At 69.5% G+C, this 57,671-nt stretch carries 51 protein-coding genes (2 of these 51 running past the window's edge); 39 read left to right on the plus strand and 12 right to left on the minus strand.

Annotation, left to right across the window (positions count from 1 at the left end; all coding sequences use genetic code 11):
- Together ACFQS9_RS03950 and ACFQS9_RS03955 are read right to left on the minus strand one after the other, a co-directional pair.
- Positions 1-1,402 carry the 5' portion of a phytoene desaturase family protein gene (locus ACFQS9_RS03950; RefSeq protein WP_378401793.1) on the minus strand. 176 nt of this gene lie to the left of the window's left edge, so the window shows 1,402 of its 1,578 coding nt (coding positions 1-1,402); the start codon lies at positions 1,400-1,402; its stop codon lies beyond the left edge, outside the window.
- Between the two features lie 9 nt (positions 1,403-1,411).
- Positions 1,412-2,056 (minus strand): GNAT family N-acetyltransferase, encoded by a 645-nt coding sequence (locus ACFQS9_RS03955; RefSeq protein WP_378401795.1) that lies wholly within the window; start codon positions 2,054-2,056, stop codon positions 1,412-1,414.
- Between the two features lie 171 nt (positions 2,057-2,227).
- Here ACFQS9_RS03955 and ACFQS9_RS03960 point away from each other — a divergent pair, with 171 nt between their 5' ends.
- The 25 genes from ACFQS9_RS03960 (at position 2,228) to ACFQS9_RS04080 (ending at position 29,909) form a co-directional block, all read left to right on the plus strand.
- The gene (locus tag ACFQS9_RS03960) at positions 2,228-2,716 is read left to right on the plus strand and encodes an SAV_6107 family HEPN domain-containing protein (protein WP_378401797.1); all 489 of its coding nucleotides are present in this window, start codon (positions 2,228-2,230) and stop codon (positions 2,714-2,716) included.
- Positions 2,717-2,882: 166 nt separating this feature from the next.
- Positions 2,883-3,314 (plus strand): DUF3040 domain-containing protein, encoded by a 432-nt coding sequence (locus ACFQS9_RS03965; protein WP_378401799.1) that lies wholly within the window; start codon positions 2,883-2,885, stop codon positions 3,312-3,314.
- Positions 3,315-3,816: 502 nt separating this feature from the next.
- Positions 3,817-4,248, plus strand: coding sequence for a division/cell wall cluster transcriptional repressor MraZ (gene mraZ, locus ACFQS9_RS03970; protein WP_027502251.1), 432 nt, complete (start codon positions 3,817-3,819; stop codon positions 4,246-4,248).
- A gap of 167 nt (positions 4,249-4,415) precedes the next feature.
- Entirely contained in the window at positions 4,416-5,432 is a 1,017-nt protein-coding gene (gene rsmH, locus ACFQS9_RS03975; RefSeq protein ID WP_378401801.1) for a 16S rRNA (cytosine(1402)-N(4))-methyltransferase RsmH, read from the plus strand.
- Positions 5,429-6,169, plus strand: coding sequence for a cell division protein FtsL (ftsL, locus tag ACFQS9_RS03980; protein ID WP_378401803.1), 741 nt, complete (start codon positions 5,429-5,431; stop codon positions 6,167-6,169). The genes rsmH and ftsL overlap by 4 nt, the downstream gene beginning before the upstream one ends.
- Positions 6,166-8,037, plus strand: coding sequence for a peptidoglycan D,D-transpeptidase FtsI family protein (locus tag ACFQS9_RS03985; RefSeq protein ID WP_378401805.1), 1,872 nt, complete (start codon positions 6,166-6,168; stop codon positions 8,035-8,037). The genes ftsL and ACFQS9_RS03985 overlap by 4 nt, the downstream gene beginning before the upstream one ends.
- 190 nt (positions 8,038-8,227) lie before the next feature.
- Positions 8,228-9,838, plus strand: coding sequence for a UDP-N-acetylmuramoyl-L-alanyl-D-glutamate--2,6-diaminopimelate ligase (locus tag ACFQS9_RS03990; RefSeq protein ID WP_378401807.1), 1,611 nt, complete (start codon positions 8,228-8,230; stop codon positions 9,836-9,838).
- Positions 9,835-11,391: a UDP-N-acetylmuramoyl-tripeptide--D-alanyl-D-alanine ligase gene (locus ACFQS9_RS03995; protein ID WP_378401809.1), complete on the plus strand. Its 1,557-nt coding sequence runs from the start codon at positions 9,835-9,837 to the stop codon at positions 11,389-11,391. The genes ACFQS9_RS03990 and ACFQS9_RS03995 overlap by 4 nt, the downstream gene beginning before the upstream one ends.
- Positions 11,388-12,467 carry a phospho-N-acetylmuramoyl-pentapeptide-transferase gene (mraY, locus tag ACFQS9_RS04000; protein WP_378401811.1) on the plus strand — a complete coding sequence of 360 codons (1,080 nt, stop codon included), beginning with the start codon at positions 11,388-11,390 and terminating at the stop codon, positions 12,465-12,467. The genes ACFQS9_RS03995 and mraY overlap by 4 nt, the downstream gene beginning before the upstream one ends.
- A gap of 2 nt (positions 12,468-12,469) precedes the next feature.
- Positions 12,470-13,936 carry a UDP-N-acetylmuramoyl-L-alanine--D-glutamate ligase gene (murD, locus tag ACFQS9_RS04005; protein ID WP_378401813.1) on the plus strand — a complete coding sequence of 489 codons (1,467 nt, stop codon included), beginning with the start codon at positions 12,470-12,472 and terminating at the stop codon, positions 13,934-13,936.
- A complete protein-coding gene (gene ftsW / locus ACFQS9_RS04010) occupies positions 13,933-15,399 on the plus strand; it encodes a putative lipid II flippase FtsW (RefSeq protein ID WP_378401815.1) in 1,467 nt (488 codons plus the stop codon). Before murD ends, ftsW begins: the two co-directional genes overlap by 4 nt.
- A 98-nt stretch (positions 15,400-15,497) precedes the next feature.
- Entirely contained in the window at positions 15,498-16,601 is a 1,104-nt protein-coding gene (murG, locus tag ACFQS9_RS04015; RefSeq protein WP_378401893.1) for an undecaprenyldiphospho-muramoylpentapeptide beta-N-acetylglucosaminyltransferase, read from the plus strand.
- Positions 16,598-18,079, plus strand: a complete 1,482-nt coding sequence (gene murC / locus ACFQS9_RS04020; protein WP_378401817.1) for a UDP-N-acetylmuramate--L-alanine ligase — start codon at positions 16,598-16,600, stop codon at positions 18,077-18,079. Before murG ends, murC begins: the two co-directional genes overlap by 4 nt.
- A 179-nt stretch (positions 18,080-18,258) precedes the next feature.
- Positions 18,259-18,900: a cell division protein FtsQ/DivIB gene (locus tag ACFQS9_RS04025; RefSeq protein ID WP_378401819.1), complete on the plus strand. Its 642-nt coding sequence runs from the start codon at positions 18,259-18,261 to the stop codon at positions 18,898-18,900.
- A gap of 218 nt (positions 18,901-19,118) precedes the next feature.
- Positions 19,119-20,348, plus strand: a complete 1,230-nt coding sequence (gene ftsZ / locus ACFQS9_RS04030) for a cell division protein FtsZ (RefSeq protein WP_378401821.1) — start codon at positions 19,119-19,121, stop codon at positions 20,346-20,348.
- Positions 20,345-21,073 (plus strand): peptidoglycan editing factor PgeF, encoded by a 729-nt coding sequence (gene pgeF, locus ACFQS9_RS04035; RefSeq protein ID WP_378401823.1) that lies wholly within the window; start codon positions 20,345-20,347, stop codon positions 21,071-21,073. The genes ftsZ and pgeF overlap by 4 nt, the downstream gene beginning before the upstream one ends.
- Entirely contained in the window at positions 21,066-21,815 is a 750-nt protein-coding gene (locus tag ACFQS9_RS04040) for a YggS family pyridoxal phosphate-dependent enzyme (protein ID WP_378401825.1), read from the plus strand. Before pgeF ends, ACFQS9_RS04040 begins: the two co-directional genes overlap by 8 nt.
- Before the next feature lie 44 nt (positions 21,816-21,859).
- On the plus strand, positions 21,860-22,477 hold the full coding sequence (locus ACFQS9_RS04045; protein WP_378401826.1) for a cell division protein SepF: 618 nt from the start codon (positions 21,860-21,862) through the stop codon (positions 22,475-22,477).
- A 105-nt stretch (positions 22,478-22,582) separates the two neighbouring features.
- A complete protein-coding gene (locus ACFQS9_RS04050) occupies positions 22,583-22,870 on the plus strand; it encodes a YggT family protein (RefSeq protein ID WP_378401828.1) in 288 nt (95 codons plus the stop codon).
- 145 nt (positions 22,871-23,015) lie between these two features.
- Positions 23,016-23,846 carry a DivIVA-like cell division protein Wag31 gene (gene wag31 / locus ACFQS9_RS04055; RefSeq protein ID WP_077041923.1) on the plus strand — a complete coding sequence of 277 codons (831 nt, stop codon included), beginning with the start codon at positions 23,016-23,018 and terminating at the stop codon, positions 23,844-23,846.
- 48 nt (positions 23,847-23,894) lie between these two features.
- The gene (locus tag ACFQS9_RS04060; RefSeq protein WP_378401830.1) at positions 23,895-24,143 is read left to right on the plus strand and encodes a hypothetical protein; all 249 of its coding nucleotides are present in this window, start codon (positions 23,895-23,897) and stop codon (positions 24,141-24,143) included.
- Between the two features lie 238 nt (positions 24,144-24,381).
- A complete protein-coding gene (gene ileS, locus ACFQS9_RS04065) occupies positions 24,382-27,561 on the plus strand; it encodes an isoleucine--tRNA ligase (protein WP_378401832.1) in 3,180 nt (1,059 codons plus the stop codon).
- A 47-nt stretch (positions 27,562-27,608) separates the two neighbouring features.
- On the plus strand, positions 27,609-27,938 hold the full coding sequence (locus ACFQS9_RS04070; protein WP_378401834.1) for a TfoX/Sxy family protein: 330 nt from the start codon (positions 27,609-27,611) through the stop codon (positions 27,936-27,938).
- A 41-nt stretch (positions 27,939-27,979) separates the two neighbouring features.
- Entirely contained in the window at positions 27,980-29,284 is a 1,305-nt protein-coding gene (locus ACFQS9_RS04075) for a DNA polymerase IV (RefSeq protein WP_465269914.1), read from the plus strand.
- Between the two features lie 139 nt (positions 29,285-29,423).
- Positions 29,424-29,909 (plus strand): WKL family lipoprotein, encoded by a 486-nt coding sequence (locus tag ACFQS9_RS04080; protein ID WP_465269913.1) that lies wholly within the window; start codon positions 29,424-29,426, stop codon positions 29,907-29,909.
- Positions 29,910-29,968: 59 nt separating this feature from the next.
- Here ACFQS9_RS04080 and ACFQS9_RS04085 read toward each other — a convergent pair whose 3' ends face one another.
- Positions 29,969-30,706 carry a sensor domain-containing protein gene (locus ACFQS9_RS04085; protein WP_378401838.1) on the minus strand — a complete coding sequence of 246 codons (738 nt, stop codon included), beginning with the start codon at positions 30,704-30,706 and terminating at the stop codon, positions 29,969-29,971.
- A complete protein-coding gene (locus ACFQS9_RS04090; RefSeq protein ID WP_378401840.1) occupies positions 30,706-31,665 on the minus strand; it encodes a hypothetical protein in 960 nt (319 codons plus the stop codon). Before ACFQS9_RS04090 ends, ACFQS9_RS04085 begins: the two co-directional genes overlap by 1 nt.
- 162 nt (positions 31,666-31,827) lie before the next feature.
- Here ACFQS9_RS04090 and lspA point away from each other — a divergent pair, with 162 nt between their 5' ends.
- From lspA to ACFQS9_RS04120, 6 genes are all read left to right on the plus strand, one after another.
- Positions 31,828-32,313 carry a signal peptidase II gene (gene lspA, locus ACFQS9_RS04095; protein WP_378401896.1) on the plus strand — a complete coding sequence of 162 codons (486 nt, stop codon included), beginning with the start codon at positions 31,828-31,830 and terminating at the stop codon, positions 32,311-32,313.
- Positions 32,310-33,236 carry an RluA family pseudouridine synthase gene (locus ACFQS9_RS04100; protein ID WP_378401842.1) on the plus strand — a complete coding sequence of 309 codons (927 nt, stop codon included), beginning with the start codon at positions 32,310-32,312 and terminating at the stop codon, positions 33,234-33,236. Before lspA ends, ACFQS9_RS04100 begins: the two co-directional genes overlap by 4 nt.
- Positions 33,229-33,888: a hypothetical protein gene (locus tag ACFQS9_RS04105; protein ID WP_378401844.1), complete on the plus strand. Its 660-nt coding sequence runs from the start codon at positions 33,229-33,231 to the stop codon at positions 33,886-33,888. The genes ACFQS9_RS04100 and ACFQS9_RS04105 overlap by 8 nt, the downstream gene beginning before the upstream one ends.
- On the plus strand, positions 33,885-34,826 hold the full coding sequence (gene rarD, locus ACFQS9_RS04110; protein WP_378401846.1) for an EamA family transporter RarD: 942 nt from the start codon (positions 33,885-33,887) through the stop codon (positions 34,824-34,826). The genes ACFQS9_RS04105 and rarD overlap by 4 nt, the downstream gene beginning before the upstream one ends.
- Positions 34,827-34,950: 124 nt before the next feature.
- Complete coding sequence (gene dnaE, locus ACFQS9_RS04115; RefSeq protein WP_378401848.1) at positions 34,951-38,493, plus strand: DNA polymerase III subunit alpha; 3,543 nt, start codon at positions 34,951-34,953, stop codon at positions 38,491-38,493.
- 68 nt (positions 38,494-38,561) lie between these two features.
- Positions 38,562-39,359, plus strand: coding sequence for a TetR/AcrR family transcriptional regulator (locus ACFQS9_RS04120; RefSeq protein WP_378401850.1), 798 nt, complete (start codon positions 38,562-38,564; stop codon positions 39,357-39,359).
- A gap of 30 nt (positions 39,360-39,389) precedes the next feature.
- On the opposite strand, the gene ACFQS9_RS04125 is transcribed toward ACFQS9_RS04120, so the two are convergent.
- Complete coding sequence (locus ACFQS9_RS04125; RefSeq protein ID WP_378401852.1) at positions 39,390-39,647, minus strand: hypothetical protein; 258 nt, start codon at positions 39,645-39,647, stop codon at positions 39,390-39,392.
- A 111-nt stretch (positions 39,648-39,758) separates the two neighbouring features.
- Between ACFQS9_RS04125 and ACFQS9_RS04130 the strand changes: the two genes are divergently transcribed.
- Positions 39,759-40,193, plus strand: a complete 435-nt coding sequence (locus ACFQS9_RS04130; RefSeq protein WP_378401854.1) for a nitroreductase family deazaflavin-dependent oxidoreductase — start codon at positions 39,759-39,761, stop codon at positions 40,191-40,193.
- Positions 40,194-40,317: 124 nt separating this feature from the next.
- The gene (ilvA, locus tag ACFQS9_RS04135; protein WP_378401898.1) at positions 40,318-41,631 is read left to right on the plus strand and encodes a threonine ammonia-lyase IlvA; all 1,314 of its coding nucleotides are present in this window, start codon (positions 40,318-40,320) and stop codon (positions 41,629-41,631) included.
- A 30-nt stretch (positions 41,632-41,661) separates the two neighbouring features.
- Here ilvA and ACFQS9_RS04140 read toward each other — a convergent pair whose 3' ends face one another.
- Complete coding sequence (locus ACFQS9_RS04140) at positions 41,662-42,048, minus strand: hypothetical protein (protein WP_378401856.1); 387 nt, start codon at positions 42,046-42,048, stop codon at positions 41,662-41,664.
- 505 nt (positions 42,049-42,553) lie between these two features.
- Here ACFQS9_RS04140 and ACFQS9_RS04145 point away from each other — a divergent pair.
- The 5 genes from ACFQS9_RS04145 to ACFQS9_RS04165 are packed head-to-tail and all read left to right on the plus strand — an operon-like array spanning position 42,554 to position 49,816.
- Entirely contained in the window at positions 42,554-43,984 is a 1,431-nt protein-coding gene (locus tag ACFQS9_RS04145; protein ID WP_378401858.1) for a gamma-aminobutyraldehyde dehydrogenase, read from the plus strand.
- Positions 43,985-44,024: 40 nt separating this feature from the next.
- Positions 44,025-45,380 (plus strand): 4-aminobutyrate--2-oxoglutarate transaminase, encoded by a 1,356-nt coding sequence (gabT, locus tag ACFQS9_RS04150; RefSeq protein WP_378401859.1) that lies wholly within the window; start codon positions 44,025-44,027, stop codon positions 45,378-45,380.
- On the plus strand, positions 45,373-47,337 hold the full coding sequence (locus ACFQS9_RS04155) for a primary-amine oxidase (protein ID WP_378401861.1): 1,965 nt from the start codon (positions 45,373-45,375) through the stop codon (positions 47,335-47,337). The genes gabT and ACFQS9_RS04155 overlap by 8 nt, the downstream gene beginning before the upstream one ends.
- 50 nt (positions 47,338-47,387) lie before the next feature.
- Positions 47,388-48,260, plus strand: coding sequence for a universal stress protein (locus tag ACFQS9_RS04160; RefSeq protein WP_378401863.1), 873 nt, complete (start codon positions 47,388-47,390; stop codon positions 48,258-48,260).
- A gap of 5 nt (positions 48,261-48,265) precedes the next feature.
- On the plus strand, positions 48,266-49,816 hold the full coding sequence (locus ACFQS9_RS04165; protein WP_378401865.1) for an APC family permease: 1,551 nt from the start codon (positions 48,266-48,268) through the stop codon (positions 49,814-49,816).
- A gap of 11 nt (positions 49,817-49,827) precedes the next feature.
- Here the strand turns inward: ACFQS9_RS04165 and ACFQS9_RS04170 are convergent, their stop codons facing one another.
- The 5 genes from ACFQS9_RS04170 to ACFQS9_RS04190 form a co-directional block, all read right to left on the minus strand.
- On the minus strand, positions 49,828-50,679 hold the full coding sequence (locus ACFQS9_RS04170) for a sulfurtransferase (RefSeq protein ID WP_378401867.1): 852 nt from the start codon (positions 50,677-50,679) through the stop codon (positions 49,828-49,830).
- Positions 50,676-52,073 carry an MBL fold metallo-hydrolase gene (locus ACFQS9_RS04175; protein ID WP_378401869.1) on the minus strand — a complete coding sequence of 466 codons (1,398 nt, stop codon included), beginning with the start codon at positions 52,071-52,073 and terminating at the stop codon, positions 50,676-50,678. Before ACFQS9_RS04175 ends, ACFQS9_RS04170 begins: the two co-directional genes overlap by 4 nt.
- A complete protein-coding gene (locus ACFQS9_RS04180; RefSeq protein WP_378401871.1) occupies positions 52,070-53,113 on the minus strand; it encodes a sulfite oxidase in 1,044 nt (347 codons plus the stop codon). The genes ACFQS9_RS04175 and ACFQS9_RS04180 overlap by 4 nt, the downstream gene beginning before the upstream one ends.
- Positions 53,110-55,299, minus strand: a complete 2,190-nt coding sequence (locus tag ACFQS9_RS04185) for a BTAD domain-containing putative transcriptional regulator (RefSeq protein ID WP_378401873.1) — start codon at positions 55,297-55,299, stop codon at positions 53,110-53,112. Before ACFQS9_RS04185 ends, ACFQS9_RS04180 begins: the two co-directional genes overlap by 4 nt.
- Positions 55,300-55,381: 82 nt before the next feature.
- Positions 55,382-55,915 carry a TetR/AcrR family transcriptional regulator gene (locus ACFQS9_RS04190; protein ID WP_378401875.1) on the minus strand — a complete coding sequence of 178 codons (534 nt, stop codon included), beginning with the start codon at positions 55,913-55,915 and terminating at the stop codon, positions 55,382-55,384.
- A gap of 106 nt (positions 55,916-56,021) precedes the next feature.
- Between ACFQS9_RS04190 and ACFQS9_RS04195 the strand changes: the two genes are divergently transcribed.
- Positions 56,022-57,548: an MFS transporter gene (locus tag ACFQS9_RS04195; RefSeq protein WP_378401877.1), complete on the plus strand. Its 1,527-nt coding sequence runs from the start codon at positions 56,022-56,024 to the stop codon at positions 57,546-57,548.
- Here ACFQS9_RS04195 and treZ read toward each other — a convergent pair.
- Positions 57,545-57,671: the final stretch of a malto-oligosyltrehalose trehalohydrolase gene (gene treZ / locus ACFQS9_RS04200; RefSeq protein ID WP_378401900.1), read on the minus strand. It continues 1,625 nt past the right edge of the window; the window shows 127 of its 1,752 coding nt (coding positions 1,626-1,752); its start codon lies off the right edge, out of view — the gene reads right to left on this strand; it ends in the stop codon at positions 57,545-57,547. The genes ACFQS9_RS04195 and treZ overlap by 4 nt on opposite strands.

Below are 57,671 nucleotides of genomic sequence, written 5' to 3' on the forward strand. Positions count from 1 at the left end.
ACATGAACATCTGGTCCAGCGACATCTCGACGTGCATCACGTTGCCGCCGATCAACCCCATCTCGGTCTCGAGGTCCGCCGGGGTCTGCACGAGGCGGTGTCGCACCGAGCCCGTGAATCCCGGTGCGAGACGCTCGATCTCGGCGACGATCCGGTCGCCCTCGGACTCGGCGAGGTCGGCCCAGTCGCGTCCACCGGTGAGGGCATAGGGATGCCACTGCGACCACAGGGTCACCTGATGCTCTCCGGGCGGGGTCAGGCCCGGATCGATCCCGCTGAAGCTCATGGCGAGAACCGCGGGCACGGGCGGGAGTTCGCCCGCGAGCGCCGCCCCGTGCGCGAGTCTCAGCTGCGCGCGATCGGAGACCAGCAGCTGCAGCCCGGAGGTGACCGTGTCGCCGGCCGGGGCGCTGGGATAGGAGGGGAGTGAATCGGTTCCGAGGCGCACCACCATGCCGATCCCCGGTCCGACCCGGATCCGCCGGCGCCATCCGTCCAGTTGCTGCCGGTCGTGGCCACCGCGTTCGAGGAGATCGAGGGTGGTCAGGATGTGGCAGCCCGCCACCACCGTCCTGGCATGCAACTCCCGGCCCTGCGCGGTCCGTACCGTCCAGCCACGCGACGTGCGTCGTAGTTCGGTCACCGCGTCACCCAGCTGTACCGACCCTCCGTCGGCGGCGAGTCGCGACGCCAGCGCCCGGGTGAGGGCTCCGCTGCCGCCGACGGCCCGACCCGGCGGCAGGGTGTGCATGAGGGCCGCGAACCCGACCATCGGGGCGGTGCCGGGCTCGGACATCGGCGGACCCGACTGGGCGCCGAACCACGCCAAGGCCGCCTTCAGGCGCTCGTCGTCGAAGTAGTTGTCCAGCAAGCCATCCCCGGATGCGAGGAACTCCCGAGAGAGCGCTGAGGCGCCCGCGCCCCGATCCAGGCCGCCGAACGAGCGGGCGAGCCTCCCCGCGGTCGGTGGTCCGGCGAAGGCCCGCATCACGCTCGCGGTACGCGGACCCCAGGTATCGACGAACGTCCGATACGCCCTCGCGTCGGCGGCCCCGCAGGACTCGGCGATGGAGGCACAGGTCTGTTCGAGACTGCGGTGGAAGACGATGCCCGGCCGACCGGACTCGGGCGGTGCGGGCGCGAAAGCCCATGGGTCGCAGTCGAGATAGTGCAGGCCGTGTGCGGCCAGGTCGAGATCCTCGATGATGCCGGTGTGCCGGATCATGATGTGCGCGGACGAGCCGCGGTCCACCTGATGTCCGGGGAACCGTTCGACGGTGGACACCGCGCCACCGAGGACCGTGTCGCGCTCGAGTACCTCGACGGACCAGCCGGACCGGGCGAGGTAGCACGCCGACACCAGCGCATTGTGCCCGGATCCCACCACCACCGCGTCGATCATCTGCTCAGGCTAGCCGGGGGAGTGTGCGTTCTCGGCCCCGTCGGAGGGGAGGGGCAGCAGGCGGCCCAACACGGCGAACGGTCTGTTGTCCCCGGTGAAGGTGAAATGTCGCACCACATCGGTGAATCCGAGCCTGCGGTAGAGCCTCCAGGCACGGTTGTCCTCGTCCTCGACCTCGGGCGTGGACAGCAGGACGTGACTCTCGGTCCTGCCTTCGAGGAGCTTGCGGAGCAGCGCCTCTCCGGTGCGGTGTCCCTGTGCCTCGCGTGAGACATGGAGTTCGGTCAGCTCGAAGTAGTCGCCCAGGACCTCGTGGATCCGCCGCTCGTCCGCGCCGGATCGGTACATGCCCTCGCGGACCTGCTGGTGCCACCACTGGTGCGGGGCACCCCGGTATCCGTAGGCGATGCCGACCATGGTCTCCGTCTCCGTCGCCGTGGCGGGGTCGTCGCCTGCCGGGAGGACCGCGGCGACCGCGCGCCAACCCGGCCGGTGGGTGTGTTCGGTCCACATGGGTGCCCGATGGAACTCGGTTCCCTTCGGGTAGTCCATCGCCTCGACGTAGATGGCCAGAGCCTCGGTGAGGCGGCGCCGTAGTTCCTGCGCGGACAGCTCGACCAGCAGCGGTGTCGTGTTGATACCGACCGGACTCACCCTCTCTCTTGACGACGTGTCGGTGGGGGCAGCTATATTGAATATGTCGAACGGATGTTCGATGTCGGCAATCCGGCGAAGCGCGAGGGAAGCGGGCTTCGCCGGATTCCGACCCTAAGGCCTGGCCGGTCGTCGCGGCAGGTGTGTGGTTGCGCAGGAGGTGTTCGGAAGATGGCAGGTCAAGCAAGGGCGGCCCTCCGGGTGGGGGCTCCGGCGTCATCGGCATCGCATGCGGTGTCACGGGTGGGCGCCCCGGTCTCCCGGCACGCGCGCGCGTTGCTCGATCGGGCGGACGCGTTGCTGGCGGAGGCGGCCGGGGCGCCGAGCCCGTCCGATCGGTTCCGTTCCGCATACCTCGCCGCGCTCCGTGGTGCCGGGGCCGCGCTCGGAGGTGGGCAGCGGCCGCGAACCCGATCGCGCAGTGCGTGGGTGTTGCTCGCCCGCGCAGAACCGTCGCTTGCCGGTTGGTCGGAGTTCTTCGCGGGGTACTCGGCCACCAGGGCGGCCATCGAGGCGGGCATCTCGCGCACGATCACCGCCTCCGAGGCCGAGGATTTCTACTTCGAGGTCTCTCGGTTCCTCACCGCCGTCGAGGATCATCTCGGTGGCGATCGTCACCTCGTCGACGCGCCGCACGCGATTGTGGGGAGGTCTGCCTAGCAGGTGATCTGCCGTGCGAGCGAAATAAGTTGGCATCTCGTCGATGGACTAGGTGGTACGCCGCGACGTGTACTCGTATCATTGACGACAGGTAGCCGCCAACGTCGGAAACCCGCCGCTTCGTACCAACGGATCGGTCGCCACCTTTAGTGCCGGGGGAGGTACCGTGCCACTCTCCGAGCACGAGCAGCGGATGCTCGATCAGATCGAGAGCGCGCTTTACGCCGAAGATCCGAAGTTTGCTTCCTCCGTGAGGGGAGGCCGCATGCGTGCTGCCTCGAGCAAGCGTCGAATTCAGGCCGGAGCTCTCTTCTTACTCGGACTCGTCCTGTTGGTAGCGGGCGTTGCGCTCCCGTTCAAGCCGGGCGGATTCCCGATCATCAGCCTGCTCGGATTCGTTGTGATGTTTGGAGCCGGGGTCCTGTTCCTCATGCGGGGATCGAAGAAGGGCCTCTCGGCAGTGCCTGACGAGGCCGGCGGTCCCGTGAAGGGGTCGGTCGGAGGCAAGCGCTCGGACGGCCGCAAGACCGGCGGAAGCGGCGGAGGGTTCTCCTCGCGGATGGAAGACCGATTCAAGCGGAGATTCGAACAGGAGTAGCTGACCCGTCGTCGGGGAGCGAGATCCCGGCGGCAGGCACGAGCAGGCGGCGCGACACCGAAAGGTATCGCGCCGTTTTCTTTTGGCCGCGCTTCTGCGTTGGCGGTAGCGGTCGGCGGTAGCGCCGTTCTCCCGGCGCGTGGCGCTGTCGGGTGCGCGCCACCCACCTTTCACCCACATTCCCCCCCGGCTCTCCCCACTTCGCCCCCCGCGTCGGTGTGGTCCCTCTGGGGCCGGCTCGTGACGACCTTCTGAGCTGCGATTTTCGCCGAGGCGCGACGGAGGGATTCGGAGGACGCTCCGATAGTGGGGAAGGTCGCACAGTTTTTCCCCACATCGCACCACCGCTGTGACCTGGAGATTTACGGCCAATTTTGGTCCTGGGGGCCAAAATTGGCATTGAAAGTGGAGGAAAGTGGGGTAACGTGGTGCGCAGCGGAACGCGGAGGCGGACCGCAAGGGCCTAGGGCGTTCGATTCGGAACGCAGGGTGGAGGTGTCGAGTGTTTCTCGGTACCTACACGCCGAAGCTCGACGACAAGGGGCGACTGACGTTGCCCGCGAAGTTCCGAGATGCACTGGCGGGAGGGTTGATGGTCACGAAAGGGCAGGACCACAGCCTCGCGGTGTATCCCCGAGAAGAGTTCGCCGCTCTCGCACGCCGCGCCGCCGCGGCGTCACGCAGTAACCCCGAGGCCCGCGCGTTCGTGCGCGGTCTGGCGGCGGGTACCGACGAGCAGCACCCCGACGCCCAGGGACGGATCACACTCTCCGCCGACCACCGCCGCTACGCGGGGTTGTCGAAGGAGTGCGTGGTGATCGGATCGGTCGACTTCCTCGAGATCTGGGACGCGCAGGCGTGGCAGAGCTACCTCGAGGAGCACGAAGAGAGCTACTCACAAGCCAGAGCCGAGTCACTGGGCGAGATCTTCTAGCCCAGCCAGGAGCCGTACGGCGAGTGCCGCGAGGCCTCTGCCCGAACGCCGACCCTGACGCACTTCCCCAGCGCCAGGTTCGATCAATCGGACAGGGACCTCGAGGCATTCGTCACTCTTCCCCTCGCGATCGGTGTTCCCGACGCACTCAAGACCCGGAGGCAGCCATGGTGGACGATGAGGCAGACGGCCCCGCCCCCACCGGCGAGTTCGGGCACGTCCCGGTGTTGCTCGGTCGCGCGGACGAACTGCTCGGTCCGGCCTTGACCGCGGTGGCACCCGACGCCACGGGTGCCGTGATGATCGATGCGACACTCGGCGCCGGCGGCCACTCCGAACACTTCCTGCGGACCTACCCGGGTCTGCATCTGATCGGACTCGACCGAGATCCCAACGCCCTTGAGATCGCGGGCCGTCGACTGGCTCCCTTCGGCGACCGAGTCACGTTGGTGCACACCAGGTATGACGGCATCGTCCCGGCGCTCGAGCAGGCGGGTCTGCCGCCGGTCGAGTCGGTACACGGAATCCTGTTCGACCTCGGCGTCTCGTCGATGCAGCTGGACGAGGCCGAGCGAGGCTTCGCCTACTCGGTGGACGCGCCGCTGGACATGCGGATGGATCCCACCAAGGGTCTGACCGCGGCCGACGTGCTCAACACCTACAGCCACGGCGACCTGGCCAGGGTGCTCAGCACCTACGGTGAGGAGCGCTTTGCCGGCCGTATCGCTTCAGAGATCCTGCGCCGCAGGCAGATCGAGCCTTTCACGACCAGTGCGCAGCTCGTCGAGGTGCTGTACGCCTCGATTCCCGCGGCGACGCGACGCACCGGGGGGCACCCCGCGAAGCGAACCTTCCAGGCGCTCCGCGTGGAGGTCAACGGGGAGCTCGATTCGCTGCGCGCCGCGATCCCGGCGGCGCTCGATGCGCTCGCGGTCGGCGGTCGCGTGGTCTTCATGTCGTATCAGTCGCTGGAAGACCGGATCGTCAAGCAAGAACTGACACCCCGCACCAAATCCCGTAGCCCGGAGGGACTCCCGATGGAACTGCCGGGAATGGGTGCGGAGTTCGCACTGCTCACCCGTGGGGCAGAGCGGGCGAGTGAGCAGGAGATAGCGGAGAATCCGCGGTCGGCCCCGGTCCGATTGCGTAGTGCCGAACGGATTTCCAGGAGGGTGACGGCATGACAGTTCCCGTGAGGCCGGGCGGTTCTCGATCCAGTGGCGCCGGAGTCGTCAGGCCCAGGGGGCGCGGCCGTGCCGCGGTGGCCGCCGGCAAGCGTTCCACCGCCGCGCAGCGCGCCTACGAGCGCAGGCAGCAGCGCGCCGCGATCCATCCGGTCGGTGAGGTCCAGGACTGTGGCCGCGGCAAGTTCACCGCGCGAATCCCGTTCGTCGCCACCATCATCGGTCTGCTGTCCGTCGGGCTCGCGCTGACCCTGCTGCTGACCACACGGGCCGCGGAGGACTCCTACGAGCTCAGTGCGGCGAAGGCACACAACCAGGATCTGATGGAGCAGCGGTCCGCGCTCCAGCGCGACGTCGAAGCGGGGAACTCCGCACCGGAACTGGCCCGCAAGGCGACCGAACTCGGCATGATCCCCGCCAAGGAGGTCGCCCGACTCGTCGTGCGCCCCGACGGCACGGTGGATGTCGTCGGCAAGCCGACCCCGGCGCAGGGCGCACCGGCGGCACCGCTGAACGCCCCGGCGCCAGCGCAGTCCAGCGCGACGCCGCGGACCGGCAACGCCGCGGTCCCGGTGCCGACGACCCGGCCTGCGGCACCGACCACGACGGCGCCCCGTCCCGGCGCGCCGTTGGCGGCCAATCAGCCGCAGCTGCAGGCTCAGGGTGAACAATTGGTACCCATGAACAGGCCCACCCCGGACCCCGGACAGGCAGGTAACGCGGGCGGTCGCGGGTGACCCGAGGTACCGCGCCCGCACCCGCACCGCGTCGTGCGCCGGTCCGCCGCGGTGCCCGCCAGGACGACACCTCCTCGTTCCGGTTCCGGTACCGGACGGGGCGGGTGATGATGTTCATCGCGCTCGGTGTCGCCTCGGTGCAGCTGCTCTGGATCCAGGGGATCCAGGCGCCCAAGCTGTCGGCCGAGGCCGCGAATCAGCGTTCGGTGACGGTGATCGAGCCGGCCACGAGGGGCTCGATCACCGATCGCCGGGGCAACCCGATCTCCTTCACGATGGAGGCGAAGGCGCTGACCTTTCAGCCGACCAAGGTGCGCAAGGAGATCGAGGCGGCGCACGCGAAGAACGACAAGGACCCGAAGGTCGAGGACCGGCTCGAGGCGATCGCCAAGGGCATCAATGCCAAGCTCGGTGACTCGGCGCCGAAGAAGGACCTGCTCGCCAAGCTCAAGAGCAACGAGACCTTCGTGTACCTGGCCCGCAGCGTCGACCCCGCGGTCGCCGCGAAGCTGAGCGAGGAGTTCCCCGAGATCGGGCTCGAGCGCCAGGACATCCGTGAGTACCCCGGTGGCTCGCTCGCCGCGAACCTGGTGGGCGCGACCGGCTGGGACGGTCACGGGTTGCTCGGGCTGGAGGATTCGCTCGATTCCACCCTCGCGGGAACCGACGGTTCCCAGACCTACGATCGGGGTTCGGACGGCGCCGTGATCCCCGGCAGCTGGCGGGACAAGCAGCCCGCGGTCGACGGCTCCACCGTCGAGCTCACGATCGACACGGATCTCCAGTACTACGTGCAGCAGCAGGTGCAGCAGGCCAAGAACCTCTCGGGCGCGAAGAATGCCTCCGCGGTGGTGCTGGACGCGCACACCGGCGAGGTGCTCGCGATGTCGAACGACAACACCTTCAACCCGTCGCTGGGCGTCGGCAACAGTGGCAAGGCCGAGCTGGGCAACCTGCCGGTCAGCACCCCGTTCGAACCGGGTTCGGTGAACAAGATCGTCACCGCTGCCGCGGCGATCGAGTACGGGCTCACCAAACCCGATGAGGTGCTGCAGGTTCCGGGGTCGATCCAGATGGCCGGGGTGTCGGTGAAGGACGCCTGGGCGCACGGCGTCGCGCCGTACACGTCGACCGGTGTCTTCGGAAAGTCCTCCAACGTCGGCACCCTGATGCTCGCGCAGCGAGTGGGAGAGGATCGCTTCGCCGACATGCTGACCCGCTTCGGCCTCGGCCAGCGCACGGACGTCGGTCTGCCCGGTGAGAGCGCGGGCGACGTGCCCAGCCGCGACCAGTGGTCGGGCGGCACCTTCGCCAACCTCCCCATCGGCCAGGGTCTGTCGATGACGCTGCTGCAGATGACCGGGATGTACCAGGCGATGGCCAACGATGGAGTCCGGATCGCGCCCAGGGTGGTGCGCGCGACGGTCGATGCGGACGGCAACCGCACCGAGACGGAGCGCCCGGAGGGCGTCCAGGTGGTCAGCGCACAGACCGCGGCGACCGTGCGGGACATGTTCCGGGCGGTCACCCAGCGCGATCCCATGGGATACCAGCAGGGCACGGGCGCGCCCGCCGCCGTCGACGGCTACCAGATCAGCGGCAAGACCGGCACGGCGCAGCAGGTGGACCCCGCGTGCAAGTGCTACTCGAACTCGAACTACTGGATCACGTTCGCGGGCATCGCCCCGGCGGACAACCCCCGTTTCGTGGTCGGCATCATGCTCGACGCCCCGACGCGCAGCGCCGATGGATCCGGTGGCCAGTCCGCCGCTCCGTTGTTCCACAACATCGCCTCGTGGATGCTGCAGCGGGACCGGGTCCCGCTGTCCGCCGACCCCGGGCGACAACTGGTGCTCCAGGCCGACTGAGCCGCCGGGGAACGGGCCCCGGGACCGACAACACACGGGTCGTCGACGCCGCAGTCGACGACCGAGTCCGGTCTGTGACCGTTCGCCGGTAACCTGACACGTCGGCCAGCAGCCCAGCCACCGATCCGAACCCGAGAGGAGCCACCTGCCCGTGCAAGGGACGAACACTCCGCAGCACTCGACGGGAGAGGTGGCAGGCTCCGCAGGCTCCGCGCCTGGTGGCCTGCGCCCCGAACACCCCCCGCGGACGCCGGTGACCGCGCTGGCCGAGCTGATCGGCGCGCGGGTCGAGTGGGTCGCGGGCCCAGCTCACGTCGCGGGCGACGCCCCCGTCTCCGTGACCGGGGTCGAGCTGCGCGCGCAGAGCATCGAGCCCGGGGACCTGTTCGCCGCACTGCCCGGGGCCCGTGCGCACGGCGCCGAGTTCGCCGCGTCCGCCCTCGAACGCGGCGCCACCGCCGTGCTGACCGACGCCGCGGGCCTGGCCACGCTGGCAGCCCTCGCCCCGGCGACCGCGCTGCCCGTGCTGGTGCACCCGGATCCGAGGTCGGTACTCGGCGAGGTCTCGGCCTCCGTCTACGGACGGCCCGCGGACCGGTTGCAGGTCATCGGGATCACCGGCACCTCCGGCAAGACGACCACCGCGTACCTGGTCGAGGCCGGGCTGACCGCGTCCGGCCGTCGGGCCGGACTGGTCGGGACCATCGAGACCAGGATCGAGGGTCGCCGGGTGCCGAGCGCGCTCACCACCCCCGAGGCCCCGCAACTGCACGCGCTCTTCGCGGTGATGCTCGAGCGCGGGCTCGACACCGTGGTGATGGAGGTCTCGAGCCACGCGCTGTCGCTCGGCCGGGTGGACGGAACCGACTTCGCGATCGGCGGGTTCACCAACCTGTCGCAGGATCACCTGGACTTCCACGACGGACTCGACGACTACTTCGAGGCCAAGGCCCGACTGTTCGCCGCCACATCCACCGTGCGCGCCCACCGCGCCGTGGTGTGCGTGGACGACGAGTGGGGCAGTCGGATGGCGGAGGTCGCGTCGGCGGAGGCCGCGCCCACCACCGTCTCCGCGACGACCGGCGGCGCGGACTGGACCGCCTCCGAGGTCGTCGCCGCCGACGACGGTTCGCAGCGGTTTCTCGCGCACGGACCCGCGGGGTCGCTGCCGGTCGCGCTGCGCCTGCCGGGCCACTACAACGTGGCCAACGCATTGCTGGCGCTCGCGATCCTCGACGCGGCGGGTGTCGATCTACCGCAGGCCGCCGAGGGCATCGCGTCGGTGGACGTGCCCGGCCGGGTGCAGCGCGTCGACCGGGGACAGGACTTTCTCGCGGTCGTCGACTACGCACACAAGCCGGCCGCACTCGAGGCGGTCATCGCGACCCTGCGGGCACAGTCCGCCGGCCGGGTGGCCGTGGTGATCGGCGCCGGTGGCGACCGTGACCAGGGGAAGCGGCCGATGATGGGTGAGGTGAGCGCCAGGGCAGCAGACCTGGTGATCATCACCGACGACAATCCGCGCACCGAGGATCCGGCCGCGATCCGTGCGGCCGTGCGGGAAGGTGCGCTCGGCGTGCCCGAGTCGGCGCGCGGGCAGGTACGCGAATTCGCCGACCGGGCGGAGGCCATCGCCGAGGCGGTGCGCTGGGCCCGGCCGGGCGACGTGGTCCTCGTCGCGGGTAAGGGACACGAGATCGGACAGGAGATCAACGGGGTGAAGCACCCATTCGACGACCGCGAGGTCCTCGCCGCGGCGATAGACGCGGCGCGGCGAAGCGACGGAGGGGGAGTCCGATGATTCCGATGAGCCTGGCCAGGATCGCCGAGATCGTCGGCGGCACCCTGCACGACGTGCACGACCCCGACACCATGGTGACCGGCACGGTGGAGTTCGACTCCCGCAAGGTCACCGCGGGCGGGCTGTTCCTCGCGCTGCCCGGCGCCCGCGTGGACGGTCACGATCACGCGGCCGCCGCGGTCGCCTCCGGCGCGGTGGCCGTGCTCGCCGCGCGGCCGGTCGGCGTCCCCGCAATCGTGGTCGCGCCGCTGCCGCCCGCGCAGACCAACGCGATGGCCCTCGAACACGACACCGACGGCTCGGGGGCCGCGGTGCTCAAGGCGCTGGCCGCCCTGGCGCGGGCCAGCACCGACGACCTGGCGGCCCAGGGCCTGACCGTCGTCGGGGTCACCGGGTCGTCGGGCAAGACTTCGACCAAGGACCTGCTGGCCGCGGTGCTCTCGCCGCTCGGCTCGGTTGTCGCGCCGCCCGGATCGTTCAACAACGAGCTGGGCCACCCGTGGACCGCGCTGCGCGCCGATGCGGACACCGATTTCCTGGTTCTCGAGCTGTCCGCCCGGGGCATCGGGCATGTCGCCGCGCTCGCCGAAACGGCACCGCCGCGGATCGGCGTCATCCTCAACGTCGGCACCGCGCACCTCGGTGAATTCGGCTCTCGCGACGCGATCGCGCAGGCCAAGGGCGAACTCGCCGAGGCGCTGCCCGCGGCGGCGGACGGTGGGGTCGCGGTGCTCAACGCCGACGACCCGCTCGTCGCGGCGATGGCGACGCGGACCCGAGCCCGGGTGGTGCTGGTCGGGCAGTCCGAGCGTGCGGACGTGCGCGCGGTGGACGTCCGACTCGACGCGGAGGCCCGCCCCGCCTTCACGCTGCAGTGCCGCTACCCGGTGGGTTCCGCCCATGAGGGTGACATCGCGACCGTCCGGGTCCAGCTCGGTGTGCACGGCGAACATCAGGTCGGCAACGCGCTCGCGGCGGCCGCGGTGGCCCTCGAATGCGGTGCCACGGTCGGCCAGATCGCGGCCGCACTCGGCGCCGCGACCGCCGCGTCGGTGCGCCGGATGGATGTCCGTCACCGCGACGACGGCGTCACGGTGATCAACGATTCGTACAACGCCAACCCGGATTCGATGCGGGCCGCGCTCAAGGCCCTGGTCACCATGAGCCGGTCCGGCCCAGCGCCGCGCCGTACCTGGGCGGTACTCGGGGAAATGGCCGAGCTCGGGCCAGAATCAGTGATCGAACACGATGCGATCGGTCGGTTGGCGGTTCGGCTCGACGTCAGCCGGTTGATCGTGGTCGGCACCGGTCGACCCTCCCGCGCCATGCACCAGGGCGCGGTCATGGAGGGTTCGTGGGGCGAGGAGTCGATCCTCGTGCCCGATCAGGCGGCCGCGATCGCCGTGCTCGAGGCGGAGTTGGCCGGCGACGACATCGTCCTGGTCAAGGCCTCGCAGTCGGTCGGATTGTGGGCAGTTGCGGACACACTGCTCGCCGGCACGCGTGCCGACCACGGGGGCGAGCAGCGGACTAGTACGGAGGAAGACCAGTGAGACAGATCCTCTTCGCGGGAGGGATCGCGCTCGCCGTGGCGATCCTGCTCACCCCGGTCCTGATCAAGGCGTTTTCGCGCCAGGGTTTCGGTCAGGAGATCCGGGTGGAGGGTCCGGAGAGCCACCAGGCCAAGCGGGGCACCCCGACGATGGGCGGCGTCGCGATCATCGCCGGTATCTGGGCCGGCTACTGGGGTTCGCACCTGATCGGGATGGGCTACGACGCGGACGGTCCGCGCGCGTCCACGTTGCTCGTTCTCGGCCTGACCACGGTCCTCGGCTGCGTCGGCTTCCTCGACGACTTCATCAAGATCCGCAAGCAGCGCAACCTCGGCCTGAACAAGACCGCGAAGCTGGTCGGCCAGCTGATCGCGGCGGTGCTTTTCGGGATCCTGGCCCTGCAGTTCCCGGGCGCGACCGGGCTGACCCCGGGCAGCACGCAACTGTCGTACGTGCGGGACATCGCGACGGTGTCGATGGGCTCGGTGGTGTTCATCCTGTTCGTGTACCTGCTGGTGAGCGCGTGGTCGAACGCGGTGAACCTCACCGACGGCCTGGACGGTCTGGCCGCCGGCTCGATGACGCTGGTGCTCGGGGCGTACACCATCATCACCTTCTGGCAGTACCGCAACTCCTGCGAGACCGACCCCGTGGCCGGCTGCTACGACGTCCGCGACCCGCTGGACCTGGCGCTGATCTGCGCCGCCGCGGCGGGCGCGTGCATCGGGTTCCTCTGGTGGAACGCCGCGCCCGCCAAGATCTTCATGGGTGACACCGGGTCGCTGGCGCTCGGAGGCCTGCTCGCCGGCCTGTCCATCACCACCCGCACCGAGCTGCTCATGGTCGTCGTCGGCGCGCTGTTCGTCGCCGAGGCCGCCTCGGTGGTCGTGCAGGTCGCGGTGTTCCGCTCGAGCAGGCGTCGGGTGTTCCGGATGGCGCCGTTCCATCATCACTTCGAGTTGGCCGGGTGGGCGGAAACCACGGTGATCATCAGATTCTGGTTGCTCGCCGCGATCGCCTCGGCCATCGGTCTCGCGCTGTTCTACAGCGAGTATCTCGCCGACATCGGGGGCTGAGCTTGTCATTCCAAGACGCTGCCGCCGTTCTCCCGCCCGAGTTCGCGCGCCTGCACGGTAGCCGGGTGCTGGTCGCGGGATCCGGCATCTCCGGCCGTGCCCTGATCGAGCCGCTCCGAGAGCTGGGCGCCGACGTCACGGTCACCGACGGCAACCAGGCGTCGCTGGACGAGCTGGCCGCCGCGACCGGGGTCGAGGTCGCCGCGCCGGACGCGGCCGCCGCGGCGATAGGCGGGTTCGCGCTGGTCGTCACGAGCCCCGGCTGGCGTCCCGACGCGCCGGTGCTGTCCGCGGCCGCCGGGGCCGGGATCCCGATCTGGGGGGACGTCGAGTTCACCTGGCGGCTCGACCGCGCGGAGGTCTACGGACCCGCCCGGCGCTGGCTGGTGGTGACCGGCACGAACGGCAAGACCACGACGACCTCGATGCTGGAATCGATCCTGCGGGCCGCCGGTATCGCGACGGTCGCCTGCGGCAACATCGGCCTGCCCATCATCGACGCGCTCCGGGCCGACGGCCCGCGCAACGAGGTGCTGGCGGTCGAACTCTCCTCGTTCCAGCTGCACTGGGCGCCGTCGGTGCGCCCGACGGCCGGGGTCATCCTCAACATCGCCGAGGACCACCTGGACTGGCACGGCGGCATGCAGGGCTACATCGACGCGAAGGCCCAGGTGTTGACCGGGGACGTCGCGGTGCTCGGGCTCGACGACGCCGTCACCGCGGGACTGTCCCGGGTGTCCACCGCGGGTCGGACCATCGGCTTCCGGCTCGGGATGCCCGCGCCGGGCGAACTGGGAGTGGACGGCGGCCGGCTGGTCGACCGCGCCTTCGGGGACGACGAGACCCTCGCGCTGGTCGGTGAGGTCACCCCGCCCGGGCCCGCGGGACAGATGGACGCGCTGGCCGCGGCCGCGCTGGCCAGGTCGATCGGCGTCCGCCCCGCCGCGGTCCGGGACGGCCTGCGCCGGTATCAGGTGGGTCCGCATCGCGCGGCGCTCGTCGCCGAGGCGGACGGCGTCACCTACATCGACGACTCCAAGGCGACGAATCCGCACGCGGCGCGCTCATCCCTGCTCGCGCATCCGAGGGTGGTGTGGGTCGCGGGCGGCCTGCTCAAGGGTGCCAGCGTCGACGAACTCGTCGCGGAGGTGGCCGATCGGCTCGTCGGCGCGGTCCTGCTGGGGCGCGATGCGGCGCAGATCGCACGGGCGCTCGCGCGACACGCGCCGCAGGTGCCGGTCGTGCGGGTGGATGCGGGAGACGATGCAGGGGTGAGTGCCGCGCAGAGCCCGGAATCGCCCGACGCCGTGATGGCGCGCGCGGTCCGCGCGGCCGCCTCGATGGCCCGGCCGGGGGACACGGTGTTGCTGGCGCCCGCGGCGGCCTCGCTGGACATGTTCACCGACTACGGCCACCGCGGTCGCAGCTTCGCCCAGGCCGTGGCGGAAGTGGCGGGTCGGCCGCGATGAGCAAGGCCGCGGGACCCCGCACCCGGTTCGGTGCCTGGCTGGCGCGTCCGCTCGCGTCCTTCCACCTGATCGTCACGATCACCGGACTGCTGACGGTGCTCGGCCTGGTGATGGTCCTGTCGTCCTCGAGCGTCGAGGCCTACGCCGACACCGGCTCCGCCTACGGCGTGTTCACCACGCAGGTGATCTTCGTCGCGCTCGGAGCCGTGCTGTTCTACGTGGCGCTGTTGCTGCCGGTGCGGGTGATGCGCACCATGGCGCTGCCCGCGTTCGCGGTGTCGGTGGTGCTGCTGGCCCTGGTGCTCATCCCCGGCATCGGCACCCTGTCCAACGGCGCCCGCCGCTGGTTCACCCTGGGCCCGCTGTCGTTCCAGCCCTCCGAGCTGGCGAAGGTGACCCTGGTGGTGTGGGGTGCTCACCTGCTGGCCTCCCGTCGGCGCGAGAACGCCTCCGTCAAGGAGCTGGTGGTGCCGCTGGTGCCCGCCGCGCTCCTCGTCTGCCTGCTCATCGTGCTGCAGCCGAACCTGTCGACCACCATCGCGTTCGGCATCATCCTGGCGGCGCTGCTCTGGTTCGCCGGACTCCCGCTGCGGCTGTTCCTCGGCATCGTCGGGGCGGGCATCGCGGCGGCGTTGGTCCTGGCGCTGACCGCCGGCTACCGATCCGACCGCGTCAAGGCCTACCTGAACCCCGGCGCCGACCCACAGGGCATCGGTTACCAGGGCAGGCAGGCCAAGTTCTCGCTCGCGGACGGCGGATTCTTCGGCCGTGGGCTCGGGCAGAGCCGGGCCAAATGGAGCTACCTGCCCAACTCACACAACGACTTCATCTTCGCGATCATCGGCGAGGAACTGGGCTTCCTGGGCTGCATGCTGGTGATCGGGCTGTTCGGGCTGTTCGTCTACGCGGGCCTGCGGATCGCGATGCGCTCGATCGACCCGTTCCTGCGCCTGCTCACCGCGACCGCGACCACCTGGATCCTGGCCCAGGCGCTGATCAACATCGGCTATGTGATCGGGATGCTCCCGGTGACCGGGCTGCAGTTGCCGCTCGTCTCGGCGGGCGGCAGCTCGATCGCGATCACCCTGTTCATGTTCGGCGTCATCGCGAACGCCGCCAGGCACGAGCCGGAGGCGGTGGCCGCCCTGCACGCCGGACAGGTCGGGCGGTTCGGCAGGATGCTGCGACTGCCCATGCCGGAGCAGTACTCGGCCGCCAAGGCGGAGGCCGCTCGCCGGGCAGCACAGGCGAAGGCGGCCCAGAAGCGCGCGGCCCAGCAGCGAGCCGCTCAGCAGCGGGCGGCCCAGCAGCGGGCCGCAGCCCCGCCGCGGAGGCGGGCGGTCGCGGGCAAGCCGGGCGCCGACCCACGGCGCGCGGATCCGCGACGCGGGCGAGCACTAGCATCAGACGAGCGGACACGACGGTCGAGTGGCCGCACAGGAGAGCGAGGATTTCGTAGGTGAGCGGCACAGCAGAGACTTCCCCCGTCGCGTCGCCCTCCTCCACCGGTCTGTCCGTCGTCGTCGCCGGCGGGGGCACCGCGGGACACATCGAGCCCGCGATGGCGGTTGCCGACGCGCTGCGCCGCCTCGACGCCTCCGTGACGGTCACCGCGCTCGGTACCGAGCGCGGTCTCGAGACGACCCTGGTGCCCGAGCGTGGCTACCCCCTCGAACTGATCCCGCCGGTGCCGCTGCCGCGCAAGCCGTCCAAGGACCTGCTCCGGCTGCCCGGGCGGGTGGTGCGCTCGGTGCGTCGCACCCGTGAGGTGCTCGAGGAGACGAACGCGGACGTGATCGTCGGATTCGGCGGCTACGTGGCGCTGCCCGCGTACCTGGCGGCGGGCCGCGGGCTCACCCGCCGCCGCAGGCGGGTGCCGGTCGTCGTCCACGAGGCCAACGCCAGCGCCGGGATCGCGAACAAGATCGGCGCCCGGGTCGCGGCCCGGGTGCTGGCCGCGGTGCCAGGTTCCGGGGTCGCCGCACGAGGCGCCACGGAGGCGGAGGTCGTGGGGATCCCCGTCCGCGCGTCGATCACGGGGCTCGACCGCGCCGCGCTGCGTGCCGAGGCCCGCGCGCACTTCGGCCTGCCCGCGGACGGTCCGGTCCTGCTGGTGTTCGGCGGATCCCAGGGCGCGCGCTCGCTGAACGAGGCGGTCTCCGGCGCCGCAGGCGCGCTGGCCGCGGCGGGGATCTCGGTGCTGCACGCGCACGGTCCGAAGAACACTCTCGAGGTTGCCCAGGTGAACCCGGCGGCGCCCTATGTCGCGGTGCCCTATCTGTCCCGGATGGACCTGGCGTACGCGGCCGCCGATGCCGCGATCTGCCGCTCCGGTGCGATGACCGTCGCGGAGGTCTCCGCGGTCGGCATGCCCGCGGTCTACGTGCCCCTTCCGCACGGCAACGGGGAGCAGGAGCTCAACGCCAAGCCGCTCGTGCGGGCGGGCGGTGGCATGATCGTCGCCGACGCGGACCTCACCCCGCAGTTCGTTGCGGATACGGTGGTGCCGTTGCTGGGCGATGCCGCCCGGCTGGGCGAGATGGGCAGGTCCGCCGCCGATGCCGGGCACCGGGACGCGGCCGACGCGGTCGCCCGGATCGTGCTCGACGTGGCGAAGGGACTCGGGGTGTCCGGACAGTCGGAGAAGTCGGAGGGCGGTCGATGACCGAGGTGCGCGGGGCGCAACTGCCCGCCGAGTTGCAGCGAGTCCACATGGTCGGCATCGGCGGCGCGGGCATGTCCGGCATCGCCCGGATCCTGCTGGCCAGGGGCGGCCAGGTGTCCGGATCGGATGCCAAGGAGAGCCGCGGGGTGCTGGCGCTGCGAGCCCGCGGCGCCCAGGTCCGCATCGGGCACGACGCGGGCGCGCTGAACCTGCTGCCCGGCGGCCCGACGGTGGTGGTGACCACGCACGCGGCCATTCCGAAGGACAACCCGGAACTGGTCGCGGCCCGCGAGCGCGGCATCCCGGTGCTGCTGCGCCCGGCGGTGCTCGCCTCGCTGATGCACGGCCAGCGCACGCTGCTGGTCGCGGGCACGCACGGCAAGACTTCCACCACCTCGATGCTCGTCGTCGCCCTGCAGCACTGCGGGGTCGACCCCTCGTTCGCGGTCGGCGGTGAGCTCAACGAGGCGGGGACGAACGCCCACCACGGATCGGGCGACGTCTTCGTGGCGGAGGCCGACGAGAGCGACGGCTCGTTGCTGCAGTACGACCCCGACGTGGTGATCGTGACCAACGTCGAGGCCGACCATCTCGACTACTTCGGCACCACCGACGCCTACGTCCAGGTCTTCGACGACTTCGCCGAGCGGATCGCGCCCGGCGGGCTGCTCGTGGTGTGCCTCGACGATCCCGGCTCGGCGGCGCTGGCCCAGCGGGTGGCCGCGCGCGCGCTGCCCGGCGTCCGGATTCTCGGCTACGGCAGCGGCGACGTCGAGGTGGAGGGGATCGCGCTCGGTGCGCGACTGCTGAGCTGGCAGGCCAGGGACACCGGCGGGGTGGCGGAGTTCGAACTCTCCGGTGAAGACGGTTCGCGCACACTGCGATTGGCGGTGCCCGGTCGGCACATGGCGCTCAACGCGCTGGGCGCGATCCTCGCGGCCCGCGAGGTGGGCGCGACGGTCGAGGAGATCCTCGAGGGCATCGCCGGGTTCGGCGGCGTGCATCGGCGTTTCCAGTCCACCGGACGCGAGAACGGCGTGCGGGTGTTCGACGACTACGCCCATCACCCCACCGAGGTCCGCGTCGTTCTCGGGGCGGCCCGCGAATTGGTCCGTCCGGGAAGCGAATCGGCGACCGGACGGGTGATCGTGGTCTTCCAGCCGCACCTGTACTCGCGAACGCTGGCGTTCGCCGAGGAGTTCGGTGCCGCGCTCGACCTCGCGGACGAGGTGGTGGTGCTCGACGTGTACGGCGCGCGGGAGGAACCCCTGCCCGGGGTCAGCGGCGCGCTGGTCGCCCAGGCCGTCACGAAGCCGGTGCACTACCAGCCGGATCTCTCGCAGGCCCCACGCCAGATCGCCGCGCTCGCGCGGTCGGGCGATGTCGTGATCACGATGGGCGCGGGCGATGTGACCATGCTCGGCAAGGAGATCCTCGGGGCTCTCGGGGCCACACCCGGCGCGGGCCGACCGCGGTGACGACGGACAGTCCGGGTCGCGCCGCGCGCCCCACTGCCGTGGGCGAGCCGCGCGCCGCAGGCCCAGACCCGCGCGCCGCAGGCCCAGACCGTAAGGGGAGCAAGCGAGACCGTAAGGAGAGCAAACGAGCCGCCAGAAAACCTCGTCGGGGCAGCCGGCCGCGTAATCGGAAGCGGCCGTTGATCATCGCCCTGTCGGTCGTGGCGCTGGTGGGTCTCGTCGCGGCAGCCTGGTTCACCCCGGTGCTCTCGGTGCGGAAGATCTCGGTGGTCGGCAACGTCGGCGTCCCCGGGGACGAGGTCTTGACGACTCTCGCGATCCCGACCGGCAAGCCGCTGCTGCAGGTCGACGTGGACGCGGCGGCCAGGCGGGTGGCCGCGATTCCGAAGGTCGATCACGCGCGCGTCGAACGCCGATACCCGTCCACGGTGCGGGTCACGGTCGTCGAGCGGGCACCCGCCGTCTTCTACGACGCGCCGGAGGGTACGCACCTGATGGACGCGGGGGCGGTCGCCTACGCGATCGAACCACCGCCGCCGGGCGTCCCGCGGCTAAAGGTCGAACGGCCCGGTCGGGAGGATCCGGTGACCGTCGATGCGTTGAAGGTGCTCACCTCGATGCCGCCGCCACTGCGGGCCCAGGTCGGGGAGGTCGCCGCCGGATCGATCTCCGACATCAGGATCACCCTGCTCGACGGCAGGCAACTGGTGTGGGGGAGCGCGGAGAACACCGAGCGCAAGTCAGCGATCGCGCTGCCGCTGCTCGGCCAACCGGGCAAGGTCTACGACATCTCCAGTCCCGATCTGGTCACCGTCAAATGAGCGCGACGACAAATCGTGCCGCCCGTCGGCGCGCCTGCTGGCGGATCGGTCCTGTCGTGCATAGCGTTTCGTTTCAGTCAGCTACTTGACATAACCCTAAGCCTATGGTTGAGGTTGAGGGTTTGTTTCTCGAGAAGTACCGCAGCACCAGCACCACGCAATTTCAGTAGTTCGAGCATCACCCCGAGCGCGTTCACACACACGGAAGGCGAGAGCCCATGACGCCCCCGCACAACTACCTCGCCGTTATCAAGGTCGTCGGCATCGGCGGCGGCGGCGTAAATGCGGTCAACCGCATGATCGAGCAGGGACTCAAGGGAGTCGAGTTCATCGCCGTCAACACCGACGCGCAGGCGCTGTTGATGAGCGACGCCGACGTCAAGTTGGACGTCGGCCGAGAACTCACCCGCGGTCTCGGCGCAGGCGCCGATCCCGAGGTGGGCCGCAAGGCCGCCGAGGATCACAAGGACGAGATCGAAGAGGTCCTCAAGGGCGCGGACATGGTCTTCGTGACCGCGGGCGAGGGCGGTGGCACCGGTACCGGTGGCGCGCCGGTGGTGGCGAGCATCGCCCGCAAGCTCGGTGCGCTGACCGTCGGCGTGGTCACCCGCCCGTTCTCCTTCGAGGGCAAGCGGCGCGGTGGACAGGCGGACAGCGGGATCCAGGCGCTGCGCGAGTCCTGCGACACGCTGATCGTCATCCCGAACGACCGGCTGCTCCAGCTCGGGGATGCCGCCGTCAGCCTGATGGACGCGTTCCGGAGCGCCGACGAGGTCCTCCTCAACGGCGTCCAGGGCATCACCGACCTGATCACCACCCCGGGCTTGATCAACGTGGACTTCGCGGACGTCAAGGGCGTCATGTCCGGGGCGGGCAGCGCGCTGATGGGCATCGGATCCTCGCGCGGCGAGGGCCGGGCGATCAAGGCCGCCGAGTCGGCGATCAACTCCCCGCTCCTCGAGGCCTCGATGGAGGGCGCGCGTGGCGTGCTGCTGTCCATCGCGGGTGGCTCGGACCTCGGGCTGTTCGAGATCAACGAGGCGGCCTCGCTCGTGCAGGAGGCCGCCCACATCGACGCGAACATCATCTTCGGGACGGTCATCGACGATTCGCTCGGTGACGAGGTCCGGGTGACGGTCATCGCGGCGGGCTTCGACGGGGGAACCCCGACCCGTCGTCCGGTCGAGCCGGCCGTCGCGGCGGGCAACGGTCCGATCGGCGCCGGTCGCGCCGGTGAGATCGGTCGATCGCCGCAGCACCAGGCGCCGGAGCCCGCGCCGGCCGCATCCGGCCGGGAGTCCCACGAGGCCCGCGATCCTCGCGAAGCACGCCCGAGCACCGGATCGACCCTGCCGCCGGTTCCGGTCGGCTCCTCGGCCCGGGTCGTCCCGGTCGCCGACGAAGAGGGCGAAGACGAAGTCGACGTGCCCTCGTTCATGCGTCGGTGACGGGCGGGTTCCGGGTTCGTCGGGTCGTCACCTCTCGGGCCGGGGGCGTCTCGGCGCCCCCCTATGACACCTTCAACCTCGGCGACCATGTCGGCGACGATCCGGCGGCGGTCGCGGCGAACCGTCGTCGGCTCGCTGACGGGATCGGATTGCCGTTCGAGCGGTTGGTCTGGATGGAACAGATCCACAGCCGGAACGTCACGGTGGTCGACGGGCCCGTCGCGGGCGTCGTCGAGGCGACCGACGCGCTGGTCACCGACGTGCCCGACCTGGCGCTGGTCACCCTGTCCGCGGACTGCGTACCGTTGCTGCTCTCGGACGACCAGGCCGGGGTGATCGCGGCCGTGCACGCAGGCCGGGTCGGCGCGCGGATCGGGATCGTCCCCCGGGTGCTCGACGCGATGGTGGCAAAGGGTGCCGCCGTCGAACGGATCGGTGCCTTCCTCGGTCCTGCGGCGAGCGGTCGTCAGTACGAGGTCCCGGCGGCGATGCGCGCGGACGTCGAGAAGCACCTGCCCGGGAGCGCGACCACCACGGTGCGGGGCACGCCCGGGATCGACCTGCGGGCCGGGCTGCGCCGTCAACTGCTCCAGGCGGGCGTGTCCGGGGTGGCGGAGGATCCGCGCTGCACGATCGAGGACCGTACGCTCTTCAGTCACCGTAGGGGAGCCCCGACCGGGCGGCTGGCGGGTGTCATCTGGATGGAGTCGACCGGAGGTGGGTGAGGTGGGCCGAACGCGGGCCGAGGAGATCGCCGCGAACCTGCGGTCGGTCTCCGCGCGCCTGGCCGACGCGTGCCGGGCCGCCGACCGCGACCCCGCAGACGTCCAGCTGCTGCCGGTGACCAAGTTCTTTCCGGCCTCGGACGTCGCGATCCTGTACGGACTCGGCTGTCGCGAGTTCGGTGAGTCGCGCGAGCAGGAGGCCTCGTCGAAGGTCGTCGAGTTGGCCGCGATGACCGCCGCCGACTCCGCCGCCGTCCGATGGCACATGATCGGCAGCGTCCAGCGGAACAAGGCCCGCTCGATCGCGCAGTGGGCCTACGCAATTCACTCCGTGGACAGCCCGAGGCTCGTCGACGCCCTCGCGAAGGCCGCCACCGCCGCGCTGGAGGAGGGTGGTCGCGAGCGGCCGCTGCGCGTGCTCCTCCAGGTAAGCCTCGACGGCGACCCACTTCGCGGTGGCGTTCCGGTCGACGAGCTCACAGAACTCGCCGACCACGCCGAATCGGCTGCCGGTCTTGAGCTTTCGGGGCTGATGGCGGTCCCGCCGCTCGGGTCCGACCCGGAGCGGGCGTTCGCGGCGTTGCAGTCCGCGCACAACGAGCTGCTGTCCAGTCATCCGGCGGCAACGGCGTTGTCGGCGGGGATGACCGACGACCTGGAGGTCGCCGTGCGGTACGGTTCCACCTGCGTGCGTGTCGGAACCGCACTGTTGGGTTCCCGGCCGATAGCCTCGAAGAACTGATCGGCGCACCGCCCGATTGTCCGCCGCGCCAAGGAAGGTCGACGATGAGCACTCTGCACAAGTTCAAGGCTTACTTCGGCATGGTCCCCCTCGAGGATTACGAAGACGACTACCTCGAGGAGCCCCGTCGCGCACCCCGCGGTGGACGATACGAGGGTGAACTCGATCGTGAGTACGAGGACGCCGGATACGCGCCTCGCGACGAGCTCGACGAACTGGATCGCCCGGTGTCGCCGCGGCGGATGGAGCCGCTGCCCGCGCGCAGCAGCCGTCCCGGTGCCCCCGTCGGTGCCCGCCAGCCGTCGACCCGCGGCGCGCTCGCTGTCGACACCCAGCCGCGCATCGAGAGTCGACGCGCGCCCATCTTCGACGAGGGCGGACCGCTGTCCAAGATCACCACACTCCGCCCCCGTGACTACGGCGAGGCTCGGATCATCGGCGAGCGCTTCCGGGACGGCACCCCGGTGATCATGGACCTGGTGGAGATGAGCAACGCCGACGCCAAGCGGCTCGTGGACTTCGCGGCCGGCCTGGCGTTCGCGCTGCGTGGCTCATTCGACAAAGTGGCCACAAAAGTGTTTCTCCTCTCACCCGCCGACATCGATGTCTCGGCGGAGGAGCGGCGTCGGATCGCCGAAACCGGCTTCTACAACCAGAAATAGGCGGTCCCGGCCGGGCGCAAGTAGGCTGGCCCGGCCGGATGTCCGGATGCCGGTGCGGACCGATCCGGTTTTGATCGGTCCGGCCGTGTCAGGCAAAGTGATGGAGTGACCTTGTTCGCGGTGATCTACTTCCTGCTCTTCCTCTTTTGGTTGTTACTCATCGGGCGGATCATCGTCGAGTTCATCCGGACATTTGCTCGCGATTGGCGACCCACCGGCATTGTGGTGGTCATTCTCGAAGCGATATTTACGGTCACGGATCCACCGATCAAGTTGCTTCGGCGGCTTATTCCGTCGATATCTCTCGGCGGGGTTCGGTTGGACCTGTCAATCATGGTCTTGCTGTTCATCGTCTTCATCTTGATGTCGGTCGTTCAAGGACTGGCCGCGTGATGTCGTTCGTTGAGTCGTGGCGCGACCTACGGGTCTGGTGTGACAGAATGGACGCCAGTTACAGTCGGATTGCAAGGTTTTCCGCTGTATGCGCTATAACTGAATGCTTGCTCGACCGCCAACAGACGCGCGAAGGGATCCTTCCATGCCGCTGACACCAGCTGATGTGCACAACGTCGCGTTCAGCAAGCCGCCAATCGGCAAGCGGGGCTACAACGAAGATGAGGTAGATGCGTTTCTCGACCTCGTCGAGCAGGAGCTCTCGCGACTGATCGAGGAGAACGCGGATCTCCGCCAGCGCGTGGGTGAGCTCGATCAGGAGCTCGCGGATGCGAAGAAGGCTCCTCGGCCGGCAGGCGCCGCGCCCGAACCCGTTCGGGTCGTCGAGCCGCCGAAGCCGGTCGCCCCGGTCGCGGCCCCCGCGCCCGCAGCGCCCGTCGCCCGCCCGGGCAACACCGAAGAGGCCAACCTGCAGGCCGCGAAGATCCTCGGCCTCGCCCAGGAGATGGCCGACCGCCTGACCGGCGATGCGAAGACGGAATCGGAGCAGCTGGTCACCACGGCGCGGACCAACTCCGAGCAGCTGGTCAGCGATGCCCGGACCCGTTCCGAGGCGATGATCTCCGACGCCAGGCAGAAGTCCGAGGCCCTGCTCTCCGATGCGCAGACGCGCTCCGAGACGCAGCTGCGCCAGGCCAAGGAGAAGGCCGACGCGCTGCAGGCCGACGCCGAGCGCAAGCACACCGAGATCATGGCGACCATCAACCAGCAGCGCAGCGTGCTGGAGGGCCGGATCGAGCAGCTCAAGACGTTCGAGCGCGAGTACCGGGTGCGGCTCAAGTCCTACCTGGAGTCGCAGCTCGAGGAGCTCGAGCAGCGCGGCTCGGCGGTCCCCGTGGACGGTGGCCAGGAGGCGTTCGGAGGCGAGGCTGCCAAGCCCGGCCTGAGCCAGACGTTTGCCAAGGGCAACAACTAACCCGGTATCGCCTGTCGGCCGTCCTACAAGCTGACCCAGGGGTATGCCGTGCTGATCCTGACGCTCGTAATGGCAGCGGTTGGGTTCGCGCTGCTGGTGGTCGCCCTGATGACCGGATCGGTCGTGTGGGCATGGGGATGCATCGTGGTCTGCGTGGTCGGTGCGGTGTTGCTGCTGGTGAGTTCGCTACGCGGCAACACCGCACCGGATGCGTCCGAACCCGGGGCCACGCCATCGGATGGGCGGGCCGACACGGGCCGGGAGTCGTCGGACAGGCGATTTGACGCCGGCGACTAGAATCGCAGTCAGTATGTGGCGCTGATCCGGCCATCACCGGGGAGCCTTCGGAAGAACGGCGCGCGTTCGCGAAGAACGGTCGCTCAGTAGAACCGAACGGGTGGGCCCGTCACAGCCCAGCACGAGAGGTCCGGACGGCGGTGCCGCCGCAGCCGGGCAAGCGGGGTGGTACCGCGGTCGCAGCGCAGAGGCGCTGCCGTCGTCCCCGTGCCAGACACGGCACGAGGGAGTAACTGGGTTGACGAACAACTCGACCGGCAACGGATCCGATCAGACGGGCGCCGGCTATCCGCGAGTTGATCTCGGCGGCGGCAAGGCCAACACGAACGTGCGCTTTCCCGAGCTCGAGCAGCGGGTGCTGGCCGAGTGGGCGGCCGACGACACGTTCCGCGCCTCCATCGCCAACCGGGCCGAGGCGCCCGAGTTCGTCTTCTACGACGGCCCGCCCTTCGCCAACGGCCTGCCGCACTACGGCCACCTGCTCACCGGTTACGTCAAGGACCTCATCCCGCGCTTCCAGACGATGCGCGGCAAGAAGGTCGAGCGCCGGTTCGGCTGGGACTGCCACGGCCTGCCCGCCGAGCTCGAGGCGGAGAAGCAGCTCGGCATCAAGGACAAGTCCGAGATCGAGGAAATGGGCCTCGCGCAGTTCAATGCCGCCTGCAAGTCGTCGGTGCTGCGCTACACCGACGAGTGGCGCGAGTACGTCACCCGGCAGGCGCGCTGGGTCGACTTCGACAACGACTACAAGACGCTCGACCTGGACTTCATGGAGTCGGTCATGTGGGCGTTCAAGGAGCTCTACGACAAGGGGCTGATCTACCAGGGCTTCCGGGTGCTGCCGTACAGCTGGTACGAGCAGACGCCGCTGTCGAACCAGGAGACCAAGCTCGACGACGCCTACAAGATGCGTCAGGATCCGGCGGTCACCGTCGACATGCCGCTGAGTGCGCCCGGTTCTCCGCTCGACGGCGCGAACGCGCTGATCTGGACCACCACGCCCTGGACGCTGCCGTCCAACCTGGCGATCGCCGTCCATCCCGAGATCGACTACGTCCAGGTCGAGGGCAAGGACGGCAAGCGGTACGTGCTCGCCAAGGACCGGGTGGCGCACTACGCCCGCGAACTCGGCGAGGAGCCGGCCGTGCTCTCCGAGCACAAGGGCGCCGAGCTGGTCGGGCTGTCCTACGAGCCGCCGTTCGACTTCTTCCACGGACCCGACAAGGGCCACGCCAATGCGCACCGCACGCTCGCCGCGGACTACGTCACCACCGACTCCGGCACCGGAATCGTCCACCTCGCACCGGCTTTCGGTGAGGAGGACATGGACTGCGCGACGGCCAACGGCATCGAGATCGTGCAACCGCTGGACGCGGGCGGCAAGTTCACCGCCATGGTGCCGCCGTACGAGGGCCTGCAGGTGTTCGATGCCAACCCGGTCATCGCCAAGGACCTGAAGGCGGCAGGCAAGCTGCTGCGGCACGAGACGATCGAGCACTCCTACCCGCACAGCTGGCGCAGCGGCCAGCCGCTGATCTACATGGCGGTGCCGTCCTGGTTCGTCGCCGTCACCAAGTTCCGCGACCGGATGGTCGAGCTGAACCAGGAGATCACCTGGGTGCCCGAGCACATCCGTGACGGCCAGTTCGGCAAGTGGCTCGAGGGCGCCCGTGACTGGAACATCAGCCGGAACCGCTACTGGGGCAGCCCGATCCCGGTCTGGATGTCGGACGATCCGGCGTACCCGCGGATCGACGTGTACGGCTCGCTCGACCAGCTGGAGGCGGACTTCGGCGTGCGGCCGACCGACCTGCACCGGCCGATGATCGACGACCTGGTCCGCCCGAACCCGGACGACCCGACCGGCAAGTCGATGATGCGCCGCGTCCCCGAGGTGCTGGACTGCTGGTTCGAGTCCGGCTCGATGCCGTACGCGCAGGTGCACTACCCGTTCGAGAACAAGGACTGGTTCGACGGCGGTAATGGGCAGGAGGGCCACAACCCCGGCGACTTCATCGTCGAGTACAACGGCCAGACCCGTGGCTGGTTCTACACGCTGCACGTGCTGGCGACGGCGCTCTTCGATCGCCCGGCGTTCAAGACGGTCGCGGCGCACGGCATCGTGCTCGGCGACGACGGCCTGAAGATGAGCAAGTCCAAGGGCAACTACCCGGACGTCAACGAGGTGTTCGACCGGGACGGTTCGGACGCCATGCGGTGGTTCCTGATGTCCTCGCCGATCCTGCGCGGCGGCAACCTGGTCGTCACCGAGCAGGGCATCCGCGAGGGCTCCCGGCAGGCCCTGATGCCGCTGTGGAACGCGTGGAGCTTCCTGCAGCTGTACGCGGGCAAGCCCGGACAGTGGCGCACCGATTCGCCGAACGTGCTCGACAAGTACATCCTGGCGAAGCTGTCGGGCACCCGTGACGCGATCACCGAGGCGCTCGAGGTCAACGACATCGCGGGTGCCTGCGACGAGCTGCGGACCTTCTGCGACGCGCTCACCAACTGGTACGTGCGCCGCTCCCGGACGCGGTTCTGGGACGAGGACCGCGACGCCATCGACACCCTGCACACCGTGCTCGAGGTCGTCACCCGCCTCGCGGCTCCGCTGCTGCCGCTGGTGACCGAGGTCATCTGGCGGGGGCTCACCGGCGGGCGTTCCGTGCACCTGACGGACTGGCCAGAGGCAACGGATCTGCCGTCCGATCCCGAGCTCGTCAGCGCGATGGACGAGGTCCGCTCGGTCTGCTCGACCGTGCTCGGCCTGCGCAAGGCGCAGAACCTGCGGGTGCGGTTGCCGCTGCCCGAGGTGACCGTGGCGGCCGAGGACGCCGAGCGGCTGCGCCCGTTCATCGGCATCATCGCGGACGAGGTCAACGTCAAGAAGGTGGACCTGACCGAGGACGTGGACGTGCACGGCAAGTTCGAGCTCGTCGTCAACGCGCGAGCCGCAGGCCCGCGCCTGGGCAAGGACGTGCAGACGGTCATCAAGGCGGTCAAGGCCGGGGACTGGTCCGAGGTCGACGGGGTCGTCACCGCCGCTGGCATCGCCCTGCTCCCGTCCGAGTACACCCAGCGCCTGGTCGCCGCCGAGCCCGAGTCCACCGCGGCGCTGCCGGAGAACGCGGGCCTGGTGGTCCTCGACTCGGCGGTCACCGAGGAGCTGGAGGCCGAGGGCTGGGCGAAGGACCGCATCCGCGAATTGCAGGACGCCCGCCGCGCGGCCGGCCTGGAGGTCTCGGACCGGATCGTCGTCACCCTGCAGGTGCCCGAGGACCGACTCGAATGGGCGGCCCGGCACCGTGAGCTGATCGCGGGGGAGATCCTCGCGACCAGCCTCGAGCTCGGTGAGGCGAGCGGACCCGAGTCGATCGAGCTGGGCGAGGGCGCCCGGGTCGTGATCACCAAGGCGTGAGACGCGTCATCCGGTGATCTGTCGGTGACCGGGCGTAGCTTGCACGCATGAGCACCAGTAAGGAGACGGTCGCGTACGTCCTCGGGCAGCTCGAGCCCCTGGACGTGCGCGCCCGTGCGATGTTCGGCGAGTACGGGTTGTACTGCGACGAGAAGATGGTCGCGTTGATCTGTCACGACACCGTCTTCGTCAAGCCGACCGAGGTGGCGGACGGCTACCTCGGCGCGGACGCGCTGGCACCCCCTTATCCGGGTGCGAAGGACCACCTCGCGATCCCGCCCGAGCGGATCGAGGACACCCGGTGGCTGCACGAGTTCATCCAGCGCACCGCCGATGTCCTGCCGGTGCCGAAGAAGAAGAAACCCAAGGCCACGTGACGGGACCGTCCACCTCGCGCCGCTGGGTGCTGCACCTCGACATGGACGCGTTCTTCGCCTCCGTCGAGCAGCTCACCCGGCCGACCCTGCGTGGGCGGCCGGTGCTCGTCGGCGGGCTCGGTGGGCGCGGGGTGGTCGCGGGCGCCAGCTACGAGGCGCGCGCCTACGGGGCGCGGTCGGCGATGCCGATGCACCAGGCCAGGCGCATGGTCGGCGCGGGCGCGGTGGTGCTGCCGCCGCGCGGCGGCCTCTACTCGATGCTGAGCAAGACGGTATTCGACGCCCTGCGCACGCGGATGCCGGTCCTCGAGATGCTCTCCATGGACGAGGCGTTCGGAGAGCCCCCGGAGCTGGTGGGGGCCGACGCGGAGGCGGTGCGGGCGTTCGCGGAGGAGTTGCGTGCGCTGATCCGGGAGCGGTCCGGGTTGGTCGCATCGATCGGTGCCGGAGCGGGCAAGCAGATCGCGAAGATCGCCTCCGGTCTGGCGAAGCCGGACGGGGTGCGCGTGGTCACCCCGGGTGAACAGCGCGCACTGTTCGAGGCGTTGCCGGTTCGCAAGCTGTGGGGGATCGGGCCGGTCGCGGACGAGAAGCTGCGCCGGCTCGGGATCGAGACCATCGGCGGGCTCGCGGCGACGTCGGAGACGGAGATCGTCTCGGTGCTCGGCGCCACGATGGGGCCGAGCCTGCATCGCCTCGCGAAGGGGATCGACGACCGTCCGGTGGCCGAGCGTGCCGACGCCAAACAGGTCAGCGCCGAGACCACGTTCGCGGCCGATCTGGTCACCCTGGACCAGCTGCGGTCGGCGGTGGACCGCACCGGCGCGGCCGCGCACGCCCGGCTGCTCGGCGACGGCCGGGCGGCCAGGACGGTGGTGTTGAAGCTGAGGAAGTCCGACATGAGCATCGTCACCCGGTCGGCGACGCTGCCCTATGCGACGACGGAGCTGCAGACGCTCGTGGCCACCGCGCAGCGTCAGGTGATCGATCCGCTCGAGCTCGGCCCGGTGCGATTGGTCGGGGTCTCGCTCGGCGGGCTCACCTCGGTTCGGCAGGGCTCGCTGTTCCCCGACCTGGACCAGGGTGATGTGATGCTCATCACAGAATTGGAGGCGGCGCCTGCGGTGCCGGCGCCGGCGATCCCGACGGTCGTGGACGCGGCGCGCTGGCGCCCCGGTCAGGACGTCGTACACCCGGAGTTCGGTCACGGATGGGTGCAGGGCTGCGGACATGGCGTGGTCACGGTTCGTTTCGAGACCCGCTCGACCGGCCCGGGCGTCGCGCGTACCTTTGCCGAGGACGACGACGGACTTGCCCGCGCCGACCCCGAGGCGAGCCTTCATTAAGGATCACCTTATTTTTGTCCTGTTGACTACAGTCACAGACACACTTCGGTGGATGCCATAGTGGACGCAACCGCTGAATCGCTCTGAGCAACACACGAGCACCGAGAACATGTTCACCCGAGAAAAAGGAAAAGCATTGATGCTCCGCAAGACCCTCATCGCCGGTGTCGCCGTGGCGGCCGCCCTCTCGCTCGCCGCCTGTGGTGACGACAGCTCTGAGGCCAAGTCGACGACCACCGCCAAGGCCACCACCACGGTCGCCGACATCGAGTACCCCCCGGTGCCCTCTGCGGTCGAGCTGAACGCGATGCTGGTCAAGGGCCTCGACCCGGCCACCCCGGTCGCCGAGAAGACCGCCCTGGTCCAGGACGGCGAGTCGGACCCGGGCCTGTTCGACGCGGTGGCCGCGGCCGCCAAGCAGTCCAACGCCACCGTCACCGTCGTCGACCCGATCCTCGACAACGGCGACGGCACCCTCACCGCCACCGTCAACATGGACATCGGCGGCCAGGTCAGCGCCGGCACCGCCGGCTTCGTGGTCGAGAACGGCCAGTGGAAGCTGTCGAAGGAGTACGCCTGCAACATCGTCAAGCTGGCGAACCTCACCTCGCCTGCCTGCGTCTGACGCTCAGCAGCACCCGACCGAATGCCGGTGCCCCGCAAGGGGTGCCGGCATTCGGCGTTTCACGCGGGCGAGGCCGCGCGGACCCGGTCCACCGCCGTCCCGGCCAGCCGCCCGAGCAAGTCGGCGCCGATGGGCTCCTGCCCGGAGGCCACGAGCTGGATCAGGGTCGAGCCGACCTGGGCGATGATCACGTCCGAGGTCATCGTCACCCCGTCGCTCGACGTGAGCAGGCGGACCGAGGTCGAGGCATCACCCACCGGGGGCTGACCGAGGCCCCCCAGGCGGTACTGCACCGCGAAACCGTCGGCGTCGGTGCCCCGGTACTCGGCACAGCCGTCGAAGGCCTCCTGGACGCGGGCCAGCGCCGCCGCGGCGCCCCCGTCCGGGTAACTCGCGGCGTCGATGTCGATGCTGGTGAAGTCGGGCCCGCCGAACCGCGCGACCGCGCGCGCCGCCGACCCGGGCGCCTGGTCCGCCACCTCGCGGAGCACGGCCGCGCAGGCCTGCGGGTCGGTGCTCGAGCGGTCGGCGGCGTCGTACTCCGGCGCGGGGGGCAGGCCCAGGTCCGCTACCGGATCTGCAAGGGGCGCAAAGCCGGTCGGTAGGTCGGCCGGGGTCAGCAGCGCCGCGCGCAGTCGGGCTGGGTCGGTGATCGGGCCCGAGCCGGCCGCCGCAGCGGTGACGGGGGCGGGCAGCGGGGCCACCGTCGGCTGCACCTCGTCGGCCGACCCGGAGCACGCCGCGAGCAGGGGCAGCGCGGCCAACGCGGCTGCGCAGGCACGGGCGGTGGTGCTCATCACCCCGACCACTGCACCCGGTTGGTGATGGTCTGTCGCAGCGTCGTGGTGCCGTTCGGGTCGCGATAGCTCTGGTGGCCGCCGACAGTGACGTCGCCGCCGACCGGCAGCGGCTGATTCAGGTCGACGACCATGGTGCCGGTCCCGGTCATGACGTAGGTCTCGATGTTGAGTCGGCTCGACTTGTCCGGCAGGTCCCACACGGGAGACTCGGGGGTCTGGGTGACCGAGACGTCGACGGTGAGCCGGTCCCCGTCCCGCTCACGCAGGGTCGCGGTCGTCACCTGATCGAGCGCGATCCCGCTCATCACCTGCTGCCGGAGGGTCCACACCGCCCCGATCCCGATCTCCGCGTCCGGGAAGGACACGGTGCGATAGACGGACTGGTAGAGGGCCTGCTCGACGGCGGAACGGGCGATGTCCCTCGACTCGGGGTCGGGCGTGATCCGCAGCGAGGTGATCGCCCCGCTCGGGGTGACGGTGAATCCCGCACCCGACCCCTCCGCCTCCGTCAGCGCGTCGGCGAGGCGGGGGTCCGGCGTGCTGATCGAGCCGAGCGTCACGTCCACCTGCACGGCCGGATCGGACTGATCGCCTCGAACGGTCGCGGTGAGGGGAGTGCGGAGTTCGGGGGTCGAGAAGTCCTGCTGTGGCTGATCGTCGATCTGCTGGAAGACCTGCGAGCTGGTGGTCAGCGTGGCGTGCTGCTCGGAACCGATCGGTGGGTGCACGGTCACCCGCTGGCGGGGCTCGGCGCCCGGATCGAGGACGGTGGCCGTCATGGCCGAGACCGGGACGGTGACCTCTTTCGCGGACGCGGTGGGGACATCGGTGGGGGCGGCGTCGCCGCCGGACCCGCACGCGGAGACGAAGGAAGAGAGGGCAAGGGTCGCGGCGACCAGAGCGGTCCGGGCCGTCGCCGTTGCCGGGAGGGCGGACCGATGAGTGAACACAGACACGCGACCAGGTTAGCCACGGTCGGGTGTGGTGGGGTCCGGCATGCCACGGTAAGGGATGATGGCTGGGTGAGCGAAGCGGAGAATGCGGAGAACCCCGGCATCGGGGCGAGCGAAGCGACGGGGGGTGTGACCGCGGTGGCCTCCGCGCAGGCACCGCTGAGGATGCCGATGCTCGTCGCGATCGCGGCCCTGATCCTGGGGCTGGACCTGGTCACCAAGATCCTCGCGGTGCGGCACATCGAGCCGGGCGACCCGATCAGCGTGATCGGTGACGTGGTGACACTGACCCTGGTCCGCAACCCCGGTGCCGCCTTCTCGATGGCCACCGGGATGACCTGGGTGCTGACCCTGGTCGCGATCGCTGTGGTGATCGGCGTCATCAAGATCGGCAGGACCCTGCGGTCGCCGTGGTGGGCGCTCGGCCTCGGGCTGGTGCTCGGCGGCGCGCTCGGCAACCTGATCGACCGGATCTTCCGCGCCCCGGGCCCCCTGCAGGGCCACGTCGTCGACTTCGTGTCGGTCGGCTGGTGGCCGGTGTTCAACGTCGCGGACTCGGCGATCGTCTGCGGGGCGATCCTGCTGGTCGCGCTCACCCTGTTCGGCTTCGAACCCGACGGAACCCGCGACGCGAAGGCGGCGGGCGAATGAGGGAGACACGATCGATGCCCGTCCCGGACGGGCTCGAGGGTATGCGCGTGGACGCCGGCCTGGCCCGGCTGCTCGGGCTGTCGCGGACCGCGGTCGCCACACTGACGGACGAGGGCGCGGTCCTGCTCGACGGCACCGCCGTCGGCAAGTCGGACCGGCTGCCCGCGGGCGCCTGGCTCGAAGTGGAACTCCCCGAGCCCGCGCGACCGCTGACGGTGGAGGCGCAGCCGGTCGAGGGCATGGAGATCCTGTACTCCGACGAGGACGTCGTGGTGGTGGACAAGCCGGTCGGTGTGGCCGCGCACGCGAGCGTCGGGTGGACCGGGCCGACGGTCATCGGCGGGCTCGCCGCGGCGGGGTTCCGGATCTCCACCTCCGGCGCGCACGAGCGACAGGGCATCGTGCACCGGCTCGATGTCGGCACGTCCGGGGTGATGGTGGTCGCGACGAGTGAGCGGGCGTACACGCTGCTCAAGCGCGCGTTCAAGCAGCGCACCATCGACAAGCGATACCACGCGCTGGTGCAGGGACACCCGGATCCGAGCAGCGGCACGATCGACGCCCCGATCGGCAGGCACCGCAGCAACGACTGGAAGTTCGCGGTCACCGCGGACGGCAAGCCCAGCATCACGCACTACGACACCGTGGAGGCTTTCCAGGCCGCGAGCCTGCTCGACATCCACCTGGAGACCGGTCGCACGCATCAGATCCGGGTGCACTTCGCGGCGCTGCGGCACCCGTGCTGCGGCGACCTGACCTACGGCGCCGACCCCCGCCTCGCGGAGCGGCTCGGCCTCGAACGGCAGTGGCTGCACGCCCGCGCGCTCGGGTTCGCCCATCCCTCGGACGGCCGCTGGATGGAGATCACCAGCGACTACCCGAAGGACCTGCAACACGCCCTCGAGGTCCTCAGGAGTGCGTGACCGTGCCGCGGCGGTCGCGGCGGCCGGTTGTGCGGCTGCCCTGGCTCTCGTGGTCGTGACCCTCGGGGTGGTGAACCCGCCGCGGCCGACGTCGATCGTGACCGACCGGCTCGGCCCCGAGGGCGGCGAACCCGTCGACGGGTATCTCGCGCGCGCGGGTGCCTCGATCGGCGGGCCCGATGCCGACCCGCGCTGGGCGCTGGTCTCGCTCGACATCGAGATGACCGCGGATCAGGCGTACGGGCTCGCCGACGGCGTCCGGATCTCGCGGATGTTGTTCCGGGTCCCGCTCGACCGCGTGCAGACCCAGTTGATCGGGGTGGACGTGCCCGCGAACCAGGAGGCGGTACGCCGCTCGCCGGGCGTCGCGGCCGGCCGGCTGCAGGGCACGGCGGGGGAGTGGGACCGGCAGGCGCGCATCGATGCGGTGTCGGCGGGGCGTCTCGAATCAGGGTGCGCCTGCGTGGCCGGGATGACCGTCCGAGGGGACCTCGCGCGGTTGCGGGAACTGGCGGCCCGGCCCGGCGTCCGAGCGGTCGAGGCGCTGCCCGCGGATGCCGTCCACGGCCGGTTCGCGGTCACCCCGTTGCTGCCCGAGCACATCGACGTGGTGCGGCCCGGCCCGGACGACGGCGAGGTGCCCGCGCGGTGACCGGCTCCCCGAGTCCGGCGGTACCGGGGTCGTCGCGGAGATCGGACGGCGAGCTGGGCGTCGCCGCTGCCGTCGGCGCGCACCTGATGTGGGGGATGTTCCCGATCTTCTTCGGGCTGCTGGCCCCCGCCGGTGCGGTCGAGATCCTGGCCCACCGGATGCTGTGGACCCTGTTCGTGATGCTGACGATCGGCGCCCTGCTGCATCGGCTCTCGCGGCTGCGCACCCTCACCCCGAAGGCCGTGGCGATCGTGGCGGGCGCCGCGCTGATGATCTCCGTCAACTGGGGCACCTACATCTACGGCGTGCTGTCGGGGCGGGTGGTCGAAACGGCGCTCGGCTACTTCGTCAATCCGCTCGTCAGCGTGCTGCTGGGGATGATCGTCTTCCTGGAGCGGGTCAACCGGTGGCAGGCGGCCGCGCTGGGGCTCGCGGCGGTCGCGGTGCTGGTGCTCACGATCGACTACGGCAGGCCGCCCTGGATCGCCCTCGTCCTGGCGTCGAGCTTCGGCGCCTACGGGCTGCTCAAGAAGGTGGTCCCGCTCGATCCGGTGACCAGCCTCACCGCCGAGGGCGTCGTCACGGCGCCGTTCGCGATCGGGTACCTGGTCTTCCTCTCGGTCACGGGGACGGGCACGTTCGTCGGCCACGGCGCGGGCCACACGCTGCTCCTGATGGCCGCGGGCGTGGTGACGGCGGTGCCACTGCTGTTGTTCGGCGCCGCCGCCAAGCGGGTGCCGCTGGTGGCGCTCGGGATCATCCAGTACCTGACCCCGTCGCTTCAGATGCTGTGGGGGGTCGCGGTGCTGCACGAGGACATGCCGGGCTCGCGATGGGCCGGGTTCGCCTTGATCTGGCTGGCGCTGCTGATCTTCACCACCGACGCGGTCCGCCGGGTGCGCCGGTCCCGCCGCACGGTCCTCGTCCCGGCGGGCTGACCGTTCGTGCCCCGCCGCGCTCCGTCCCGGCGCGGGTGACCGACGCTGTCGGCCCCACCGCCTACACTCAGGGCGCTGAAAACATCGGGGCGCTCCCAGTCCTGCAAGAGCTTGAGAGGCGCGCGTGGCTGACTCGTTCGTTCATCTGCACAATCACACCGAGTACTCGATGCTCGACGGTGCGGCCAAGGTCGGTCCCCTCTTCAAAGAGGCTCAGCGGCTGGGTATGACCGCGGTCGGGATGACCGACCACGGCAACATGTTCGGCGCCAGCGAGTTCTACAACGAGGCGAAGAAGCACGACATCACGCCGATCATCGGGATCGAGGCGTACATCGCGCCGGAGTCCCGCTTCAACACCAAGCGCGTGCTGTGGGGCGACCCCGGCCAGAAGTCCGACGACGTCTCCGGTAGCGGCGCCTACACCCACATGACGATGGTCGCCGAGAACGCGACCGGCGTGCGGAACCTGTTCAAGCTCTCCTCCCGCGCCTCGATCGAGGGCCAGCTCGGCAAGTGGGCCCGGATGGACGAGGAGATCATCGCCGAGCACCACGAGGGGATCATCGCGACCACCGGCTGCCCCTCCGGCGAGGTGCAGACCCGGCTGCGCCTGGGCCACGACCGCGAGGCCCTCGAGGCGGCCGCGAAGTGGCAGGAGATCTGGGGCAAGGACAATTTCTTCCTCGAGCTGATGGACCACGGACTGTCCATCGAGCGGCGCGTGCGCGAGGGACTGCTCGACATCGGGCGCAAGCTCGGCATCCCGCCGCTGGCGACCAACGACTGCCACTACGTGACCAAGGACGCCGCCGAGAACCACGAGGCGCTGCTCTGCATCCAGACCGGCAAGACGCTCAGCGATCCGGCCCGATTCAAGTTCGACGGCGACGGCTACTACCTCAAGTCGGCCGAGGAGATGCGCGCGATCTGGGACGACGAGGTCCCCGGCGCCTGCGATTCGACCCTGCTGATCGCCGAGCGGATCCAGCCCTACGACGACGTCTGGAAGCACCGCGACCGGATGCCGATCTTCCCGGTGCCCGAGGGCGAGACCCAGGCCAGCTGGCTGCGCAGGGAGGTGCTGTCCGGCCTCGACCGCCGCTTCCCCGGCGGCCCGCCGCAGGAGTACCTCGACCGCGCCGACTACGAGATCGGCGTCATCAACGAGATGGGCTTCCCGGCCTACTTCCTGGTGGTCGGCGACCTGATCAACCACGCCAAGGACGTCGGCATCCGGGTCGGCCCCGGCCGTGGTTCCGCGGCCGGATCGCTCGTCGCCTACGCGATGGGCATCACCAACATCGACCCCATCCCGTACGGGCTGCTGTTCGAGCGGTTCCTCAACCCCGAGCGCGTCTCGATGCCCGATATCGACATCGACTTCGATGATCGCCGTCGCGGCGAGATGGTCCGTTACGCCACCGACAAGTGGGGCAGCGACCGGGTGGCCCAGGTCATCACGTTCGGCACCATCAAGACGAAGGCCGCGATCAAGGACTCGGCCCGCGTCCAGTTCGGTCAGCCGGGCTTCGCCATCGCCGACCAGATCACCAAGGCGCTGCCGCCGCCGATCATGGCCAAGGACATCTCGGTCTCCGGCATCACCGATCCCGAGCACGAGCGCTACAAGGAGGCCGCCGAGGTCCGGGCGCTGATCGACGCGAACCCGGACGTCGCGAAGATCTACCAGACCGCCAAGGGCCTGGAGGGCCTGATCCGCAACGCGGGCGTGCACGCCTGCGCGGTGATCATGTCGTCCGAGCCGCTCACCGATGCGATCCCCGTGTGGAAACGCGCGCAGGACGGCGCCATCATCACCGGCTGGGACTACCCGTCGTGTGAGGACATCGGCCTGCTCAAGATGGACTTCCTGGGGCTGCGGAACCTCACGGTCATCGGTGATGCACTCGAGAACATCAAGGCGAACCGGGGCATCGACCTCGACCTCGACACCATCCCGATGGACGACCCGGCCACCTTCGAGCTGCTCTCCCGCGGGGACACCCTCGGGGTGTTCCAGCTCGACGGCGGCGGCATGCGGGAGCTGCTGAAGCTGATGCAGCCGACCGGGTTCGGCGACATCGTCGCCGCCCTCGCCCTCTACCGCCCCGGACCCATGGGCATGAACGCGCACACCTCCTACGCCAAGCGCAAGAACGCGCTGGAAGAGGTCAGCCCGATTCACCCCGAGCTGGAGGAGCCGCTCAAGGACATCCTCTCGGAGACGTACGGCCTGATCATCTATCAGGAGCAGATCATGCAGCTGGCCCAGAAGGTGGCCGGCTACTCGCTGGGTCGAGCCGACATTCTGCGTCGCGCCATGGGCAAGAAGAAGGCCTCGGTGCTCGAGGCCGAGTTCGAGGGCTTCGAGGCGGGCATGCTGGCCAACGGCTTCGGCGCCAAGGCCATCAAGGCGTTGTGGGACACGGTGCTGCCCTTCGCCGGGTACGCGTTCAACAAGTCGCACTCCGCCGGCTACGGCCTCGTCTCCTACTGGACCGCGTACCTCAAGGCCAACTACCCGGCCGAGTACATGGCGGGTCTGCTCACCTCGGTCGGCGACGACAAGGACAAGTCCGCGATCTACCTGGCGGACTGCCGGAAGATGGGCATCACGGTGCTCCCGCCGGACGTCAACGAGTCGGAGGTCAACTTCGCCTCGGTCGGCAGCGACATCCGCTTCGGCATGGGCGCGGTGCGCAACGTCGGCGCGAACGTGGTGGCCTCGATCATCAAGGCGCGCACGGAGAAGTCGAAGTTCACCGACTTCTCGGACTACCTCAACAAGATCGACGTGGTCGCCTGCAACAAGAAGGTCACCGAGTCGCTGATCAAGGCGGGCGCCTTCGATTCGCTCGATCATCCGCGCAAGGGCCTGTTCCTGGTTCACACCGATGCCATCGAGTCGGTGTTGGGCACCAAGAAGGCCGAGGCGGTCGGGCAGTTCGATCTGTTCGGAGATGCCGGCGGCGGCGGGGACGACTCACTCGCGTCCGTTTTCGCGATCCGGGTTCCGGACGAGGAGTGGGAGACCAAGCACCGCCTCGCGCTGGAGCGGGAGATGCTGGGCCTCTACGTCTCCGGGCACCCCCTCAACGGCGTCGAGCACATCCTCCGGCAGCAGTCCGACACCTCGATCGCGTCGATCCTCGAGGGCGAGGTCAAGGACGGCGCCCAGGTGACCATCGGCGGCATCATCGCCTCGGTGGACCGCCGGATCAACAAGAACGGTCTGACCTGGGCGATCATTCAGCTCGAGGATCTCGTCGGTGGCATCGAGGTCCTGTTCTTCCCGCAGGCGTACTCGGTGTACGGCATGGACATCGCGGAAGACGCCATCGTGCTGGTCAAGGCCAGGGTCTCGATCCGAGACGATCGGATGTCGTTGATCGGCAACGATCTCGCGGTGCCGGACCTCTCCGCGGTCGGGGTGGCGAAGCCGGTGGCGGTGAGTCTGCCGACGCGGCTGTGCACCGAGGACAAGGTCGGCGCCCTCAAGCAGGTGCTGATCCGGCATCCCGGTACCTCGGACGTGCACCTGAGGTTGATCATCGGCGACCGGATCACGACCCTCAAGCTGGACGACAGCCTGCGGGTGGAACCGTCCTCCGCGTTGATGGGCGATCTCAAGGCGCTGCTCGGTCCGGGCTGTCTCGCCGTCTAGGGGCCTCCGACCCGAATCTCCTTACGCCCTAAGGTATTAATCACTTACGGCATAAGGAGATTCGAACGGTGAGTGTGGTCGCAGGTCAGGGCGATGCAGCGCGATCGATGGCGCTCCTGTGGCGGGCACCGGTCGCCGCCGACCCGAGACCCGCACCGGGTCCGAGGCCGGCGCTGACGGTGGACGAGATCGTCGCGGTCGCGATCGCGGTCGCCGATGAGGCCGGGATGGCCGGGCTGTCCATGCGAGCTGTCGGCGCGCGACTCGGGCGAACGGCCATGGCGCTGTACACCTACGTGCCGAGCAAGAGCGAGCTGGTGGACCTGATGTACGACCGGGCGCACGGTGAGCTCCCCACCGACTACGACCTCGACGAGGGATGGCGGCCGGCCGCGACGTCGTGGGCCCAGGACCTGTGGGCCTTCTACATCCGGCATCCGTGGACGCTCAGCGTCTCGTATGCGCGCCCTGTGCTGGGGCCGGGGGAACAGGCCGTCCTCGAAGCGTTGGTGCGGATCCTGTTCGAGGCGGGCCTGTCCGCCCGGGTCCTCCGCCGCGTCGTCGGTGTGCTGTTCCATTTCGTGCGCGGTTCCGCCGCGGCCGTCGCCGAGTCACGGCGGGCTGCCGTCGCGACCGGGATGTCGGACGAGCAGTGGTGGTCGACGCGGTCCGCGCTGCTGCAGCAGGTGGCCCCGGATTTCGCCGAGCGCTTTCCGATGCTGGTGCGGCTCGGGGTCGCGGCCGCGGAGGAGGAGCGGCACGGGTTTCGCGACGGTGGGCGGGCGCCGCAGCTCGAGGACGAGGCGCTCGAGAACTTCGCCGTCGGCCTCGACGTCGTGCTGGACGGTGTCGAACGCGGCCGTTAGTCGAGCACGGCGGTCAGTCGGCCAGGGCGGTCAGTCGAGCGTCGACCGGTCGGCCGTGTACTTCCAGTACAGCCGACGCGCCCACCACACGACGACGGCGGTGGCGGCGGCGACCAGCACGGCAGGCTGCAATGCCTGGGTGATCGCGAGGAGGGCGATGAACACCAGCAGGCTGACCGCCAGCGCCTCGAGCTTGTAGAGCGGCCATTCGGTCCCGGCCAGGTCCACGGAGGCGCCACGGCTGCGCGGCACGCGGCGGGCGTGCGGCGCATAGTCGGCGGTGGTCATGAGTTCAGGCTACAAGGAAATCGAAGTTCGGTCGAGCGAACACTTGAGTTCGACCGCCGAAGGTCGGCGCGTTGGGATGCACCGCCGCGGGCGCGGGTGTTCACTGGTGAAATGCCGCTGACAGGAGAATACGAGCCCAGTCCGACGAAGTGGTCCGCCGATCAGGCCGCGCTGTACGAGAGTTCCGGCGGGACCAAGGGTACGACCATGCAGGGCAAACCGGTGGTCTTGCTGACGACCAAGGGTGCCAGGACCGGCAAGCTCCGCAAGGCTCCGCTGATGCGCGTCGAGCACGACGGGGAGTACGCGATCGTCGCCTCGCTCGGCGGGGCACCGAAGCACCCTGTCTGGTACCACAACGTCATCGCGGATCCGCACGTCGAACTGCAGGACGGCCCCGTGAAGCGGGACATGATCGCCCGCGAGGTGACCGGCGACGAGAAGACCGTGTGGTGGGAGCGTGCCGTCGCGGTCTGGCCCGACTACGCCGAGTACCAGAAGAAGACCGACCGCCAGATTCCCGTGTTCGTGCTCACACCGCAGTAGGCAGGGCGGCGCTCCCAGTCCGATCCTCGCGGCGCAGACACGGGTCGGGTCGCCGGCCCGAGGGCGCAGGTGGCAGCATATTGAGGTGTCGAAAACCCCGGAACTCGCCGACCTGAAGGCCACCATGCCGCTCGATGCGGATGAGATCGATGCTGCCCACAGGCGAATTTCCGACGTCGTCGCGGTGACCCCGCTCCAGTTCAGCGAGCGCTTGTCGGCGGCCACGGGCGCCAAGGTCTACCTCAAGCGGGAGGACCTGCAGGTGGTCCGCTCGTTCAAGCTGCGCGGCGCCTACAACCTGATGGTCCAACTCACCGCGGCCGAGCGGGAGGTCGGCGTCGTCTGCGCGAGCGCAGGCAATCACGCTCAGGGTGTGGCCTATGCCTGCCGGACGATGCACATCCGCGGCCGGATCTACGTGCCCGCGAACACGCCGAGGCAGAAGCGAGATCGGATCAAGGCCCATGGTGGCTCGTACGTCGAGTTGATCGCGACCGGTAAGACCTACGACGCTGCCGCGGCGGCGGCCAAGGACGACGTCGTGCGGACCGGTGCGACGATGGTGCCGCCGTTCGACGACCCGCGAACCGCGGCCGGTCAGGGCACCATCGCCGCCGAGATCCTCGAGCAGCTCGGCGAGGAGCCGGGCACGGTGATCGTCCCGGTCGGTGGGGGCGGGCTGATCGCGGGCATCGCCACCTACCTGCACGAGCGTTCGCCGCACACCGCGATCGTCGGGGTGGAACCGAGCGGCGCGGCATCGATGACGGCGGCGCTGGTCGCGGGCGCGCCGGTGACGCTGCCGGAGATCGACCCGTTCGTCGACGGCACCGCCGTCCGGCGGATCGGCGACCTGCCGTTGGAGGTGATGTCGGCGCTGGGTGCCGGCGTCGTCTCGCACGGTTCGCTGCCGCTGATGGCTCAGCCGCGTTCGGGTATCGCCGGCGAAGGCACGTTCGCGATGATCCACGCTGACGAGGGTGCGGTCTGCACGGCGTTGCTGGGCCTCTACCAGAACGAGGGCATCATCGCCGAGCCGTCGGGTGCGCTGTCGGTCGCGGCGCTGGAGCTGGTGAAGGTCGAGCCGGGGAGCACCGTCGTCTGCCTGATCTCGGGCGGTAACAACGACGTGTCGCGCTACGGCGAGATCCTCGAGCGCTCGCTGGTTCATCTCGGGCTCAAACATTATTTTCTTGTTGACTTCCCGCAGGAGCCGGGTTCGCTGCGCCGGTTCCTCGACGAGGTCCTCGGCCCTGAGGACGACATCACCCTCTTCGAATACGTGAAGCGGAACAATCGCGAGACCGGTGAGGCGTTGGTGGGCATCGAGCTCGGCTCGGCCGAGGGGCTGCCCCCGCTTCTGGAGCGAATGCACGATTCCGGCGTGCACGTCGAGCAGCTCGAGCCCGGCTCGCCCGCCTACCGTTACCTCACCTAGGCGGCGCGGGAGTCGGGCCGGACGGTCCGGTCAGGGCAGGGTGCGCACGAAATCGAAGAAGGCCGGTGCCAAGGCGGGGTTCGCGTTGCTCGCACCGGTGATGGCGCCGATCGCCGCGCCGGGGATGCAGCCGACGAAGATGAACAGGACGCACCCCACCACGGCTCCGACGCCCGCCCCGATATTTCCGCCGCGCGTCCAGCCGATCTCGAACTGCGTGATCATGTTCTCGTAGGCGCTCTGGCTGTACACCTCGTGCGGCTCGAGCACGCCGGACAGCGGATCCGGGTTGGCGGGGGCCTGGTAGGTGATCGTCGTGTCATCCGGGGGTGCGGGCGAGGCGTAGGAAGTACCGGCGCCGATCCCCATCGTCGCGATGACCAACACGGGGAGCGTCGTGGCCTTGTGAAGTTTCATTGTGGGGGCTCCTCTCATTCCAAGGAGACGGCCCCGATCTGGTCAAAGACCGTCCGGAACATCGCTTCGAATGATAGCCGCCAGGCTGTCCGAATAGCCATCCTCGAAGTACCGGCAAGCGGGTTCGTGGCCGGCAGCGGATTGTGCCGAAACCGCCTCTGAACAGTGCAATCCCGGCTAGTCTGAGGGCACGCAGGAGGTGGCATCAGTTGCCCGAACGGGCTCCTGTCATAACTGTCGGCGAGGGTGTGCCGCCGGCGGGAAGCTTCGCGCGCCGGCCGAAGGTTCACGCGCACAAGGCAACCCATCCGCGCATCGTGGGACCGCCGCCGCCACCCGGCATTCCGCCGGCCGGAACGGTTCGAGGAGCCGTCGGATACGCCGCGCGATCGCCGGGTTCGTCGATTCCCCGGCCGCGTCCGGTATGCCTGCGCGGATGCGGCGACGTGGCGCACACTTGTCGCAACTCGTGAACTCGCAGCCGCCTCCGGAGGTGTGGGAATCCATGGCAGTAGATCTGCTCGAGAACTTCGTCAACGGTCGCTTCGTCGCCTCCACCGCAACGGAATCGATCGAGGTGATCAACCCGGTGGACGAGACCGTGGTCGCCCGGGCGCCGATCTCCACCAAGGCCGACATCGACGCGGCGGTCGCCGCGGCCCGGGAGGCCTTCAAGTCCTGGGGGCGGACCACCCCCGGCATCCGGCAGGCCGCGCTGCTCGCGCTCGCCGATGCGATCGAGGCGCACAGCGACGAGCTCGTCGAGGCCCAGTGCCGCAATACCGGTCAGCCGAAGGCGGTCATCGCCGCGGAGGAGGTGAAGGTCGGGGCGGACCAGCTCCGGTTCTTCGCGGGTGCGGCCCGCATGCTCGAGGGCAAGTCGGCGGGCGAGTACATGGACGGGTTCACCTCCTATGTCCGCCGCGAGCCGATCGGGGTGGTCGGCCAGGTGACGCCGTGGAACTACCCGTTCATGATGGCGATCTGGAAGATCGGGCCCGCCCTCGCCGCAGGAAACACCGTGGTGCTCAAGCCGAGTGACACCACGCCCGAGAGCACGCTGGTCCTCGCCCGGCTGTCGAAGGGGATCCTGCCCGACGGCGTGCTGAACGTGGTGCTCGGCAACGGTGGCACCGGCGCGACCCTCGTCGAGCACCCGGACCTCGGGCTGGTCTCGATCACCGGGTCCGTCCGGGCCGGCATCGCGGTGGCGGTGTCGGCCGCCAAGCAGGTCAAGCGCGCGCACCTCGAACTCGGCGGTAAGGCACCCGCCGTGGTGTTCGCCGACGTCGACGTCGACAAGGCCGCGGGTGGGATCGCGGAGGCGGCGTTCTTCAACGCGGGCCAGGACTGCACGGCGGTGACGAGGGTGCTCGTCCACGAGTCGATCCACGACGACTTCGTCGACGCACTGGTGGCCAAGGCACGAGGCCTCAAGACCGGGTTGCCGGACGATCCGGACACCTTCTACGGACCGCTCAACAACGTGAACCACTTCAGCGCGGTGACCGCCAAGATCGCCGCGCTGCCCGCCCACGCGAAAGTCGTCACCGGGGGGAAGCGACTGGGCGAGCAGGGCTTCTTCCTCGAGCCGACCGTCGTCACCGGCGTGCGGCAGGAGGACGACATCGTGCAGGAGGAGACCTTCGGCCCGGTCCTGACCGTGCAGTCCTTCTCGGATGAGGAACAGGCCGTCGAACTCGCCAACGACGTCCGGTTCGGTCTCGCCTCGAGCGTGTGGACGAGGGACCACGGGACTGTCCAGCGTATGTCCGCCGCCCTCGATTTCGGGGCGGTGTGGGTGAACTGCCACATCCCGCTGGTGGCCGAGATGCCGCACGGCGGATTCAAGTACTCCGGTTACGGCAAGGACCTCTCGGCCTACGGGGTCGAGGACTACACCCGACTCAAGCACGTCATGAGCTCCCACGACTGAGCCGAGACCACCCGCCCCCGGACACTCGAGGACCGCCACGATGGACGCACTCCGGTACCGACTGCCGCAGGAACGATCGCTCGTCACCGCGCTGCCCGGCCCGAGGTCGCAGGCGCTGGCCGCGCGGCGGAGGGCGGCGGTCGCGGCGGGGGTCGGCTCCAGCGTCCCGGTCTACGCGGCCGATGCCGACGGCGGCGTCGTGGTCGACGTGGACGGGAACTCGCTCATCGATCTGGGAGCGGGTATCGCGGTCACCAGTGTCGGCGCCTCCAACCCCGATGTCGCGCAGGCCGTCTCCGAGCAGGCCGCGCATTTCGCGCACACCTGTTTCATGGTGACCCCGTACGAGGGATACGTTCGGGTGGCCGAGGAACTGGCCGTCCTCACCCCCGGCGACCACGACAAGCGCTCGGTGCTGTTCAATTCCGGCGCGGAGGCGGTGGAGAACGCGGTCAAGGTGGCGCGACTGGCGACCGGCAGGAACGCCGTCATCGCCTTCGACCACGCCTATCACGGGCGCACGAACCTGACGATGGCGTTGACCGCGAAGGCGATGCCCTACAAGGCGAACTTCGGTCCGTTCGCCCCCGAGATCTACCGGATGCCGATGTCGTACCCGTTCCGCGACGAGGCGGGACTGAGCGGCGCGGAGGCGGCGCGCCGGGTCATCGACCAGATCGAGAAGCAGATCGGCGCCGACTCGGTGGCCGCGATCATCATCGAGCCGATCCAGGGCGAGGGCGGATTCATCGTGCCCGCACCGGGATTCCTGCCCGCGTTGACCGAATGGGCGCGGTCGAACGAGGTCGTCTTCATCGCCGATGAGGTACAGACCGGCTTCGCCCGTACCGGCGCCTGGTTCGCGAGCGAGGACGAGGGGATCGTGCCGGACATCATCACGATGGCCAAGGGCATCGCGGGCGGTCTGCCGCTCGCCGCGATCACCGGCCGGGCCGAGCTGCTCGACGCGGTGCATCCCGGCGGACTCGGCGGCACCTACGGCGGCAACCCGATCGCCTGCGCTGCCGCGCTCGCCGCGATCGAATCGATGCGCGCACTCGACATGCCAGGGCGGGCCCGGCGAATCGGTGAGCTCGCGCAGCGCCGGCTGCGCGCGTTGTCCGAGGAGGTCGGAGTGATCGGCGAGGTGCGGGGCCGCGGGGCCATGCAGGCGATGGAGTTCGTGCGGCCGGGCGGCACCGAGCCGGACCCCGAGATCACCAAGGCCATCGCGGCACAGGCGCTGGAGCAGGGCGTCATCGTGCTCACCTGCGGCACCCACGGCAACGTGATCCGGCTGCTCCCGCCACTGGTGATCGGCGAGGAACTGTTCGGCGAGGCCCTCGACGTCCTGGAGGCAATCATCCGATCACTGGCAGGGGGCAACCGTGACTGAGGCTGACAACTCTCATCCGCTCGACCCGCTGGCGTCCGAGGAGTTCGCCGCGGTCGCGGCCGTTCTCGCGCGCGAGCACGGGGTGGGCCCGGGCTGGCGGTACGCCTCGATCGAGCTCGCCGAGCCGTCCAAGGCGGACATCGCCGCGTTCGAGGCGGACGCGACAGTGCCGGATCGCCGCGCGCACGTGGTGTGCTTCGAGCGGGCCGAGAACAGGACCTACAAGGCGCTGGTCTCACTCACCTCCGACGCGGTGCTCACCTGGCGGCACGTTCCCGGCGTGCAGGCGAACTTCACCGTCGACGAGTGGGAGGAGTGCGACGAGGTCCTGCGCAACCACCCGGACGTCGTCGCCGCTTTGGCGAGGCGCGGGATCACCGACATGAGCCTGGTCTTCATGGACACCTGGACCTACGGTGAGGCCGTCATCCCCGACAAATACAAGGGCCGCCGGCTCGGCTGGTCGGACACCTGGGTGAAGGCGGCGGAGGGCGCGAATCCCTATGCCGGGCCCGTGAACGGCTTCCATTGCGTGATCGACGTCAACAGCATGGAGTTGCTCGAGATCGAGGACTCCTTTTCCGTGGACCGGCCGCGGATCATGGGGGAGTACGTGCCGCGGCACATCCCCGAACGGATTCGCAAGGCCGGCACGCGGGAATCGTTGAAGCCGCTCGAGATCACCCAGCCGGAGGGGCCGTCGTTCACGCTCGACGGGAACAAGCTCGAGTGGCAGAACTGGTCGCTGCGCGTCGGGTTCAACTACCGCGAGGGCATGACCCTGCACGCGGTCTCCTACAACGACAACGGCCGCCGTCGCTCGATCGCCAACCGTCTCTCGTTCGCGGAGATGGTCGTGCCGTACCGGGACCACTGCGACGACCACTACCGCCGCACCGCCTTCGACATCGGCGAGTGGGGCATCGGGTTCATGACCACCTCGCTGGAGCTGGGTTGCGACTGCCTCGGTGAGATCCGGTACCTCGACGCGGTGCTGCACAACAGCAAGGGGGAGCCGTACACGATCAAGAACGCGATCTGCATCCACGAGGAGGACAACGCCGTCCTCTGGAAGCATGTCGATCACGACGGTGCGGAGGTGCGCCGGATGCGCCGGCTCACCGTCTCGTTCCACGTCACCGTGGCGAACTACGAGTACCTCACCTACTGGCGCTTCTACCAGGACGGCAACATCGAATGTGAGGTCCGCGCAACGGGAATCATGGTGGTCAGTCACTTCGACGAGGGCGTCGCACACCCCCACGGCACGCTCGTGGACGAGCGAACGTACGCGCCGTACCACCAGCACTTCCTGGTCGCCCGGATGGACCTCGACGTCGACGGGACCGAGAACACGGTGTACGCCACCGAGACCGAGATGGTTCCGATGGGCCCCGACAATCCGTACGGGCTGTCGTTGCGGCAACGTAACACCGCTCTGCGCACCGAGGAGCAGGGCAAGCAGGACTTCGACTGGCAGACCCAGCGGGCCTGGAAGGTGGTCAACGACAACACCACCAACGGATTGGGCACCGCACCGTCGTACAAACTGGTCCCCGGCGGCGCGTTCCCCTCGATGTTCGATCCGGCGTCGCCGATCTTCCAGCGCAGTCAGGTGATCGGGCACACCCTCTGGGTGACCCCGAACGACCCCGACGAGCGCTGGCCCTCGGGCGAATTCGTCAATCAGAGCGGCGTCGACCACGGACTTCCCGAGTGGACGAGGGCGAACCGATCCATCGAGAACACCGATGTCGTGCTCTGGTATGTCTTCGGGATCCACCACATCACCCGGCCCGAGGACTGGCCGGTGATGCCGGTGGACACGGTGAGCTTCTGGCTCAAGCCGGTCGGCTTCTTCGACCGCAACCCGGCACTGGACGTGGCACCGACCCCGGCAAAGCAGCGTCATGCCGCCACGGACGAGCACTGCTGTCATCCCGAGGGGCAGGAGTGATCGCGGACCGCACGAGTTCCTGACCGCCCACCGACGATTGGTTGGCCGACATGCGATTGGTAGTGGGGTATCTCGCGACTCCCAGCGGTGCGGACGGTCTCGCGCTCGGCGTTCTGCTCGCGCGCAGCCTCGGTGCCGAGATCGACATCTGCCTGGTGCTACCGGACGAGGAGCCGGTGCCCACGAGGATCCCCGTCGACTCGGCCTACGAGGACCTGCTCTCCGATCAGGCGGTGGATTGGCTGGTGGAGGCGCGCGCCACCGTGCCGGACGACATCACCGTCCGCACCCACCTGCGCTCCAACGAGTCCTTCGCCCAGGGTCTGCTCGACATGGCCGATGAAATCGAGGCGGAGATGATCGTCATCGGGGCCTCCGGGGACGGGTTGCTCGGGCGACACTCGATCGGGTCCGTCACCGGGGAACTGCTGCACTGCGCGCACCTTCCGATGGCGCTGGCGCCGCGGGGCATGAGGCATTCGGGGGCGAAGCAGATCCGGACCGTCACCTGCGCGGTGGGCACCCGCGTGGGTGCCGGGCGGCTGCTGCGAGAGGCGTTGAGGGTGAGCAGGCGGTCGATGGCTCCGCTGCGGCTGGTGTCGCTGGTGCCACTCGACATGTCCGCCCGGAGGCGTTCGGACACACCGGAATCGGCCCGTCAGCGGGCCATCGCGCACGCGGGGGAGGTCCTCGAGGAGGCGAGATCGGGCCTGCCCGAGGACGTCGCGGTCGAGTCGGTGGTCGCGGACGGCGCCAACGTCGAATCGGCGGTGAGCAAGCTCGAGTGGAGCGACGGGGATCTGATCATGGTCGGTTCCAGCCGACTCGCACTTCCCCGGCGCCTCTTCCTCGGATCGACCGTGTCCAAGATGCTCCGGATCGTTCCGGTTCCGATGATCGTCGTGCCGAAAGAGGGAGTGTGACGACCATGACCGACCGAGCGGAGCATCCCGCCGCGGGTGGCCTCGTCACCAAGGGGCTCGCGCCGGGAAAGATCGGCACCTTGTCGGGGGCGGTGATCGGCATCTCCTGCGTGGCGCCCGGGTACACCCTCACGGCGAGCATCGGCCTGATCGTGGCCGCGGTGGGTCTGAAGATGCCCGCCATCTTCATCGCAGGCTTCATCCCGATGTTCCTCACCGCGTACGCGTATCGGGAGCTGAACTCGGAATCGCCCGATTGCGGCGTGTCGTTCACCTGGTCCACCAAGGCGTTCGGCCCGTATGTCGGCTGGATGTGCGGGTGGGGCATGGTGATGGCGACGATCATCGTGCTGTCCAACCTCGCCGCCATCGCGGTGGAGTTCTTCTACCTGTTCCTCGCCCGGGTTTTCGACCAACCGGGAATCGAGGACCTGGCCGGCAACAAGGGCGTGAACATCGCCACCACGCTGGTGTTCCTCGCGATAGCGACGTGGATCTCGGGCCGAGGCATCACCACGAGCCAGCGAATCCAGTTCGTGCTGGTCGGGTTTCAGATGGTGGTGCTCCTGGTCTTCGTGGTCACCGCGTTCGTCCGGGTGGCCTCGGGTTCGGCGCCCGCGGGGCTGGACTTCGATCCATCCTGGTTCAACCCGTTCAGCGGGCTCGCCCTCGGGGCGTTCGTGGTGGGGGTGACCGGCTCGATCTTCGCCTTCTGGGGATGGGACACCTGCCTCACCCTCGGCGAGGAGTCGAAGGACCCGAAGAAGACCCCGGGCCGGGCAGGACTGCTGTGCGTCGTGTCGATTCTGGTGACCTACCTGCTGGTCGCCGTCGCGGTGATGATGTACGCCGGGGTGGGTGAGGACGGTCTCGGACTCGGCAATCCGGACAACTCCGAGAACGTGTTCGGGGCGCTGGCCGAACCAGTGCTCGGCCACTGGGCGGGCCTGTTGCTGTTCCTGGCCGTGTTCGCCTCCTCGGTCGCGAGCCTGCAGACGACGTTCCTGCCCGCCGCGCGGACGATGCTGGCGATGGGCGCGTACCGGGCGTTTCCGCGCAAGCTCGCCGAGGTGAACCCGCGTTTCCTGGTGCCCACCTACGCGACGGTGGTGGCGGGTGTGGTGACCGCCGCCTTCTACACGGTCGTCTCGTTGCTGTCGGAGCGGGCGTTGCTGGATACGATTGCCGCGCTGGGGATCATGATCTGCTGGTACTACGGCATCACGGCGTTCGCGTGCGTCTGGTACTTCCGGCACGAACTCTTCACCAGCGCCAGGAACGTCGTGTTCAAGTTCCTGTTCCCGCTCCTCGGCGGCATCATGCTGGCGGCGGTGTTCGTGATCTCGGTCGGGGAGAGCATGGACCCGGAGAACGGCAGCGGCGCGTCGATCGGCGGGATCGGGCTGGTGTTCTTCATGGGCTTCGGCGTGCTGCTGCTGGGGGCGGTGCTGATGCTGATCATGCGGCTGCGCCAGCCGGACTTCTTCCTCGGACGCACCCTGACCCGGGACACGCCAGCGCTCTCGGGCGAGGCGGACGTCTCGTCGCGGTCCTGAGTGGTCGTGGATCACCCCAGTTGGACGGGCACCCCGACCATCGAGCCGTACTCGGTCCACGAGCCGTCGTAGTTGCGCACGTTCGGGTAGCCGAGCAGTTCGTAGAGTGCGAACCAGGTGTGCGAGGAACGTTCACCGATCCGGCAGTACGCGATCACCGGGTTGTCCGCGGTGATCCCGTTCTCCGCGTACAGCGCGATCAGCTCGTCGGCCGACTTGAAGGTGCCGTCGTCGTTTGCCGCGCGGGCCCACGGGATGTTGGCCGCGCCGGGGATGTGACCGGGCACGTAGGCCTGTTCCTGTGGCAGGTGGTCCGGTGCCAGCTTCTCGCCGCGGTACTCCTCGGGTGACCTGACGTCGACGAGCCGCGTGGGGCCGTCCTCCTCGGCGAGGACCTCGTCGCGCATGGCGCGGATCTCCGGGCGCTCGGGACCGGTCAGCGCGAACCCGGTCGCCGCGTATTCGGGGATCTCCTGGGTGAGCGGACGGTTCTCGAGCTCCCACTTGGTGCGTCCGCCGTTGAGCAGCGCCACAGTGGTGTAGCCGCGGAGCCGGAGGATCCAGTAGGCGTAGGCCGCGAACCAGTTGTGGTTGCCGCCGTACAGCACGACTTTGGTCTGGTCGGTCACCCCCGCAGCCGACAGCAACGACGACAGCGCCTCGCGGCCGACATAGTCGCGCACCACGGGGGTGTGCAGGTCCGTGGTCCAGTTCCATCCCACGGCGCCCGAGATGTGCCCCCTCTCGTATGCGGTGGTGTCCTCGTCGACCTCCACCACCCGGATGTTGGGCTCGTGCAGGCGTTCGGCGAGCCACTCGGTGCTGACCAGTGCTCCGGGGTTCGCATATCCGTTGGTTGTCATTGCTCGCTCCTTCGTGCGTTGTCGAGTGTGGATCTGGCGATTGCATCCAGGGCGTCGGTAACCCCGCCCCTGGTCACGGCGGTCACCGGGATCCCGTCCCGGTCGAGCAGGCTGGCGGCCAGCGCGGCGCGTCGACCGCTCGCGCAGATGGTCCAGACCCGCCGGTCGCGGGGGATCGAGGACATTCGTTGGGGAAGGTCGCCGACGAAGACGTGCAGGCTGCCGTCGATGTGCCCATCCGTGTCCTCCGTCTCGGTGCGCACGTCGAGCACCCGGACGTCGCCATCACGTTCGGCGAGCTCGACGGCGGAGGCGACGGGGTAGCGGCGCAGCGGCAGGCCTGCGTCGTGCCACGATTCGACGCCGCCGTCGAGGATGCCCGCCACCTCGTCGTAGCCGATCCGCAGCAGCTGGCTCACGGCCTCGGGGACGGATTCCGCGACGGGTTCCGGCAGAACCAGCAGCAGGCGCGCGCCGAAGGGCACCGCCCGGCCGACGTAGCTTGCGAATCCGTCATCGAGCTCGATGTTGAGCGAGCCGGGCAGGTGCCCGTCCGCGAAGGACTTTCGGTCCCGGCCGTCGACGACCCACGCCCCGCCTGCGGCGAGCCGGCTCACCGCGCCTGCGGACAGCCGCGGGGGACAGGGGAGGGTTCCGAGCACGGTCGCGCCCGCCCGGTTGATCGGAGCCATGTGCGGGTAGTAGGCCGGATACGGCGGCAGGCCCGAGAGCCGCTCGCGGACGAAGGTGAGCTCGTCGGCCGCGCGGACTGCGGGGTTGCTGACCCGCTCGTGACCGATGGTCGAGGTCAGCGTCAGGTCGGAACATGCCGCGGAACAGAAGCTTCCGGCGCCGTGGGTGGGGAGGACCCGGGTATCGTCCGGCAGTGCGCAGAGGCGGTGCACCGACGCGAACTGTGCCCGCGTGAGGTCGGCGGTGAACTCGTCGCCGAGCAGGTCGGTGCGCCCGGCGCCGCCGACCATCAGGCTGCCCCCGGTGAAGACGGCACCCGGTCCGGCCCGGGCGGGTTCGAGGATCCGATATGCAGTGTGTTCGGGGGTGTGGCCCGGTGTGGCCATCGCCAGCAGGGTCAGACCCCCGAGGTCGATCTCGTCGCCCTCGTCGACGGGCAGGTGATCGAAGCAGTACCTGCCGCGCGCCGGAGCGACGATCCGCGCGCCGGTGGCCGCCCGCACCTCCATCGCGCCCGAGACGTAGTCGTTGTGCACGTGCGTCTCGAGCACATAGCGAAGCGCGAGCCGGCGTCGCGCGCAGGCCTGCAGCAGTCGCCAGCAATCCCGTTGCGGGTCCACGAGTGCGGCCTCGTCCCCGGCGATGAGCAGGTAGCTGTTGTCGCTGAGCGACGCCGTTCTGATGATCTCGATCTCACTCATCTTCGAGCCCCTCGGCCGATGGTGAACTCGACGGCGCCGATGGCGTTGTTGCCGTACCCGAAGGCATTCCACGGCGCCGTCCACGGCTGGGTGTTCCCGCGGCGGTCGGTGGCCCGCGCCACCGCACGGACGACCCCGACTGCTGTCGCGACCATGGTGATCGACCAATCGGTCCACCCGGGTGCCGGGCGCAGCTGTGCGGGTGACCAGGTCGCGCCGCCGTCGAGGGAGACCTCGACGCGCTCGATGGGCGCCTCGCCCGACCAGGCGTGGCCCGCCACCGTCACCGGCCCGCGCGGCAGCACGGCGCCGTCACGTGGGGCGGTGATCAACGCCCGCACCCGCATTCGGCGCGTGGGCACGTCCCCGGGAACCCCGGGGTAGCGGTAGACGTACGAGGTCTGGAAGTGGCCCCGGAAAGGCTCCGTGACTGCGGTGACGCCGACCAGCCACTTCACACTGGCCACGCCGTACCAGCCGGGGACCACGAGACGCACCGGCGCGCCGTGCTGTCGCGTCAGCGGCCCATCGCCCATGTGGGTGGCGAGCAGCACGTCCGGTCGCGTGGCCTGCCGGACGGTGAGGCTGCGCTCGAATCCGTCCGCACCGGCGAAAACGACCTCCCGGGCCATCGACAGGACACCCGCCCGCCCGAGAACGGTGCGCAGGGTGACCCCGACGAAGCGCGTGCAGCCTGCTGCCCGCAGGCCCCAGGGCACCCCCGGCGGGGTGGGCTTCATCAGGGAGCGGCCGTTCCCCGCGCACTCGAGGACGACCTCGAGCGCGTGGGACGGCAGGGCGCGCAGTTCGGAGTACGTGAGCGTGAACGGCCGCAGGACGGCGCCGTCGATGCGAAGCCGCCAGTCCCGCGGGTCCATTCGTGGCGCATCGAAGTGGTTGCGGACGAAGAACGCTCCTGGGTCGGTCAAGGGTTCGCCGATCGCGGCGAGCGCGGTCTCCGCGTTGTACGGCGTAGCGGTGACCGTCTCCGGGCCGGGTCGCGGCAGCCGGATTGTCGGCCGGCGAGGTGTCTGCGTCATGTTCCCCAGGTTCCACCGAGGGCGTTCCCGTCGCGTTCCCCGGCGTGGCGGGTCGAGGGCCTGCCGGCGTCAGCCAACTCGCGGGTCGCGCCCAGTCTCTCGAAGACGCGAGAAGCCTCCTCGAGAAGGTCACGGTCGGCGGGGCCGCCCGCACCGGTCCTGGCGGCCTGTGCCCGCGTGCGTGCGGCCCAGAAGGGCTGCCGCGCCTGGTCGTACAGGTCAGCGGCCTCGAGGAAGCAGCGTCGGGCCGTGGCGCGGTCGCCATCGGTCAGTGCCTGCGATCCCGCGGCCGCCTGAGCCATCGCGCTCCAGGCCGCGCTCTGAAACGATCCTGCGACGCGCTCGGCTTCGTGCACATAGGCGGCGACGGCAGGTCGGTCGTCGAGCGCCGCGAACGCCTCGGCCGCCATGGGGTTGAGGAGCGCCGTGCAACTGGGGCACTCGCCGTAGTGGGCGCCCGCTGCGGCGGCCGCCCGGACGGCCCGGACGGCCTCGGCGGGGTCGCCGCGTTCGAGGGCGTCGAATGCCGCTGTCGCGTACAGCCGCCCCCAGGCGTGGCTGGCCAGCGGCGTGACGGTCGCCAGGCCCATCCCCTGGCGCAGGCAGTCGGCCGCGCGCTCGCTGTCGCCTCGGCTGGCCGCGAGTTCGGCCAGGCGTTGCCAAGGGAGGACACCGGAGCGGGCGTCGAGTTCGGCATACGTCGCGGTGCTGCGCTCGAGGCATGCCTGGGCCTCGTCCCAGCGGCCCTGCAACAGCAGCGACTCGCCGAGCAGACACCACGCGAAGGCCTGGGCATGGCGGGCACCCTTGTCGAGCGCGAGTTGCAGGGTCGCGCGGGCGTAGTCCTCGACACTGTCTCGCAGCAGATCGCCATAGAGATGGTATTCGCCGATACAGCAATGGAATTCGAAGATGCGTTCGAGATGGGGCTCGCTCCCTGTGGCCGAGCCGAGTCGTTCGATCTCGATCTTCAGGCCTTCCCGCCATTCACCGCGCAGGTGATGGACGATGGCGAGTGTCTCGTGGGCTTCGGCGATGTCGTCACTGAGCCCGTGCCGGGTGGCGATGCGCAGGCTGGCCTCTGCGGTCTCCAGCGCCGCGCGGTATCGGGATTCGCGGGCCAGCCCCTCATCCCCGCGGCCCACCGCCCACTGCAGGTCGGCCCGCACCCGCAGTACTCGTCCGGACTCCGGCTCGTCGGGCCTGCCGGCGAGCAGGCGCTCGGCGGCGTCGAGGTGCGGTCCGGCGGAGAGGGGGTCGGAGTTCATCACAAAGGATTGAGCGGCCTTCCGATGTAACCGGGCTTCCCGCCCGGTGCGGTCCGGCGATTCGCCGGCGCCACCGAGAGACGCGACGAAGGCCGCCGCCGATCCGCCGAAATCGCCCGATGTCAGGCGCAGGTCACCGACCTGCTCCCACAGGTCGCTGGTGAGCTGGGGCTCCAGATCCGCACCGGACCGGATCTGCTCGAACAGTCGAACGGTTTCGGGGCCGGGATCGGTCCCGAGCTCGCGCCGCAGGGTCTGTGCGAGTTGGTCATAGGCGAGCAGGGCGTCGTGCCGTCGGCCGGCCAGGGCGCACACCCGCATCAGCGCGGCGCCCGCCTCCTCGTGAACGGGGTCGAGAAGGCGGATGCGTCTCAGGGTCGCACCCGCCTCGTCGAAGCGGGCCCGGGCCTCCATCAGCTTCGCTTGCTCGAGCAGGAGCGCGATGACCTCCGCGCGCAGTGGGCCGGCGTAGGCCGCGGCCCAGTCCTCGTACAGGTCCTCGGGCAGGAGATCGCCGGCGTAGAGGTCGATCGCCGCCTGGTAGTCGGAGGGGTCGCCGGTGCGTCGGGCGTGCAGCGCGGCGTCCTCGAACTGCTGTACGTCCACCCACGCGGTGCCCCGCCGCAGCCGGAGCAGTTCGCCCGATTCGAGGTATCGATAGGTTGCCGCGGGATCCCGGACGAGCACCCGGCGCGCCTCGTGCAGCGCCTTGCGAAGCTGGCCGGCAGCGGCCTCGGGGTCGAGGTCCGGCCAGAGGATCTCGAGCACCTGTTCGCGTTGCAGCGCGTGCCCGGGGGCCAGCGCGAGGAGCTTGACCAAGGCCTTGGCCTTCCGCAGATGCCACTCCCCGTCGGCAATCTCCCGGGCGCCGACCGTCACCCGGAACCCGCCGAGAAGCTGGATGTGCAGCTGCTCCATCGGACGCCTCCACCGGACTCACTTCGAATCTACGACCGGAGGGTGGCGATCGCCAGGCGCGGCGCGGTTGGAGGAGGGCTGTTCAGGCGTGGTCGCCGGCACCCTCGCGGCCGAGGAGCCGGTCGACGACCTTGCGGTGTAGTTCGGGGTCCGGTTGCGGCAGGCCGAGCAGGGCGGCGAGGTAGATGCCGTCGCCGACGAGCCGGACGATCTCGGCCTGAACGGGGTCGTCGAACTCGGCGCGGAGTCCCTCGTCCCAGGACCGCATCATGTCGATGACGGCCTGCTGGATCTCGCCCTGCTTGCCGTCCACCGAACGCAGCGCGGCGATGGTGGACTGGAAGAGGGCGAGCTCATTGGTGTTGTTGGTGTCCATGGTCTGCAGGTACCACTCGGAGACCGAGGTGCCCGCCTCCGCCAGCTGCTGGTCGGACCGCTCGCCGAGGCGCCGGACCATGCCCGCGAGCAGGGCCTCCTTGCTGCGGAAATGGTAGAGCAGCCCACCCTTGGAGACGCCGGCCTCGGCGGCCACTGCCTCGAGGGTGATCTGCGAGAGACCACGATCGAGCAGTAGTCGCTCCAGGGCGTCGAGGATGCGGTCGCGTGTAGCTGTCACGAAAATCACTGTACCGGCCGGACGGTCGGCTGCTAACCTGAGGGCTGCGACTGTACCGGCTGGACGGTTTAGTCGACATCTGATTTCAACACTTTTGGGAGTAATCGTGTCTGTCATCGCAGACAAAGAACTGGCATTGAACCCGTCCGATGTGCGGGCGAGCGCCCGCGACTGGCTCGGTCTGGTCGTGCTGGCCTTCGCCGTTCTGCTGATCTCGGTGGACGCCACGGTCCTGGACCTGGCGCTGCCTTTCATCAGCGCCGACCTCGCGCCCAGCAGCACCCAGCTGCTCTGGATCATCGACGTCTACTCGTTCGTGCTCGCGGGCCTCCTCGTCACGATGGGCACTCTCGGCGACCGGATCGGCCGGCGCCGGCTGCTGCTGATCGGCGCCGCCGGGTTCGGTGTCGCGTCGATGATCGCCGCGTGGTCGGTGAACCCCGAGATGTTGATCGCAGCCCGTGTGCTGCAGGGCATCTCGGGTGCCACGCTGATGCCGGCGACCCTCGGTCTGATCCGCACCATCTTCGTCAACCCGCGCCAGCGGACCAGCGCGATCGGCGTGTGGGGCGCGATGGCCGGTGGCGGCGCGGCGGCAGGCCCGCTGGTCGGCGGCTGGCTGCTCGAGCACTTCTGGTGGGGATCGGTGTTCCTGATCAACATGCCGGTGATGCTGGCGCTCATCGTCTTCGGTCCGATGGTGATCAAGGAGGCGAAGGATCCGAACCCGGGCCGATTCGACCTGGTGAGTGCCGGGCTGTCGATGCTCGCGATGATCCCACTGGTGTATGCGGTCAAGGAGTCTGTCGTGCACGGACCCACCGCCCTGCTGGCTGCGATCGGCGTGGTCGGCGTCGTCGCCGGTTGGGCCTTCATCCGCAGGCAGCGCACTCTCGAGGATCCGATGCTCGACCTGAGTCTGTTCAACAGGCCCGCCTTCTCGACCGCGGTGCTGACGAACCTGCTCTCGGTGTTCGCGCTCGCCGGTGTGCTGTTCTTCGGATCGCAGTATCTGCAGTTGGTGCTGGGCAAGACGCCGTTGCAGGCTGGACTCTTGATGCTGCCGGGTACGGCCATGAGCGTCGTGTTCTCGCTGCTGGCCGCGTGGCTGGTCCGCCGCTGGCAGCCGGGCACGGTGCTCAGCATCGGACTGGCTGTCTCGGCGATCGGCGCCGCGGCGATGATGTGGCTCCGCGCCGACGGCGGTGCCGGACTGTTCATCGTGGGGTTCATGTTGGCCGGGTCAGGCGTCGGTATCGCGCTGACACTCACCTCCGACCTGGTGGTCGGCGCGGTGGAACCGGAGCGGGCAGGTGCCGCATCGGCGGTGTCCGAGACGGCGTACGAGCTCGGTGTGGCGCTGGGCGTAGCGGTATTGGGCAGCGTGGTGCTGGCGATCTTCCGTAAGGGACTCGACGTGTCGGCCTTCGCCGCCGAGGACGCACACACAGCACAGGAGACCCTCGGCGGTGCGGTGGCGGTTGCCAAGGCGGCGCCGGACGCGACCGGAGCGCAGTTGCTCGATTCCGCTCACCTGGCCTTCGTCAGCGGCATGCACGTGGCGGCCGCCGCAACCGCGATCGTCCTGTTGGCCAACGCGGTGCTCGTGTACCGGATGATGCGGTCGCGCTAGTCGCCCCGATCTGGGGCGCTCCCGGCGTCGAGGATGGCGAAGGAATGCCCGGGGACGACAGTCGCCGAGCCGGTTGCATCCTGCGTCGGCGGCTCCCACCAGAGCACGGGGTGGCCGCCGACC

Origin of the sequence: Rhodococcus daqingensis (genome assembly GCF_042665615.1) — a bacterium.
Classification (GTDB): domain Bacteria; phylum Actinomycetota; class Actinomycetes; order Mycobacteriales; family Mycobacteriaceae; genus Rhodococcus_G; species Rhodococcus_G daqingensis.

What these genes read in the sequence shown, in the direction of transcription:
- rsmH (WP_378401801.1), top strand. Translation starts at nt 4,416, where the DNA reads ATGGTGGACGATGAGGCAGACGGCCCCGCCCCCACCGGCGAGTTCGGG.
- murC (WP_378401817.1), top strand. Translation starts at nt 16,598, where the DNA reads ATGACCGAGGTGCGCGGGGCGCAACTGCCCGCCGAGTTGCAGCGAGTC.
- ACFQS9_RS04070 (WP_378401834.1), top strand. Translation starts at nt 27,609, where the DNA reads ATGAGCACCAGTAAGGAGACGGTCGCGTACGTCCTCGGGCAGCTCGAG.
- ACFQS9_RS04165 (WP_378401865.1), top strand. Translation starts at nt 48,266, where the DNA reads ATGACCGACCGAGCGGAGCATCCCGCCGCGGGTGGCCTCGTCACCAAG.
- ACFQS9_RS04045 (WP_378401826.1), top strand. Translation starts at nt 21,860, where the DNA reads ATGAGCACTCTGCACAAGTTCAAGGCTTACTTCGGCATGGTCCCCCTC.
- ACFQS9_RS04075 (WP_465269914.1), top strand. Translation starts at nt 27,980, where the DNA reads ATGGACGCGTTCTTCGCCTCCGTCGAGCAGCTCACCCGGCCGACCCTG.
- ACFQS9_RS03995 (WP_378401809.1), top strand. Translation starts at nt 9,835, where the DNA reads ATGATTCCGATGAGCCTGGCCAGGATCGCCGAGATCGTCGGCGGCACC.
- ACFQS9_RS04080 (WP_465269913.1), top strand. Translation starts at nt 29,424, where the DNA reads ATGCTCCGCAAGACCCTCATCGCCGGTGTCGCCGTGGCGGCCGCCCTC.
- ftsL (WP_378401803.1), top strand. Translation starts at nt 5,429, where the DNA reads ATGACAGTTCCCGTGAGGCCGGGCGGTTCTCGATCCAGTGGCGCCGGA.
- ftsW (WP_378401815.1), top strand. Translation starts at nt 13,933, where the DNA reads ATGAGCAAGGCCGCGGGACCCCGCACCCGGTTCGGTGCCTGGCTGGCG.
- lspA (WP_378401896.1), top strand. Translation starts at nt 31,828, where the DNA reads ATGCCGATGCTCGTCGCGATCGCGGCCCTGATCCTGGGGCTGGACCTG.
- gabT (WP_378401859.1), top strand. Translation starts at nt 44,025, where the DNA reads ATGGACGCACTCCGGTACCGACTGCCGCAGGAACGATCGCTCGTCACC.
- ACFQS9_RS04130 (WP_378401854.1), top strand. Translation starts at nt 39,759, where the DNA reads ATGCCGCTGACAGGAGAATACGAGCCCAGTCCGACGAAGTGGTCCGCC.
- murG (WP_378401893.1), top strand. Translation starts at nt 15,498, where the DNA reads ATGGCGGTTGCCGACGCGCTGCGCCGCCTCGACGCCTCCGTGACGGTC.
- ACFQS9_RS04185 (WP_378401873.1), bottom strand. Translation starts at nt 55,299, where the DNA reads ATGGAGCAGCTGCACATCCAGCTTCTCGGCGGGTTCCGGGTGACGGTC.
- ACFQS9_RS04145 (WP_378401858.1), top strand. Translation starts at nt 42,554, where the DNA reads ATGGCAGTAGATCTGCTCGAGAACTTCGTCAACGGTCGCTTCGTCGCC.
- ACFQS9_RS04125 (WP_378401852.1), bottom strand. Translation starts at nt 39,647, where the DNA reads ATGACCACCGCCGACTATGCGCCGCACGCCCGCCGCGTGCCGCGCAGC.
- ACFQS9_RS04180 (WP_378401871.1), bottom strand. Translation starts at nt 53,113, where the DNA reads ATGACGCAGACACCTCGCCGGCCGACAATCCGGCTGCCGCGACCCGGC.
- ACFQS9_RS04140 (WP_378401856.1), bottom strand. Translation starts at nt 42,048, where the DNA reads ATGAAACTTCACAAGGCCACGACGCTCCCCGTGTTGGTCATCGCGACG.
- ACFQS9_RS04160 (WP_378401863.1), top strand. Translation starts at nt 47,388, where the DNA reads ATGCGATTGGTAGTGGGGTATCTCGCGACTCCCAGCGGTGCGGACGGT.
- wag31 (WP_077041923.1), top strand. Translation starts at nt 23,016, where the DNA reads ATGCCGCTGACACCAGCTGATGTGCACAACGTCGCGTTCAGCAAGCCG.
- ACFQS9_RS04100 (WP_378401842.1), top strand. Translation starts at nt 32,310, where the DNA reads ATGAGGGAGACACGATCGATGCCCGTCCCGGACGGGCTCGAGGGTATG.
- ilvA (WP_378401898.1), top strand. Translation starts at nt 40,318, where the DNA reads ATGCCGCTCGATGCGGATGAGATCGATGCTGCCCACAGGCGAATTTCC.
- ACFQS9_RS04170 (WP_378401867.1), bottom strand. Translation starts at nt 50,679, where the DNA reads ATGACAACCAACGGATATGCGAACCCCGGAGCACTGGTCAGCACCGAG.
- ACFQS9_RS04175 (WP_378401869.1), bottom strand. Translation starts at nt 52,073, where the DNA reads ATGAGTGAGATCGAGATCATCAGAACGGCGTCGCTCAGCGACAACAGC.
- ACFQS9_RS03960 (WP_378401797.1), top strand. Translation starts at nt 2,228, where the DNA reads ATGGCAGGTCAAGCAAGGGCGGCCCTCCGGGTGGGGGCTCCGGCGTCA.
- ACFQS9_RS04085 (WP_378401838.1), bottom strand. Translation starts at nt 30,706, where the DNA reads ATGAGCACCACCGCCCGTGCCTGCGCAGCCGCGTTGGCCGCGCTGCCC.
- ftsZ (WP_378401821.1), top strand. Translation starts at nt 19,119, where the DNA reads ATGACGCCCCCGCACAACTACCTCGCCGTTATCAAGGTCGTCGGCATC.